We start from the raw sequence: 48,974 nt of genomic DNA, 5'->3' as shown, positions 1-48,974 counted from the left end.
GGGGGGGGGGGTAGAGACTATTTGACAACCCGAAGAGCAGCCTCTTTTGCAAACACACAGTGCTCCTCATGCAAGAACATTGCGCAAAGCGCGCGAGCAAGTTAAATGGATGGTCAAAGAGTCGAGTAGCTACCTCCCATTGCTGGGAGGCGGCCCTCTAAGAACGGAGCGTGCGACTTTCACCGCACTCCGCTCAAGCTCGCATAAGGCTGAATGATTCTCAACCCGGCAGATTTTGAGCTGTTGGCGCGTATATATCTGTTGTTTTGTTCCTTGAACCGCTGTTCAAAATAGTCTTTGAAGCGAGGATCAAATGGCGTGGCATCTGCCTTGATTTTCTTATGACGTCGGATCAAAGTTTCGCTGGCCTGCTTGAGATAAAGTGGCTTTTTATTACCAGATTTATCTTTCACAGTACAGTAAAAGCGCCATTGATCACCTCCCACCGTAGTGAAGTACTTTCGCATAATCCACCATCGTCCTTTATTGGGATGCTTCCTGTACATGCACAGTTTGAGAGCCATAAAAATTTCATGATCTATCGCGGAGAACACTTTAGAAGAGACCACACTTCTGTAATAATTAGTCCAGCCAATGATTTTCTGATTCAATAGATGGATTAATTGTTCTGTTGGAAGTACAGCACACTTCGTAATGCAGTTTTTGATATCTTTTATAAATGCTGAAATACTGGCCTTTGATGGCTTAATCTGCAATTTTCCATTCGGGTATTTTCGAATGTTGAATCCAAGAAAATCGAATCCTGTTTGAATCTGGGTTATTTTGGTTTTCTCGCGGGAGAGTTCAAGTCCTACTTTCTTCAGGGCTGTTTCAAGGGATGGGATTACTTCATCACGTAGCAGTTGCTCGCTGGATGCAGTGACAATGAAGTCATCGGCATAGGAGATCATATTGATCTTTTTCTTTTGCCGAGTTCTTTGTGTCTCACCTGTATTTATCAGCGTGCTTTCTAGACCTGATAAGGCCATGACCGCAAGAGTGGGTGAAATAATACCGCCTTGAGGTGTTCCTAATTCGGTTAGGTGGGTTGCTCCTTCGTCGACATAACCTGATTTTAGGAATTTCCTGAGGATTACCTTATCCATCGTGATATTCTCTAATAACCAGTTGTGGTCGATGCGATCAAAACAAGCTTTGATGTCACCCTCTAATACCCAAGTCGCCGCATGTTTGTGAGACAATGCGCAGAAACATTGTTCTATTGCATCGTGGGCTGATCTTTTTGGCCTGAAACCGTAGGCGTTTTTATCCGCTCTTTCTTCAGCAATAGGCACAAGAGCGGCATGCCATAACGCCTGCATCGCTCTACATTTCATGACTGGAATAGATAGTGGTCGTAGCTTCCCAGATTTCTTTGGAATGTAAATTCGCCTTAAAGGTAACGGCTTGTAGGCCTTTCTTGAGAGAGAATTTACTGCTTGCATTTTGCTTTGTGGAGTTCTCCAAGTGATGCCGTCTACACCAGCAGTTTTTGCGCCGACGTTGCTTGTTACACGTTTTACAGACAGACACTTTCCGTAAAACGATGAGGTGAGCAGTCTTTGCAGAGCTTTCACCTTGCCTGTTCTGCCTTCCCTCTCTGCCTTGGCGATACGCATTTGGAGCCGAAATACATGCGCATTTATCTTTGACCAAGGTAATTCTTGCCAAGATTGATGACGCTCTGTTGGAGATGCACCAGTGAGTTGTTTCACCGTCATTTGCGTTTCCCCATACTTACAGTTCTCCAAATTATCTCGCTATTTTGAACCAGTCCAAAGTGGGCTCACTTTCGTGCCAAGTGATCTACACTTGTATCCGATTCATTACAAATCGGCATTTGCTTACTTGGACATCCTGTTTCTGCAGTGCTTTAGTGCGCCTTACGGTTCACCTACCTTTATTCCTAAAGGAGCATTACAGAGTTTCCACGTTCCGCCAATAAAGCACATAGACTTAGCCGTCTGCTGTAGACCGAGAGGTGTTGTTGACGACGAGGAATTTGCCCCACGGATTCCTCCTCCCTCTGTTTCCCATGGTGATTCAGTCGTTTTCCATAGTTAGAGATGACGGTCTTTTAAATTGCAGCTTCAGATGTCTTCGACATATCTATTACCTAGCGCTTACCCGGATTACGACTTCCAGGAGGATTTGCCACTCGCGTTTTTAAATCCCGCGTTTGCACGCTTCGCCTCATTGTCCGACCCGCTCTTTATTCAGGATCGTAGGTTCACCCAGTCGTATGGATGGTGGTATCTTCTATCAAGTACCACAGCTCTATTTGGCGACCTCGTGTCGCACTGGGGTTTCTCCCCGGCGAATCATCAGTTACTTGCATCGATGGTGTATGTGGTGGGTGAGAACAACAGCATACTGGTTATACCAGGACTTGCTTTTATGGTTTTTGGACTCATGCTGGGATGAGCATGTGGCGGCTTACGCCGCCGGGCTTCTTCATCGACATGATGTCAATTCGGTCAAATCTGAGACACCAGGTGATGCTTATCCAACGTCATCTGTTCTTCAAGTTGCGATTTAAGATCGATAAAATCGTTTGTTCTTACTTTACATAATGCCGTCATGGCAATCAAATCGTCGTCAACCGCCCACCGCGACGCAACACCCCACCCCAGCACCGGCACGCGACCCCACCGGCCGGTCCAGGGGCCCGCGGCCCCACCTTTATATATTGCAAAATCAACCGACAACTTAGAATCAACACTAAACCAATTTTCATCCTTTTTAGTAGTCCAATTATAGAATTGTTTCGATGATTTCGGCTGGGAGGTAAACTTCGGCACAGGATAAAAAGGTTCATCAGAGCAGTACTCATAGACAACATGTATAGGAAAAAGATTTTCGGCACTACCTGCACCTTCTATCCATTGCTTATCAATGGCATCCCAATTTTTATCCCCTGGTGCGTTTATTGAGTCCACTTGTGTTTGCAGCTCTTTCATGATGGTATTATTGAAATCAAAATGCTTTTCAGTGATTGTTTTCCCATTAAGCTTATAAGTGACTCCGTCTGCGTTCACTTTGTTGTATTGAGCAATCAATTGTGCGAATACCTTTCTGCCTTCTTCATTCTGAGGGATGCACGCAATCATTGCTGCCCACATATGTTTATCCAGGGCCCACAGCGCATATTCAAAACCACTTATGTTCTCAAATTCTCGCCCAGAACAATCCGTAACGGCGCCCCTTTTAAAAATTAAACTCATGTCCTTCTTTAGCATTGCTTTAACCGCATCATGTTCCCCGCGTGTCACATGATGCAATAATTTACGAACATCAATCATAGGCTTAAACAAAGCCAAATGATATTTTGATGTCTGAGCTAAGTTTACTAAATCACGGTTTGATAAATTTTGAGCGGTTTCAGTTTTAAGTTCTGGTAGTAATTCATTAAACTTCTCGAATTTGGATTGCATACGTTCACCTTAATTCTATTCACTGGGGATAATTTAAGAAAGAATTATATGTGAATTAATTGAAAATATAAAGAGCTATGTGATTTTAAATTGTGCACAGAAAGAGAGTGCTCGGAAATATTATTACATTAATGCGAGGTCACACCCGATAGCTGAATTGATTTTAGCTCACTTTTTCGTGTCCTAAACCGATTCGAAATTGGCGCTGGATTTTCGAAATAGGACACTAATTAATTGACACATATCACATCAAATTCATCACCTCAATCAATAACATCAATGACGCTCCTAACCATCATTTTTTTGGAAAAGGTACATTGCTTTCTGAACGACATCCAATGATCGAATGAACCATTAAAAGCAACATAAAGTGACCAAACAAACATCTAGGATACCTCTACTTATATTTAATGCCTGCCTTAAAAGGACAATCATGATATCATTCTATGTGCTGATCGAAATAAATAGCATAAAGAATAGGACTATAAGAAATTATTTTATAACCAATTGGTTTTCTTGGAGACAAAAATATTGTGAAGAAATGTGCCATCACCCTAATGAGCTTGATATTCATTAACTTATATTATCCTACTGCTTTCTCCGAAAAGCCCAATCAACGCATGATGAACAATCAAGCAACACATTCTTTGAAATCAAAAAATACCATGCAATTATCTATTCAAGAGATAAAGGATAAAAAGGACAAGAAACTGGTGTTAATCAAATTAATTGACACCAAAAGCAATAAACCAATCACCTTAAACGATCTTATTGAAGCACATACACAAAAGATTCATTTGTTGATTATCGATGATAACCTCCGTGACTACAGTCATGTCCATCCAGTCGAAACAACGAAACCAGGTATCTATCAATTTGAATGGCACCCTACTCTTAAGAACGCCTCCTATCGAGCATGGGCTGATCTGATACCGACTAATACAAGAACCCAAGAATATGTAGTTGTTGATTTACCCTTCCCAAAGATCAAAAAGAGATTGGGAAATCCTATTCATCGACAACCATTATTTGAAAGTAGTGTTGATGGCTACCAATTCAAATTGTCTTTCGATAAAACACCATTGCACGTCGGTCAAGCAGTCATGGGCAAAATTGACATCACCGATGCAAAGGAAAACCCAGTTCATACCTTAGAACCCATTATGGGTGCTTATGCTCACATCGTTGGTTTTAATGAGGACTTTAAAACAGTAACTCATGTTCATCCAATGGGCAAGGAACCTACAAATAATACTGAACGAGGAGGACCTGAATTGCTATTTCATATAGAGCCCAACAAAGTAGGATTTATTAAAATGTTTGTTCAAGTACAAATCGATGGGAAAACACTGTTTGTTCCGTTTGGAGTCACAGTAAATTCATAAAGATCTTGCTGGATTATGAATTCACAGGGGCCTTAAAATAAGACTAAGGTCCCCAAAAGAAAAAGGATCATTTTTATCGGTTCTATAAGTATAAAAGACCATTCGTTGAGGAATTTTTCTGGTTCCTCGTTGAGTAAAAAATAATAAGCCTTGTTCATTGATTTCACGAATGGCAATAACACATCCATGAGGAATAGCATCTTTACCAGTCTTAGATAATATAGCGTTCTGTGGATTAGGTGCTCCTTTTTTCAAGTTCTTCCGAACTCCATGATATTAAAAGGATAATGGGACTTTTCTTAACTACCGCAAATATTTTCTGATTTCAATAACAACACCAATCAGCTGAGCCTCATTAGCCTGCTTGATACTTACCGTGGCCCATAATTCGCTATTCGGCAACAACTGAAATAGACAACCATCTGCTTCACCATATCGACGCAGTACAGTTTGTTTTTTCTCTGTTAGATAAACCAAGACATATTGACCTGGATTGGGTTGCAATTGAGTATCAATAATTACTATATCACCCGGATTGAGTTCAGGTTGCATGCTGCTATCTTCAACGGCAGCTGCAAATAATACAGCGCTTTTGAGGGATAAATTAAAATTATCAATGACAACTGTTTTCTCATACGCAAATGTGTCTTGCTGTCCTAAAATTTCTCTCGCATGTGGGGCATCTTTCATACTCAATATAGGAATGTGTCGAAATTTATTATCAGGATTCTGAATCAAATCGCCTTGAGGATTATCCGTTAAGCATAACAAATAAGAAGCAGATACATTTAACTGATCTGCAAGCAATTTAGCTTCCAACGGCCCAGGGCTTCGCGTTCCTTGCTCCCAATTACTAATTCTTGCAGGAGATAGTTCTGCTGTTCTTGCTGCTAATTCTTTAATCGTAATACCCAGTTCTTTACGAGCTTTGGTAATACGATTACCTATTTGTTCTCTAATATCCATTGTGATCCTTCAAAAAAATAAGACATACCCATTGACAAAAACACGTTTCGTTTTATATTATGAATTAATTAAAACGTTTTGTGTTTTATAAATTAGTGATACTTACCATATTTAATCATAATTTTATTTAAAAATCACATCCTGTTTTATTTTTTTCATTTTTATTCATTGATAATAGGTCATGCTATGGAATTTTTTATTATCACCCATCAGGAACTTTCTGCACTCAGTGGTTTACCTTATCTACAACAATTAACTTATCTTCAAGGCATTAAACCCTACGTTGATTACAAAACAGGGTTAGTCGGTATTCGTCGTGGTATTAGTTATCAATCATTGAGTGAAGCGCTTTACATAGAACCTCATTCTGGTATTAAAAGTGGCAGTCCAAGTAAGGATCAATTGCGACGTGCTTTGAAAGGGCTTGAGAAGGCGGGGTTAATTCAAATCCAGTCTTGGGAAAGGAAGCTTGTTTTACGTTGTTTATTACTGGGCAGGCATGATTCTGTTCATAATAAAGCCGCCATAAAAACACATGACTATAGCGCACCTCAAGAACCACAAAAAAGTCTATTAGACTCAACAAAATCCAATACGAATAAACTAGATCCCGACACAACCCCAAAGGGTGAACCCGCCACTCCTCAAGATAATAATAATTATTTTTTTATTTCTTTATCACAAGCCTTTGATGTCTTCTGGGATCTGTACCCTCTGAAAAAAGAAAAAGAAAACGCTTTTGAGGTATTTAAAAAACTAAAGCCTTCTCAGAGCTTAGTCCAGCAAATCATAGCCCGCTTAACCGAACAAATTCAACTTGAGACCAAAAAACGCGTCGAAGGAGTTTGGGTTCCGTCCTGGAAGTATCCAGCAAATTGGTTAACACAGCGATGCTGGGAAACAACATCAACAAATCTTGAAGCCAAGGAGTATGACCATGCAATCCATGAAACAAATCGTAAATACGCATCATCTACAAACAGCATCAGGACTACAGAGTTGCGTGAAAGCCCAAGTTTCAGTGACGCGGAGTTCCAAAACCTCTGGAAATTGCATTGAGCAAGTCAACAAACTGTTTCTGAAATTTTCAACCTTCTATGGACACATATGGCGTAGCCAATTCAAGAATGAAGCTTATTCAAATTTTGCACGTCAAGAATGGTCAAAAGCACTAGAAGGATTCGATGTGCAGTTAATTGAGCAAGCAATTGATGAGTGTCTTAAAAACCGCGAAATGCCGCCTGCGCTGGCGCAATTTATTGAGTGTTGTAAGCAACTATCATCCAGAAAAAAACAGTGTTTTCACAGAGAACCTTACAAACCTTGTGACCCTGTTGTTGCCAACGCACACCTGAAAAAAATAAAAGCAATCTTAAACATGAAATAAAAATAACCGGAGAAAAATAATGTTGGTACTGACAAGAAAAAAGGGTGAGCAAATAGTGATCGATAAAGGACAGATTGAAATACACGTCATTTATCAACGAAGAGGTGTAGTCGCTTTAGGCATTAAGGCCCCAGCTCATATTGATGTTGATCGAAAAGAAATTTTTTTAAGAAAACAAACCAATCCTCAAAACAACGATAAAGAGATATCAAAATGAAAATTAGCGTTCAAATATCTTTAATTGGCGCACTGGGTCTAACATCACTCTGCTCTCTTGCAGCCAATGTTACCCAGATAAACCGCTATGCAACCGTTGCTAACAAACCACTGGCAGCACAGATCAATCCACTCCTCGCCATTCAACAAGTCCATTTTCCTCAAGAAGTACAAACCATAGGTCAGGCAGTTGAATGGTGGTTAAAGTTTTCAGGATTTTCTCTGGTATCAAAAGAAAAACAACCTGAAAGCCTGCAAACTGTCATGCGCCAAGCCTTACCTCAGATTGACAGAAACCTCGGCCCTTTGACTGTTAAGGACGGTCTTGAAGTCCTTGTTGGCCAACAATCTTTTGTCTTGATCGAAGATCCCTTATTGCGGCAGGTAAATTTCAAATTAAAAGCTGGAGTGCGAAATGGGGGTAAATCATGATCAATCGCGCAACAACCTTAAAGTATTTATTGGCAGCAGGTTTAAGCTTGGCGGGTGTCATTGTTGGCATTAACTCTTTTCCAACAAATAAAATGAATGATTCAGATGTTATTTCACATCGTCTTGATACGTTGCAAGCACAGCTTGGTGCTTTGCACGAGGAAGTTAAAAAGCCCGTTGAGACAGTAGATTTAACCGCGATTAACCAGGATTTTCATAAACTGACCTCCTTGATTGAACAGCTCAAAAATCATAATGAAACAGATATTAATCGCCTGATCAATGATAATCGTACTGAATTAACACAAAAGTTGGATGTCTTGCGTGAAATGGTGAGGTCTTTGAATAAAAAGCAGCATCCCATTAAATACCTGCCCATTAACACCTTACCGTTTAAAGTCATTAGTATAGACAGCATTCAGCAAGTCAGTGTGGCTACAGTGGCTTATAACTTTAAGACAGTGCCTCTGGAAAAAAGCGACCAATTAGCTGGCTGGACAGTATTAAGTATTGACTTCGGTCTACAACGCATGGAATTGGAAAACGGTAATAAAGAGCATGTTGTGGTGAAGATGGATGTATTGCAGGGGGAATCTGATGCTTAAGTATTCTGCTTTCCTGATTCCAATATTAGCCTGTCATGCAGTACATGCTGATCTGACTATTCCAGGATTAAATCAACAGCCCTTAAATCACTTTGCCATTGAAGATAAAACATTGGCAAGAACAGGATTAACGACTAATGAAGACGATCTGACCTCAGAGCAAAACATCAATAAAATTACACTGACCGATACCCAATTGCATGAAGCTAAAGTGTGGGGATTAACAGCTGATGAAGAAAAACGTTATGTCCTGCTCATGCAAAATAAAAGTAAATTCTACTACAAAGGCTTAAGACAAACTCCTATTGATATTCTGGGTATTAATGCCAGAAATGAAACCGAACGCAACCATTTTGCAGAATTAGCAGCAAGACAGGAAGCCCAGAAAGTAGCTAAAAATATTGCCTGGAACAATGCTTTTTACAAGGCCTATAACGAGTTGTTTGTTAATGTCCCTGTGGTTGGTGATTTTGACCCATCTCCTTATTCACCCTATGCCCACAAACCGGTGCAATTAAGCCAGGGCGATACGCTGTATTTCTTTATCAAAGAACAAGATGCTGTAAAAACCATTTTGCTGATGCTCTTTGATGCCATAGAGCAAACACCAAATTCACGGTTGCATTTGATGTTACTAGACATGAATGATACGACCATCCAAATCTGGGGAAATCAACATCAAATACCACAACATCTTGTAAATGGTGGCCGTATTACCCTTAACCACGGCGAACTAAGCTACCAATCTCTCAAGATCAAAAAGTCACTACCGATGTTGCTACTCTCCCAAAACGGTCATTCCAGCATTGTGGATTTAGGGAAGTTTTAATATGAAAAATTCAGCCATACTCTTTGGATTGTTGATGATTACCTCCTGCTATGCCTGGCAAGCCATTAACATGGAGCAATTCATTAAAGAAAGCCAAGCTCAGATCACCGAAGAATCTTTAAAACTACAAGAAAAGTTGGATGCAAGACTGCCCGTATCAAGTAAAGCCACTGCTGGCAAAGTAGAAAAGCGAACACTCACGCTCGTTAATTTCTCAAACCCTGTGTTCATCATTGGGGATGATACGAACTCTTACCACTGGTTGCAAAAAAACGCGAAAAAGCTGGAAGAAGCACAAGCCTTGGGCTTTGTCGCCAACATTAATACCAGTGAACAACTTCAAGCGTTACAACGCCTCACCAAAGCGCCTTTATTACCGGCTAACGTTGATGACTTAATGGAACTCTTTCAAGAAACCCATTACCCACTCGCTTTCTTTGGGGAGGAATTATGGCAATAAGGACGGCAACGCCCAAACCATCCAAAAAAACAGTCATGAGCTTTATGCTGCTTGTTTTATTAGACTGGTTAATCCTGATGGGGTGGGTATCCAGTCTTTGGTGCTGTTTAGGGTTTGAAAAAGCGTTTAGTTCAGTTACCACACTTTCTCAAAAACAAACACAAGCAATTACGGCATTTAACGGAGTGATGGTTGCTAACACTATTAAATCCTGGTTAAAAACCATTCCTACTCAAGGTGTTGCCAACAAAGCGGCGCAAACAGGCTCCCTGATTAAAAAAGGACTGGTTGAGGTGATGCCTGATGAAAGCAACGATTTAAATGAAATAGCACAAGATTCTATCCTAATTGCCAATCAAGTTTGGTTACTGATGGGATTAACTACACAAGTGATGTTCATCAAATTGGTTATTTTGATTTCGGCTATCCCTTTGTTTTTATTAATGACCGTTGTTGGACTTGTCGATGGATTAAGTCAACGCGCTATCCGTACCGAATCATTAGGCCGTGAATCATCTTATGTCTTTCACCAACTCAATCGCCACGCCAAGCGAGGCCTTTTACTGTTATTAAGCTTATGGCTTGCGCTGCCCATAAGCATCACGCCTGCCTTTGTTTTTGTACCTGCAAGCCTATTATTAGGCATCATGGTTTCAATCACCGCAAGTCGATTTAAAAAATATTTGTAGGAGAAAAACATGAAACGATTATTGTTATTACTCATATTAAGTCTGCCAATGGCCTCTCATGCGAGTGACGATGCACTCAACCAAACGCTGGTCAGAATAATTAATCAGATTAATGCCATCATGCCTTTGCTTGATGAAGCAAAAACGGAAATTGAACCCAATACCCGCATCCAATTGCATATAGAACATTTTGAAGGCTCTGAAGGAAAAATACACGCAGGCCTTCGTACCGATTTACTGTCCATTCGTAATGCGCTGATTGATTACATCAATAAACCAGCCATTGAACCTAAAACCATCAAGCCGTTAGCGTTGGATTTTATAGGAAAGTGACTATGAGCAAAGTAGATATTGCCAAAACTTTTGCTTCCAGTTTTAAACAAGCAGCTGGCGATACAACTGCAAGTGCCTTTTCCGGCAGCATCCGATTTGTCGCCATCATGCTAGTCATTATTGGCCTTATTTGGTGCATTAATCAATTCATGGGCAATACAGAAAAAGAACAAGAAGGATTTCTTATCCTTCTAGGTTCCCGCTTAATCCGCATTGTTCTTGGGTTTTGTTTATTCATTCTAATTTTAATCGTTAAGGGGAATTAATCATGAAAAAGTCAATTGCAGGAGTCAAACAATGGGGGCAACGAATGGGTGCAGGACTCATTACTTTAAATTATGCGCCTGCATTGTTTGCCGACAACTGGTTTCCAAAAATCTCTAATGCCGATGACATCAGTGATGGTAATAAAAGCATGATGACAGTTACAGGTAACTATGTTCGTCAAGGCCTGGGATTATTGCTTTTTATTGCTGCTGTCATGAGTTTTATTAAATTCATCACCACCATTCAGCATGGCATTGAAGAATCCAAGAAAAATGATGGTTCTATGGTGGCCTTTGGTACGTTTGCGGTGATGGGGATTACTTATCTTGCCATCAGTATTGTAGCAGGTTATGTCGGCTACAGCATGATTACCAAATTCAAGATTTAGGGGGATTCATGAATCAACCCTCCTCACGTCATCTGTCGTTTGATTATGAAGCCTATAAAGGGTTAAGCCTCAGAGAGTTGTTCTGGATAGTAGTGATAACAACACCGCTGATTAGTATGGGATGCACCTTGGCAGGGCTTTTTATTGGCTACCCGCTGGCCTTCGGCTGTGTTGGTTTCATTGTGGGTTTTGTTGTATCCATTACTTTTTGTCCTAAACGGGCAGCTGCTATTAAAGCAGGTAAACCTCACGGCTGTTTAATGAAAAAAACCATGTTGTTGATGGCAAAGTGGGGGTTAAGACGCTCCCCCTACATTCACCATCAAGGTGCCTGGCAAAAATCCAAGATTGTGAGGTAATCCCATGTTTCATTACTGGAAAAAAGTAGACAGTTTAAATCATATCAATCGCTTATTATTGGCCTTTGTGTCCGTGCTCATTATGATTGTATTTGGCCTCATCATCACATTGGCCAAAATACCCAATCGTTTTGAGTTTTGGTTAACACCTTCTATGAGTAGTAACGGTGGATTAATCAAGGAAAATGCCATCCCCAAAGAGTACGTTCAGGGTTTTGTTGCCACACTGCTACCTACCTTAAACACCTGGTCACAAGGTGGTAAAAAAGAATTTGCTACTAATCTTTCAGGTTTCCATTACTACTTCACCCCGCGCTACCAGGCATTAATGGATAAGACTCTGATTGCTTATAAGGATGCTCAGCTTTTTAATCGAATACAAGTGGCAAGTCTTTATCGGTTTATGGAAAACGAAGATGTCAAAGTAATCGCTCATAACACATGGGAAGTTCATCTGGTTTTACGCATTACCCAGCGCCTAAAAGACGATAGCCCCATGGTCATTGCAGACAAGATTGTGGACTACCATGTACGTGTGGTCAAGGTCAATCTCTCGCGCTTACAAAATCCTTTCCAACTGGCATTGGATGGTTACACCCAACCAGAAACACTAATCACCGATTTATTGGCAACCAATACAAGAGGTACACAACATGACAACAACTAAATGGTTACTCACCATAATTGCCTTAATTAGCAGCCAATACGCGCTAGCTCTGGATGCAGAACATGTCTTGTGGGATAAAACACCCATCCCTGTCGAACTATCCTTGAATGAGGAAAGGCTCATCCATTTTCCTCAAGCCATTAGTATTGTAGATAATGAAGCAGCCTCTCAAACCGCGCTTTTGAAAATTCAGGATGCTTTGTATCTGAAAGGCAAGGACGTTTTTAAAAACAAAAGGCTCTTGGTGCAGCTCATGCCTCAAGGTGAGGTCATTATCTTAAACTTAAGCGTTAATGATAAAACTCATGATGTAAAACCAATAGAAGTACTTTTGGAATCCAAAGAAAATACCAACTCCCCTCAAGAAGTGGTTAACCCGCTGGATTTAAATGCAGTAACACTGACGCGCTTTGCCATCCAATCTTTGTATGCCCCACAAAGACTGTTGGTTATTCCTGATAGTGTGGGGCGTGTTCCTATGCAAACCCGAAAACAAGTAAGGCTTTTTTATGGTGCCAGCATCGAAGCAAGACCATTGATTTCATGGCATGGTGGTGCATTTTATGTAACTGCGGTGGAATTGAAAAACCTGCTGAACAAGGAAGTAATTGTTGATCCTCGCCAAATGATGGGTAACTGGCAAACCGCTACCTTTTACCCCACCAACACTTTATCACCTCGTAGCAATAAAGAGTCCACTACGGTATTTCTGGTATCAGACAGGCCCTTTGGTACAGCGCTTTCCGCAAGTCGGGAGTACGTACGATGAAAAAAAATGCTGGACTCAAAATATTAACCGTAACGGTGATCGCTGTTGTTGCACTCATTATGATAAATGGCAAACATCATGACCGTGAACCCGAAGTCACTCGCACCGATCCCAATAATCTGAATGAAGCCATTGCCAGCCAGTTTAATGACAACATCCGTGATGTTGCTGCAAGACTACAGGAAACCGAAAAGAAACTTGCCAATCTTGAATCGGAAAACAAGCAACTCAGAGGCAAAAAAGAAAATGTGCAGGCTTCTTATAATCCTGAGGTGATTAAAGAAATAGAACAACTAAAATCCGAATTGGCCAATGTCAAAACCAGTCAGGAATCCCAACAAAACTCTCAACCCTACACCGTCAATGGAGAATCGACTCTTGCCAAAGAACAAAGTGTTAAGGACATCGATGCTTTATTAATGAAACGTGAAAGTAATCCTAATGAACAAGCCTATTGGGAGGGATTAAAGAAAAAAAAGCAAGCATTAACCCCAAAAGTTAAAACAGCAGCTTTAAACAGTATAGATAAAAAAAGTATCCCCTATTACACCATTCCAGCAGGCTCTGATTTAGGCAGAACTACCTTGTTATCGGCACTGATTGGTGAGGTGCCAGTTGAAGGCAAACTCATGCAGCCTTTATTTCCCTTCTCAGCCATTATTAATCGTGGTGATTTAATGGCTGCTAATGGTATCCCTTTGCCTCCCAATATTTCAGGTATGAAAGTTAATGGTTATGCAATCGGTGTTGGTTCTTTTTTGGATAACATCAGCTGTGTTCGAGCCTATGTGACCTCTGCTTTGTTTGTTTTTGATGACGGCCATTTTGTGACTGTGGGTAAAGAGCAGATGACCGGAACAGCTGAAATGGTCAATAACGAAAGTTTAGGTTATCTCACCACCGCTTTTGGTAATCCCTGCATTAAAGGCCAGTATTTTACTAATGCTCCAAGAGTACTTACGGCACTCGTGGCTTCCGATGGGATTAAAGGGTTTGGTAATGCACTGTCTCAGTGGCAAATGACTTATACCGCCAATGCCAATGGTGCAACCGGTATCCCTACCGGTTCTATGGGCAATTATGCCTTGGGTGGTGCGCTTTCCCAGGGAACAGTCAAAGCTGCTGATTGGCTGGAAAAACGCATTCAAGGCAGTTTCGACATGGTTTTCGTTCCAGCATCTCAAGGATACAGACCAACACAGCTTTCATTTCACGTCACACAAACCATCAACCTTGATAAAGAAACCAATGGGAGAGTATTAGATTATGGCCATTTACAACAAACTGCACACGATTTTAGCCTTAGGTAGCGTCTTGGTGCTTAGTGCTTGCGCCTCAAAGACAGTTGGCTCCACGGCTATTCCCGAAGGAGGATTGACTGTTAGCCAACTTTATCAGCAAAGCTTAGGTGATGCCATGCCTGGCTGGTCTGTACCTAAAAGACAGGCGAAGACCGTGAATTATTCAGGGTATACACGAGATGCTTCCAACGAGATCCAACATTTGTTCAAGCCTTTGGATAACCCACAAGTTCCGATTTATGTGTTTCCTCATGTTGCTGTCATTGGTGATGAGCAATTGTTAAAACCAGGCTATACCACAGCCTTTTTTCTCTACAAACAAAATCAATTTGCACTAGCTTCCGAACACTATTAAGAGGTAAATAATGAAATTATTCAGCCAAATAAGTGACTGGCTGTTAGGACAACCCAATAAACCAGCATTAACGCAACAAAACATAAAAAAAAGATTTGAGAATCACAACCCTTCCTTTGCCAATCAATTGTCTATGGTGGATTTCAATGATGAGCTCAATTTTTTTTTACTCAATGATGGAGTCAGCATTGGTTCAGGTTTTGAATTAGCGTCCATTCCAGCGGAGGCCGCCTCTACTGAACATTTACACGCAGTGTTTAGCAAAATTCGAGATACTTTTGCCACGGTAGTCCCTTTGCACAAAGAAGATCCCTGGGTGATGCAAATGTATGTCAATGACGAATACACTTTGAAACCTGTTCTCACTCATATTCAACAAAGCATTGCACCAGACATTGCTGAAACATCCTTTACTCTTGACTATTTGGCAAGGTTGGATGATCTGTTTTGTAAGATGACAAGACCCGAAGGATTGTTTGTTGATCCCAAAACCGATGCACCTTATCGCGGCAGACGAAGACGAATCAGGGTTTTATTTTATCGCCTCTATCAAAAAACGCAAACCACCAGAGAGCTGGCACTTGCCGAGCATCAGGAAGTCATGGCTCAAATTGAAAGCAAATTACTATCACCTGGTCTTCAACTAAAACAACTAACCGGTAAAGATTATTATCAGTGGTTGGTGCGTTGGTTTGCAGCCAACCCCGAAGAACTATTAGCTCGCTTTCCTTATCCTAAAGACAAAAAACCCGCAGGTTATACCCTAAGCCAGAATGTTTTGTTTCATGAACCACAAAGTGACGAGCAAGGTTTTATATTTGATGAGATGGTCCATCGTATTCTTTATATTGATGGGCTGAAAGAAGCGCCTGAAATTGGTCTTTTATCTCGTGAAAAACCACAAGCCAATCCCAAACATCGGTATGCACTTTTAGATAAGTTGCCTGAAGGCGCTACCTACACCATTCAGGTTATCTTTGAAAATGATGAAGCCTTAGACGCGCATCTAATGCGTCTTGAAAAAGGTGTAGTAGGGACAAGCCTTAAACCTTCACAAGTCAGAGAAGACATAAAAACCGCACGAGATGAATTGTCTATAGGAAACCGTCTGTTTTGGGTTAATCAATCCATTTTTTATCGTGCCAACACAAAAGACCAAGCAGTACTCATTGAAAAAGAACTAAAAGAATTATTCATTGAAGCCAAAATGCCTTTGATTTCTTCTTGTTTCGACATTCATCCCATTAACAGTTATCTCAATGCCTTACCTTTTAATTTCAATCCACAATATGCTCGCCAATACTTGCGCTTTGACCGATTGATGTATGCATCCGAATTAGCCTCTTTACTGCCTATATATGGACGTAATCAAGGGGCAAGACACCTTCCCTGTTTCACCTTTTTTAACCGTTTGGGAGAACCAATACTCTTCGATGTGTTGCATCATGATTTTATCAGCCAAAACTCCCACATGGCCTTGTTTGCTAATTCCGGTGGCGGCAAATCAGTGGCTACAGGCTGGATGATTAATTCGCTGATGGCCACTAAAAATGCCCGCATCATTCTTTTTGAAATGGGTAATTCTTTTGATCGTATGCTCCTTCATGCCAAAGCGCATGGCAAAAAAACAAAGCAGTTATTACTTAGCAATAAGAAAAATGAAGCCGTTCCATTAAATCCATTTTGTGAAGCTTATAAAGCCATTCCTGAAATTACGGACAGTCTGAGTGCAGAACAAGCAACCTTAATTGCGCAAAAAATTAGAACAATCAAAGAAAATCTCGAACAGCCTGCCAGCTCAGAAGAGTTGGCCTGTAATGATGGCTCTCGCTCGTATCTAGCAGAGCTGGCCTTAGCGTTGCGTACCATGATTACTGAAGCCAATGCACTGGAAGAAGAGCAATTTACTCTGGCCGATGAAACACTGTTAATCGAAGTCTTAAGTGATGCCATCTTAACGTCTTTTAATCATGATATCCCGCAAATGCTAACTGAGCATATTATAAGTAGCTTTAAACGGCGACTGGATAAAGAAACAGTTCCTCGCAAAAAAGACCGCATTTTGGATATGCACGACCGATTAAACAGTTATGTCATTAACAGCGCCAAATCACGCTTTTTTAATGTGCCAACTGAACCTTTAGGAGATTTTGATATCTTCCATGTTGATATCTCCGCGATTAAAGATGATACCGGAAAGCTCGCTTTAGTGATGGTGTCTTTATTACCAAGAATATTGGCTATGGCAGAATCCACTCAAAACGACAACAGACCAACCTTTCTTTTTATTGATGAATCTCATTTGCAATTTCAAATTCCTTCAGTAGTGGCCGTGTGTTTACTGGTTGCCAAAGTAGCCAGAAAGTTAGGTCTTTGGCTGGTTGCTATTACCCAAAACGTCACCGATATGAATTCGGAAAAAGCCACCAAGATTTTATCGCTAGTTGAAACCTGGATTTTATTAGGCCTTGATGAAAAGGAAATTAGCGATGTCAAACGCTTTAAATCATTAACTCCACAACAAGAAGCCTTAATTAGAGATATTGATTCGCAAAAAGGCTTATATGCAGAAGCGGTTTTATTAGGCTCACGTTATCAAGGATTATTTCGTGTCATTCCACCTCGCTACTTGCTTGCTCTTTTAATGACTGAAAAATCAGAAAAAGCACAGCGCCATACTCTGGAGAAACAACATGATGTCCTTAAAGCCGCTGAATTACTTGCAGAACAACTCGAGAATAAAAAACAAAGCAAAAATCATGATGCTTATTTCTATGATGACTAGCTTACCCATCCATGCAAGAGAAAGCATAGAGCCACCCCATCCTATTAGCAGTTTTGGTATTGCCACCAAGGTATTGGGCAGAATCTTTACCAACAGTCACTACAAGGTAATTGGTTCCTGTACTTGGGCAGTAGGAAAATTTCCGCCTAAGCTGGTAGCTGTTCCTGCAATCGAACAGTTTTTACCTGACTTAATTGTCACAGTGGCCAATCGCCCCGAAACCAACCCATGGATTGAAGCGCGTGCCCTTTATGAAAACCCGGCAAGCCAAGCCTTGTATCAAAAAACCTATCGACTAGCGACTGGTTCAGCGCTAGGGTTTGGCGATGATGCAGGACAAACCTCAGCCATGCACATCAATGAAGAACGCACACGGGTTGTAGATGTAATTGGCAGCCCTGCAGGTCTTTATCGTTTCCCTTATTTGTCACATAAACCTGAAACACGTTTTGGTTCTCCTTACTACATCAGTGAGGCTGATGCCGTATCAGACCGCACTGAGCTTGCTGAAATTGCTTATATGGCAACTCATCCACATCTGTTATTCAACCACGACATAGGATCCGCAACACAGTCGTGGGGACATGAAATCCCAAGGCTTATGCGAGTCACGCAGCCCTCACGCTTTAGAGCATCCGTTGTTGTAGCCCTTCATGCAGCAGACATCGTGACCAATAAAAACAGTCTTCACGTGGCCCAGAGCACCAGTAATTCTTGTGGTGCTAATTGCATAGTAGCCAATGTCATATTCGATGGCCACAACAAAAACATCATCTGGCAGGAAGTATACCCCAAAAACCGCAACATCAACTTTAATGATACCAGCGATATGGATGTAGAAGATGACAAAGCAGGAAATGGAAATTATGTCTTTGTAGTTTGGCGAAAATATCGAGGCTGTATTGCCCATGAAGGGAAATTGGTTCATGCACTTTCATTCCCCAAAGTGGGACATCCTCAAAAACGATAGGAGTTAATCATGCACAAACTGTCTATGTCTTTACTGGCATTGATGCTACCAAAAATGCTCTTTGCCAGTTCTTTTATGCCTAATGAATCGGATTATTATTACAAGTTGGGTGGCTCATCCAATCTATATGTACCCCCTGTTAATAATGACCAAACCATCACTATTGGTGGTAATGTCGATGGGCGGCTTGGCTTTACCTGTAATGGGTTTAATCCTGTAGTATCCATTACCAATACCTTTCAGGATATGAAGTCTTCTGCCATGAATATTCCTGGCGGCATTATTGATAACCTCAAAGGATCTGTTGCAGGCTTTCCACTGTATAAGCTACAACAATCCATGCCTGCGCTTTATAACGTACTGCAAAATACGGCCAGTTACGCGCAGAATGAATTTAGTGTCAAAGTCAAAGACTGCCAGGATGTGAAGAAGACCTTGGAAGAAGGCCAATCGCCTATGGAAAGCATGCTTTCTGTGTCTGATAGTCAAGGCTGGCTTGAAGCAGCAAAACGAGCGAAAACTGAAAATGTAGATGTGACTTCAACAGCTAAAAGTATTGCTAAAAAACGTGACGAATATGGACTGCCCTGGATAGGTCGGGAAAGCGGAAATGCTGGTGGAACATACCAACGGCCTATCAAAGTCATTAACGATGTAGTCATTGCGGGTTACAACATTTTACTGAATCGCAAACCGCTTAATAATGAGAAAAAACCAGATACCAAAACACCCATGACACATACTTGGCCAACACCTGCTGATGCCAGTCAATGGGCAGTTAAAGTATTAGGTGATATTCATGTAAGCACCGCTACAGATGCAGATAAAACCAAACACGATGCCAAAGCTGGCATTGGATTATCCGCGTTATTGCAAAGTTGTGACAGCTCCAACACCTGTACTTCCAATGTGTCTAAAGCACTGTGGAATCTAGTAGACAAGCAATGGCCGTTGACTGAAGAAAAACTCAAAATGGTTAGTGCATCCAACTTGATGATTACAGATGAAATCATCATCACCATACAACATATGTCGCGTGAAGAACAAATATTGACTGTTTCCAAATTGGCCGAAGAAATTGCTGTACAAAACATGCTCGATAAGGCCTTGATGATGCGTCGTATTTTACAAGCTGGTTTACAAGTACAAGAAGTACAAAACTTAAAGCCCGCGCTTGATATGGTGAAATTTGCCTTAAAGAAACTCGATGATGACATTCATTCTTTAGCTTTTGAAAGCGAAGTCCGTAAAAAAATGATGACTGAAACCTTAGGTCTTTTGATGGATATGCGAGGTTCCGATATAGCCAAAGGCTTGCCTGGTGATGACCATGAACAATCGCAAGTTAAAAATGGCGCAGTCTATGTGAAACCTGATTCCAAAGGAGCATAACATGGTTGTATTTAGCCCTTTATCCTTGTACACCACCTATTTAGGCTGGCAACAATACGAGGTAATTTTTAATGCCCTGTGGCAAACAGGACTGCTGTTTCTCGGTTTTCTCATGGTGGCTTACCGCTTTTTAAAATCAGCTTTAGCCTTGCCTGGATCTACAACTTATGCTGCAGAACAGGCTTTGAACAACTTTCTTTATGAATTAGCGGTTACTTTTCTAATTTGCGGAATCTTTATCTACCCCTGCGTGCCATTGGAAGAAAAAGCCATGAGTTTTAAGCCCATGTGCGGTATAAAAAAAGGAACAGATGCAAAAACCTCTACGTTAAAAGATACAAGTACTACTTATGATGAAGCATTTGCAGACGTACTGACCCCTAATGTCAAAATGCCTATTGGTTTTGCACTCTTGCAAAATTACATGTCAGGGATTACCTACGGCTTGATGAAAGTGACCGGTTGCACCGACAGCTTACAAGCGATTGAAGGCGATTTAATTTCCACCTATTTACCTGCCGATGTTCGTGAACAAGCATTGAATTTTCACAGACAATGCTTCCTTGAGGCCAGAAGTCAATATCATAATGAACCGCACGACAAAACCAAGGTCAATGACATTTTAAAAAAATACGGTGGTGAAGAAGATTTAAAATGGGTGGGTTCCAAAGTCTATCAAACACTATACTATGATAAAATTTACGCAAGACAACCCGTAGCTGGCTTTACCTTTAACGAAGCCCCGAACAAAAATCTCGAAAAAGCAGCAGAACGTGGTGATATTGATGCCAAACATCTGCCAGAGCAAGGTTATCCCACCTGCAATCAATGGTGGAAAAAGCTCAAAACAGATTTGGTGCAAGTAGCCAATAACGCCAGTGTCTTTGACAGCCACCTGAATTACTACGCGGTTTTGGACAGGGTACGTACGTTCAAAAATAACCATCCTAAAGCTTGGGGTTCGCAGTTAAGTTCAGAAGACTACATTGCCAAGATGTTGCTTAATGACAGTCGCGACATGCAGGCTAACAGTATGAAAAACCTAATGGGAAATACCAATGGGGCTTTTGGTGGTGCCATTTCTCATGGGTTAGTAAATATTGGGCAATTAACAAAATCATGGACATCAACGCCATTAAAGCGTGAAGCTATTATGCAAACACTACCTGTCATGCAGGCCTTTTTGTATTTCTTCCTGATTATATTGACTCCTGTGATTTTGGCTCTAAGTGGTTATAACCCTAAGGCGTTAGGCAGTATTTGCGGTCTGTTTATAATGGCGATATTCCTGCAATACCTATGGCATCTGGTGGGTTTTGTCGAACGCAGTGTGCTTGATCCTTTAGGACAAAACGATGCCATTGCAGCCATGCGCAATATGGCGGTTTTATTCTACTTTATTGCACCCATGTTGCTCTTAAAATTGTCCAGTCATTTTGGTGGAGAAGCAGGGGCAGCCCTTGGTGCATTGGTTAATGACGCAGCGCAACACAGTAACAAAGTTGCCAACTCAGGTGTAGATACTATCAAGCAAGGTGCAAAACTAGCCAGCATGGGGAAAGTAAAGTGAAGCTAGTCTCCATGAATATGTCTGGCGTATTCAGAACCACTGATTGCACCGTCTTCATAAAGTTCAGTTGCCTTCCCCGCAACATAGTGTGGTTTATCTTTTTCATCGGAAGCAAAGGCAACGATCGCTTGCAAAACAAGAAGACTTATCTTGCCAAATATTTTCAATCCCTTCCAAATCACCGACTGTGTTGGGTTGTTCTTCCTAATCATAAGGAGTTTTTCCATGTTAAATAAACGATTCTATAAATCCATTATAGGCATAAGCAAATTCATTCTGCCAGTGGTATTGCTTTTGTTATTAGCACCTCAATTGATGCGATTCAGTACTGAATTTAGCAGCATGAATGACTTTTTCAAAACCCATCAAATAGGTTTTTTACTCTGTCATATGCTGTTTTATCTAGTTCTGTATTGGGCTTGGCCAAAACTAATTACAGGCATGATAAACCAACGCCAAGATGAACTTGATGAGGTTCAAATTAAATTGGCTTTGCAGGCAAAATATTACCTGCTTGCGGCGCTAATCTTTTTTGAATTACTGGTTTGGTGGAGATAAATCATGAGCCAATATCCCGTTGAAAACCTTTTGCGTGAACCCACTGAATTCTATACCTTTCTGACCTGCACTTCACTGGCATGGCTGACTGTCGCCAAACCACACCTGTTTTTACTCACTCAAGACATGGGAGTCTATGCAGCACTTAGCCTTATGACATTGGGTCTAGTTAGAGGATGCCAGGCCTTCCGCATCAAGCGTTATCACCGCAGACTTATTGCTATGCCTTATTATGCTTTGTCCACCACGGAAGTGCCTTTATCCAAGAAATGGTTGTTTCTTGGGAAAGGGTTTCGTTGGTTGCCTCATCATACGCAGCGATTACATCAAATTAAACAAATTAGAAATGAATTATTTATGCAACGAATTACGTGCTATCGCAAAGTACGTGATTATTGCAAAAACCACGAAAGTTCATTATTGACCCAACTGTTTAATACCCCATCAAGGTTCAATCCATTCAAACCTGATCCACCTGTAGGTGGCAGCTCATACCTACATGGGTTAGGTGAAAAAGATAGTTCTGTCTATATCCCGCAAGAAGTTCGAGTTGGTCATACTTTTGTAGTGGGCACAACTCGAGTTGGTAAAACACGCCTGGCAAGCATCCTAATCAATCAGGATATTAGAAATGGCGATGCAGTGATTGTCGTTGACCCCAAAGGAGATTTAGATTTAGTTCGTGATATGTACTCAGCCTGCAAGGCTAGTGGCAGATTACATGATTTTAGAGTGGTGCATTTAGGTTTTCCTGAATTGTCTGCTCACTACAATCCGCTCAAAAACTATGATCAAGTCAGTGAGGTTGCTACACGTGTTACCGATGCGATTCAAGCTGAGGGCGAAGGAAAACAGTTTGCAGCCTTTGCCTGGAAATACGTGAACATTGTAGCGATCTGCCTTGAAGAAATGAAACAACTTATTTCTTATACTTCTATAGGGTTTTACATCAATCGATTGGATCAACTACTAATGGCCTACTCTGATGCCATACTCCCCACACACGATCCAAATTATCATGAAAAAATAGAAGAAATCATCGCTAATAATGACTGCCGTGTGGACAAATACGGCAATACACCACCGCCCATGAGTCGTTCAAAAGCTGTGGTGAAGTATTTACAAGAGCATATCAGTAAAGCCATCACTTCAGGCAATGTTGAAAGCCTTCATGATCAAGTACTCATTGATCTGTTTGATGCTGCCATCATGGACAAAAATTATTACGATAAAATCACGGCCAGTGTCGGCCCTGTGTTATCAGAAATTAATAAAAGTAATGCATCAAAGATCTTTTCATTTCATAAAAGCAATTGTGAAATCGAGTTGATGAGTGCAATAAAAAACAAACAAGTCATCTATATCGGACTGGATAGCTTAACAAACCCCAATATTGCCCAAGCAGTTGGTAAAGCCTTTTTGTCAGATTTAGTATCCACTGCTGGAAAAATATATAAGGAAAGTAACGCAAATTACCGTCTCAATCTCCATTGCGATGAGCTTTCTGAAATTATCCAAGACTCGTTTGTCAAAATTTTAAATAAAGCAGGTGGAGCCGGTTTTCAAGTCACCGCTTATGCTCAGACCAAACAAGATATGGAGGTGGCACTAGGCTCAAAAGCCAAAGCAGAAGTGACTGAAGGAAATCTAAACACCCTCATCATGTTACGAGTCAAAAATGAAGAAACAGCCAATTTATTAGTCAAAGTTTTACCAAAAATTGGCGTAGTCGAACACACTCAAGTGTCCATGGTCAACGACACACCCCATGGCGAGGATGGAGTTTATTTTAACACCACCAATGAAGATCGTGTACAAACCACCGCAGTACCTATGATTGATGTCAATGACATTATCTCATTGCCCAAAGGGCAAGCCTTTGTTCTAGTGAATGGCGGAGAGCTATACAAAGTAAGAATACCCTTACCAGTGAATGATGGATTAGCCCCCAAGGATATCAAAAGCGCTATTCGTGCAATTAACCAATTGGATGATAACCTTGGAGATTAATATGAAAGCAGAAATTACTTTAAACCTTCGTACCCGTGAGGTGTATAAATTATTCGAGAGAAAAATTAGTGGGGATAGGCTATTTATTGATGTTATTTTGCATAAGATGAATATTGCCATCGGGCAAAGTCGTAAACCAAATCCCATGGCTCTTAAGATGCTGAGCGAGATGGAACAACAACTCAATTCTCTAACTAATGCATTTGCATCTGAAATTAGGCGATTTGAAGAATTGCTAGCTAAGAAAAAAGAGTTTAAGGGCAAACAAATCAATTTTGTTATGCAGTTTCATCCAAAGATTATTGTATGTAACCCTCTAAGTATTAAATTAGCTGAATTGATCGAGATTTATGACCAACTGATAGCAACTTTGAAATTACTCCGGCTTGCAGGTTGCTTTGAGACTGATCAGGCATATTTTATCCATATGAAACAAAAACAAAAGCTCACCAACCAATCGCTAAGCAGAATTATCTTGGGCTGAGTGAATTGAATTCTCTTAGAAATGGCATTGAGTTAAAGTGAAGCCACTATATCTGACAATGCCATAAAAATTATTCAAAATCCCTCAACTAAGTTGATGATTTGTTTTTCTCAAAATCTTTAAATATTGCTTCTGCTTTTTTTTGTTGTTCAAGAAGTTTGCAATAATGCTCTCGCATAGAAACATCTTTGCCATTTTTACACAACTGTTTAAATGTTTCTATATTCTTACTTTCTTGAGCTGGATTTGCAAAAATCATCGTAGGAAAACACAATAAGATAAAAATCAATTTTTTCACAATTACATCCTTAATAAATAAAACAACACTCCAAACAAGATTGTAAATAATCCTGCTCCGCTAGAATAATATAATGCATTTACTAGCACAACATTAACATTTGAGTGCATCGAAACTGTACTATTTCGGAATTAATTAAAAAGAAACTATTCTGATAGCAGTTCTAAAATTTTAGGAATCCAAGTTTCTTGATACCACAACCACTGATTATTGACGACTAATTCGCCATATTGCTTTGCCTGTATATTCCGTGTACTTGCATCTTTCCACAATCTTTTCCATAAATTTTGATGAGCTGTTTTGTCAAAATTCTTCCCCTGTTTTTTAATAATATCTATTACCTCATTTTGAGTTAGTTTTTTATATTGTTTGTATTTAAAGAGAATATTATCAATCGCCATTCCACTGGCTGATTTTTCATCAATAAATCTGTAAGCTCTATCAGCTTGATTTTCATGATTGGTATTTATCCGCATATAAAAGACTCGATAACTATATCTTGAATCGGTTAAAGAATCACAATCTGTTTCATAATCTGAAATAAAATCCAGTAGATTTTTAGGCAATTCTTTTTTTTCTATTAGTTCATCAACTTGACTTTCACCAAAAGAAAACAGTTGTAATGCAATCGGAGTAATTTTCTCAAGCCCATAGTCATTCCCAAATAGATTCTTCAATGTAGAATTATAATTTATGCAACACGCTTGGAATTTTGCGCTAAAAAACGAATCAATTTTACTTGTCATTTGATGCTCAATTTCATGCCTAATCCCAATCAAGAATAACAAATTATCTTTGATTGCTTTCTCTAAAGGACAACTCTCATGGGTTAAACACTTTTCCAATTCCCAATATTTATAGGCACCATGTTTAGTTTTGATAAATAATTTTCTGGATTTTGGACTGTTATAATATCTATATTCAATATTATTTTTTCTGAAATAAGCATGTAAAAGATATGTCCAAGCAATGTTCATCAGAACAATAAATGATTCTGATTTAAATGTTATAAGAGGATTATTGTAAAGCTGAATTGCGGCCAAAGCCGCCTCTTGTGATTTTTTTATTAACTCATTTTTAATTGAAAAAACTGACCGCTTCCTTTGTTTAGCCATAATTTATCCAACTAAATATTGTCTTTATAGTTTAGATTAATATCTGACAAATAAATTTGCGGCTGCGTCACTGAGGATTTATCCGCAGTGACGCAGCCAAAGGGCTGCGAAATTTTTCAATAAATTCAATCTACTACTTATCATTGAGCAAGCGCGTGCAACGCGATTGCTCAAAATAATCATTTAAAAGCCCTTGTCCAACACAAATCGTTTTGCTAATGTAACATTAAGCATAACTGACGAGACCGGTGCGATTCCGGCGAAACCTTAACAGGTCTTATGCAATAGCCACTCTCATTCTCTAATCTTGTGGCAGAACGATAAGTCGAGAACAAAACACCATCTGCACCTCGCAGAATCTATTGTAATAAAAAGCAATACAATTCTTTAAGAATTGAACCTTACAATACCATCTCTGTATTGCCCCGTGCGCAACAATAGTTCGTAGAGACTTTGTTGTATTTAAAACCATTAAACCTAAGGAGATCACCCTCATAAAAAAGTAGTACCTATGTAATCAGGTCAATAGAAGTTTGTAGTTTAAAACTGATTTGCCCCTGAACTGAGCCTTGAGGCACTACGCCTGGTACTGCAATCTTGCAGGCCGCTCTACCAACACTAAACAAAATACCAGGGCAAATAGTTTTAGAGGGTTACAGATGAGAAAAAGTCAGCTCAGACAACAAGTAGATCAGTATTGTAAACACAATCACACGGGGTCATTCCGCGCGAAAAAACACCGTCATTTTGTATTACACAAAATGATTCGTGATTTATATCATATTGGCCATGTTCCCTCCAAATGGCATGCAGTTACTCATGATCATATGGTGCGACTTGTTGCTCATTGGCAAAAAGAAGAGATCAAACCCAAAACCATCATGAAATACATGACCATCATTCGTAGATTTTTTCAAAGTATCGACCATACAATTGATAATATTAGCAACCAGAATTTGGGAATTAAATGCGCTCAACTTCGCTCCAAGACAATCCTATTTCCAAATAATCATTTGGAAATACTAAAAAATCCCATTGCAAAAATAGTGCTCGAATTTCAGATTTATTTTGGATTAACGCTTAGTGAAGCAATGCGTCTAAATCCTGCTATCCATATTCAGGAAAATTCACTTTGGATTACAAGAGATATTGCCACAAATAGCCACGACAGGAGGATTCCTGTTAGAAATGATAAGCAAGCTCAAGCCAATAAAACACTTCAAACACTATGCAAAGAAGAAAGTTTGATTTTAACTTTTGGATATCATTCTGTACGCGGTGCGTACAGCCATGCAATAAAAAAAATAGGCTTGTCATCATCAAGGAGCTACCGCTGTTTTTATGCCAAGAGTATGTATCCAGAACTGTGTCAAATCTTGTCCCCTTACCTAGCGAAACAAACAATCATGCGTGAAATGGGGCTGCAATCCAGACGCACGCTTTGGAGTTATCTGCATGAGTAATGCAAAATTGCGTTCGGCAAAATTTTCAATCAATGAATTGGTTAAAAAAGCATATAACCACTCCTATGCCAGTCAATCAGACATGCGTCACATGCTATTTCGATGTGTGAAAGATTTACATGAGCTTGGCTATAAAATTGGCCATATAAAAGGATTAAAAGCAAAACATATCTACGTGTTAGTAGAACACTGGAAATCTGAAGGGAAAAATACTGGAACAATTAAAAACTATATGGCCAAACTACGCAAAACAGCTTGTCTATTGGATAATCCCAAGCTCATTAAGCCAGAAAATAGTGCCTATAACATCGGTCAACGCTCTTATGTATCTTCAATCAACAAAGCAATTCATCATATCGATCTATCCAGGTGCACCGATCCTTACATTAGATTATCCCTTGAAGGTCAAATGCTTTTTGGCTTAAGGCGTGAAGAATCCATGAAATTCACCATTAGTGAAGCGCACCATGGAGATAGCTTGATCATTAAGCCAAGTTGGACCAAAGGAGGCATAGGCAGAACACTAAACATAACAAATGAAGCACAACGTCAATGGTTAACAAAGGTTTCTCAATTGGTAAGGAAAGGAGAATCGCTCATCCCATCCCATAGGACCTATAAGCAGCACTTAAGTCAGTATGAAGAACAAGCGAAAGCCATGGGGGTTAGTAAATTGCATGGCTTAAGACATGCCTATGCTCAGAGACGATATCGAGAGCTCACTAAATTATTTGATCCACAAAGCCAGGGAATGCCATGTCCATTTGAAGGTGGGAAAAAATTCAAGGATATGAATCCAATTGAAAAAGCCATGGATAGAAAAGCACGCCAGATGATTAGCCTTGAATTAGGACACTCTCGTTTGTCGATCACTAGAATTTATTGCGCCTGAAATCAATCAAACCGTGTTTTAAATTTAAAAATAAAACACGTTTCGATTGATTTTTTGGTATAATAGTTTAAAGTACTAGGTATAACACAACTGAAGAGCCAGTGAGAGCCTGGCGAAACCGCAATCGGTCTTGTGAAGAGCCACTATCATTCCCTAATCTTATGGCAGAACGTTAAGTCGGGAACCTCAGTTTCGATCACTGATCACCCACCAGGGTGAAACCACATTAAAACCTCTTGTTTTAAACCTGTCTATCCATTCGCAATTGTTCATTTGCGAACGGCTGTTCTTTAAAAATTAAGCGAATCAACCAGACTTGTCGTAATCGAGTATGGATGACTCATTTTTTAATCATCCGGGAGAAACTTCCCTGATGGGGTGGTTTTCCCAATTTTTGGAGAAAATCATGGAAAATGTGAGCTCTATTATCTCAAGAAAGGAATATGTATTTTTTGATTTAGCTTGTTGTATTAATGAATTTCATACCTTGCGCGATGAGTTATCAGCACAAGATATAGAGGAAATTAAACGGCTAAGCAAAAAATTGCATTCTCTTTTAGAGGATCAACATCCTCGACTCAATTTAGTTTAACCCTAAGTAGGAGTGCTTATTTCTACTTAGAGAGTAGCACTCCTTTTGCAAGGAGTCTTAAAATGGATACACCTCAGATTTATGTTGCATGTCTTGCAGCTTATAACAATGGCATACTACACGGAGAATGGATTGATGCAACTCAAGATGCAAACACCATTTATGATGAAATTCATGAAATGTTGGCTAAAAGCCCCATTGAGGATGCAGAGGAATTTGCGATCCATGATTTTGAAGGATTTGGTAGTGCACAAATTGGTGAGTATGACAGCATCAATGATGTTGCGGAGCTTGCCTCCTTCATTATGAAGCATGGGGAATTAGGTGCTGAACTTTTTAGCTACTACTCTATTGAAGACGCAGAAATGATGTTAGAGGAAAATTATCACGGAGCTTATGATAATGAAGTTGATTTCGCCCGTGCGCTTTTTGACGACTGCTACAGCAGTACAATACCGGAGGATTTGCTATTTTATTTTGATTATGAAGCTTTTGCGCGTGATCTATTTATAAACGATTATTTTTCGGTAGAAGCAGATGGTCAAACGCATGTTTTTTATAATTACTAAGCCCCTTTTTTTGGGGCTTTTATTGCTATCTTGAGTTTAATTTTTCCACCGTTGCTATAGCTTGCTCAAAACCAGGTTTTTCTAACTGATAAACCATTTGCTCCAGAAAAAATCGCCAATGCTCTTCCCACTTTTTATCTGAGCGAAGGTAATGTAATGCTGATATTGATTTCTCATATACGCTATCAGAAGATTCACAGCCAAACATCTCCTGCTCTTTTTCTAACACCTTTTCCAGTACAAGGTAATAATTTTCTGTAAGGCAATTTTGTTGCTGCAATTGATGAAGATCATACAAATGCCTGACCAAGTGCTTATCTGAGTCGCGCGCGGTTTGATTTGCATCTACGATTCGGCGTGACAATGCTACCCATTTTTCCGCTGCAGTTTCATCTAATGCAACGCAGGGCACTGGAAAATACCGGTGATCACACTCTGCATCGCCCAAAGTTACTTTAACCATTGAGGAAATGTTCCGAATTTCAGGATTTAACTCCAACGTACCAAGAAAACAATCAATGGCAATATGGGGCTTTAAATATACAATGCCTTGAGCACCATCAAATGAAGCACGAATACTCATATATCGTCCTTCATAAAAGACCTTAACATCCTGCGGTTCAACATTAAAGCCGGCATTGACTAATGATTCAACCAAAGCACGCCGGAATAATCGCAGCTCTCGTCGTCTTGCATCTTTACCTAAATTGAGACAAGCAGGCTTAGAAATTACTCGGAAATCGATATCCTCCGAGAGTCTGTTAATCACTCCATAACCTTTAGAAAGACTAGTACCTCCTTGAAATACCAACTCAAAATAATCATTAGATATTCTAAGTAATAAACGAATTGCTTTGGTGACGAAATAGTCTTTTCGAATAAAATCTGCAGGCAATCCTAAGATAATAGCAGTTTGACGAATTTGCTGTTCGTTTAATTCACCTGGCATTGATATCACCTTCAAAAATCAGTTTCCTACCCTCTGCATGAATAGAACCACGATATCGACTTTTTAATCGAACACTAAAAACAGCAGGCACCTGGGTAGTTTTCCCCGCATTATAATCGCGGATAGCACTTCCTAATTCCCATTTAATTCCTAATTTATCTAGCGCCTCTGTTACAACTATTTCAAAGGGCTCTGTTAGTACAGCTTGTATCTTTCTACCAGGGATACTCATAGGCTCAGCTTTGGCAAATAAACCGTGGGCAATTTTAATGATAATGCCCTCGTCTATAAAAGTACGCAATGCACGATTTAATCTTAATTGAACTTGATTAGAATGATCTTGTATTAAATCATCCCGCGAAAATACATGGCTGGTGATGCGATCAATCTTTTTTCTTAATTCATCACGAAAAGTATTGTTGTAATGGTTTTTACGGTTCATAACTGATTACCATAACGTCATAAATAGTCATTTTTATTATAGCACAATATTACGTCACAAATAGTCATTTTAATAAATAGTTGATAATTTACCTCACCAGAAGCTAAAATAGCCTCGCGTGAGATTTGCGTGTTTGAGTACGACGCAGTACGCCATAATACGCCATTTGTAGTGGTTGTTACGCAGCAATATTTATAATAAAATCAAGTAGTTAAAATAGAGATTGATGGCTCATAATCCGTTGGTCCTAGGTTCAAGTCCTAGTGGGCCCACCAATAAAATCAAGTAGTTACGCGTAGTTTCAAGAAATCAAAGACCTCTGAGGGGCACTGATGGGGCACTCACAGATAACAAGTGACAACACAAACGCTCTAATCCTTTAGCCTTAAGGCTATAATGTACTCTCGATTTAAATAAAAAAATCTTCTGGAATTAAAAGGGTCTTTCCCAATTACGGGGGCACTCATCAACAGCACAGTACTCTAACCCTTATTCTATAATTTTCAAAGTTTCTAAACCCATAAGCTCTTCTTTGTATGAGTTTCATTTTTCTATGAAAGCCTTCTGTGATTCCATTGGACTTACTAAAGCGCCACATGCAGGCGACTTCATCTTTCCAGGCATCCAGTGTTTTACCTAAGCTCTTTAAAGTCTTAAAGGCGCTGGTTTTCAATTCATCTAATATTTCCAGGAACTGAGGTATAAGCATTCGACAACGTTTTTTATCGAGCATTTTATTCATTAAAAGTTGATGGAGCTTGTTTTGAAAGAGATAGATAGCCTCTATAGCAGGGTTCTCTGTTAAGAAAGCATCTCTTTTTATTTTCTGTTGAGGAGTTAATTTATCTGGCTTCTTGCGCAATATAGCCAATATAGCCCGATTACTTTTTACTTTATTAGAGAGCTCTCTATAGGTCATCATACATTGATGCTGTATTAAACGAATGACATGGAATCGGTCTGCTACTATCTTTGCATTTGGAAAGTATTTTTTAACAAGAGAGCGATAGGTACTGCTTAAGTCCATGCACACGACTTTGACTCTTTCTTTTCCAGGGAGAGCCACTAAATAAGCAGATAAATCTGCTTCACTTCGTCCTTGAACAATATCAAATATTTTTCTTTTCTTTAAATCACAAAGTGTTGTAGCAAATCCTTGCTTACGACTAAAAAAATGTTCATCTATACCGAGCACTCTGGGACAAGGAGTATTGCTGAGCTCTCTACTTTGTTCCAGATATTGTTTCCTGTACCAACGCTCAATGGTAGCCTTTCCTTTTTTAAATTGGTCAGCTAAGTCTTTTTGGCAAATACCTCTTGTATGTTCATGAAAAACAGCAGCTTGTAACCGCCATGTGGCTCGTTGATGTTTATTAATACCCGGAAACTGTTGATTACCATAACGTTTACATGAATGACAATACAATTTATAAGCTTTAAAACTTAAAATACTTCTTCTATGCCCTATTAACTCATGATGAACCTTTCGCATATAAGAAGCTTTTTTACGAACGGCTTTGCTTTTACAGTGACCACAACGAGGAAGTCTGTTATATGAAAGTTCTAGCCATAATGGCTGATAACCTTTCACTTTTCTTATGGAAAATCCAGGTAAATTTAATATAAGATCATACTTCGGCACTTTAATCTCCCTTTTGATCGTCAAATCAAGGAGTTAGATTACTCTAACTTAGATTAAAGTGCCCCCTTAAATGAGAAAGAGCCAATTAAAATCCAAATGATTATTATCTTATTAAATCTTCATTTAATTTTTTTAGCATCATAGAGAGACTATTAGGTAAATTAAGTTTTTCTTCATCGTCATACTCCAATAAAGATGTATGGTATTTCATATCCATGCAAGGGCCATCCACAATTAAAAATTTACCTTTTTCGATAAAAAACATTGGGTTAATATCCCTACGTATAGTATCTGCAAACCAATTTAACGCCTTTGATGTCTCTCTAATTAAAAAGTGGCAAGAATGAATCCAATTATTATATTTTTCTAAAACAGTATTAAAATCTTCATACCATTCATCTCTTTTGTAGAACTTAATGGGTATAAATCTTTCCCCTTGCATTCTACTGTGCAATAGAAACACTTCAATTGACTCATGTATTAAGATAGAGAATGTAATAGCAGCCCTTTTAATTTCATCTAAATTTTCTGGCCATATTGCTGCTATTACTTTTTCACGAAACTCATAAATGTTACTTGGAAATTCACGGTCCCAGGAAGGATCTGGTGAAAGAGCATAGCTAGACCAATTCCTCCATTCCTCCAATTTACACAATATAACAGCAGCATCAATGACACTCCCCACAGCAAGTTGATTTGCAAGCTTGGTTTTATCATCTGATTCACTTAGTGTTTCATTTACCCATAACTCATGCTTCGATTTAAGCAAAAAAAGCTTTTCTACTGGCCAATCTTCAATATTACGATCAATTTCACTGTGACAATTGGGGCACAGTATAAGCAAATTATGATAGCTATCTCGATCAGTTTCTTCCAAAAGACTATTACCTCTTGGAGAATTAGATTTTTGTCCAACGATATGCGCTTGTTCTCCCAAGGTATAAGAGAGATTCACAGCGTTACTATCCTGAGTTAGATTAGATCTACATTTTGCGCATTTATTACCAGTCCTAGACCATAAGAGCTTTATATCCTTTTCTTTAATTTTCATTCTTCATCCTGTCAATAACAAACTTTTAAAAAACCTTACCTAACAAGAACTCTTTATTATTTAAAAACTGTATTAGCCCATCTAACAAAATCGGTCATATCCATTAAGTCTATTCGGCGCTTTGAAGCATTTGATTGGCTTAAATTAAATTTTTCACACGCCTCACGTAGCCAACCTATTGCTCCAGTCTTTGAACCACCCCCATCAAGTAAAATAATAATATGGGGCTCAACCATTTTTTCTGAACAATTCAAAAACAAATAAGGTAGTTTCTCATCAGCACTCCCAGAAACTTGTTGCCACTTACATTCAATTCTAGTATTTAGGTTATAAGCCTTAGATATTAAGACAAATTCGGTACTACTAGCATGTTTATAAATTCCTTCATATGGCACATTTTTTAATAATAACTCTCCACCATAATTCGAAGGGTTTAATTTCCAGTCCTTATAACGAATTACAGTGAAACCCTTTTTTGTTAAAGTGAACTCTACTAATCCTTCAAGAACCTTTCCGCTACTATTTGCATATGAACCGCCTTGTTTCATGACATTGCCCCTAATCAAATAAAGCAAGCACTTCACGCGCACTACCCCTAGTGTTGCCGTTACAGCTTATATTACGTTGCACTTCAAAACTGATGATGCTTGAACCTTGATATAAATTTTGAGTAAAAGCCGTATCATGATTAGATAAAATGACAGGAACTCCTTTAGAGGCTAGTTCTCTGGCTAGATCAACTAATCTTCTCTGGTCTTCTTGACCAAAAGCAGTCGAATGATATTTTGTAAAATTGGCCGATGCAGATAACGGTACATATGGGGGATCGCAATAAACAACATCTCCTTTAGTAGCTTCATTCATAATCAAGCTATAATCAGCACATTTAAACTCTGCCTTTTCTGCTTTTTCAATGAAAGCTAACATTTCATTTTCTGGAAAATAAGGCTTTCTATAGTCTCCAAAAGCTGTATTGAATTTCCCAGAACTGTTGTAACGCATTAGGCCATTAAATGCATGCCGATTAAGATAAAGAAATAATGCAGCCTTCAAGTAACTGTCTTGAGTTGAATTAAACTCTAAACGCCATGATAGGAAGGTAGATTTTTTATTAAATTCATCACAAAAAAATTGCTTACAAAAATGAATAAAATCATGCTTTTCAGACTTCAAATGTTCAAATAAATTAATGAGATCAGCATTAATATCAGCAAGAAGAAATTTGTTGTAGTCCATATTCAAAAATACGGCTCCAGAACCTACAAATGGCTCAATCAAACGAGAGCCTTTGGGTAGACTAGCCCTAATCTTATTTATTATCTGAAACTTACCGCCAGCCCATTTTAAAAATGGCTTAATGCGAGAATCCTGTTCGTTCCCTAAAACAATATTTTTTGTCATTTTTGGTCCTTTTTTATCTAATTTTAGTCTAATTTAGAAAATTAGGACTCAAAATTGTTCTATAATTAATCAGTGGCGCTCCGCCTTATGTTATTTCAACTTTGAGAGATTGCATGACAACTGGGCAATTAAGCTCAAGTAACTAGGCTTGTCCTAGCGAAATAACAAAAAGGAAGTTTTAATGCTATACAGCAAAAAAACCGTTTTTGTAAGGCAACATTGGAGAAAGCTATACAGCGATCCCATTTATGTTCACTCTTACTGGCGGTCACCTCCTAAGAGGTAAACTTACTTAAGGCATTTGCGCCACCCTATCAATTCATTAAACTCATGAGGTACAAATTTGAACTATAAGTTTGTTTTTTCTAACAAACATTAAATCAGTGCCCCATAATTGCCCCTAGATATATAAAATAAAATCAAATATTGAGTTTTATCATATATATATGAACTCAAATCGTAGGATTAATATTCCCATGTTGTTTTTTCTGAGCTATAGTCTGTTGTGAATTAACGTGTATTTTTATGTATTATGGCAACCATCGAAGAAAGAGTTAACGCTAAGGGAAAAACCAGGTATCGAGTCAAAATTAGATTAAAAGGGTACCCCACTCAGCAAGCTACCTTCCAAAGAAAAACTGACGCACAAAATTGGGCTAAACAAACTGAAGCAGCTATCCTTGATGGTCGTCACTTTAAAACAAGTGAAGCCAAACGAAGAACACTTGCAGAAATGATTGATCGATATATTAAAGAAATCATTCCACATAAACCTAAAAATAGCAAAAATACAACCCTCCATTTAAATTGGTGGAAAAATGAACTTGGCCAATACAGTTTAGCGGAAATATCACCCGCCATTATTGCAGAAAAAAGAGATAAATTAGCAGCAGGTATCACCTCCCGAAATAAACTCCGTTCTTCCTCCACTGTGGTTCGTTATATGGCTGCCCTATCGCATGCTTATTCCATTGCAGTAAAAGAATGGGGATGGATTGATGATTCACCTATGCGCCGAGTTATAAAGCCTAAAGAACCTCGAGGCCGAGTTCGATTCTTGTCTGATGATGAACGAACCTGCTTACTAAACGAGTGTAAAAAAAGTGACAGCCAATATTTATATACGGCTGTTGTACTAGCTCTTTCAACTGGAGCTAGAAAAATGGAATTATTAGGCTTGCTATGGAAAGATATTGATTTGAATCGGCAGGTCATAATTTTACACGAAACTAAAAATGGTGAGAGGCGTGTACTACATTTACAGGGCCTTGCTTTAGATTTAATCATCCAATTATCAAAGATTCGTCATCTAAAATGTGATTATGTTTTCCCTAATCACAAATTTACAAATCCTATCGATCTACGCACCCCTTTTGAAAATGCTGTAAAACGTGCAGGAATTAACGATTTTCGATGGCATGACCTGCGACATAGTAGTGCCTCCTATTTAGCAATGAACGGAGCAAGCTTAGCAGAAATTGCAGAAGTTCTTGGACATAAAACACTACAGATGGTTAAACGCTATGCTCATTTATCTGATGCTCATACAGGCAAGGTGGTAGCGAACATGAATAATAAAATATTTGGTGAAAATACATGACAGTTGAATTTCCATTAAAATTTTCATCCTCTGGCTATAACGAGTTACTAAAAAAAATTTTTACTCACATCCATCCTGTTGATTATCTTACATGGAGCAACAGGCGTTATATTACTCTCACCGAATTTGCCTACTTAGCGGCAGGATTTGAGCCATACCATAATGGTTCATTAAATAGTTTACTTATTGAATTAAAGGAAGCAATTCACAATATTGCTAGTAATGAAGTTAGAAAAAATTTTTATTATCTAGATGAAATCGTTCAAAGCCAATTTACTAATTTTAACCGTACTTATAATTCAAGCAATGGTGTCGATTTAATAGATAAGATAATAAGCAATGCCAAGAATCTTTTAAATTATGCAGAAATAATTAATCGAGAGTCCCTCCTCTTTAATGAAAATGATTACGAATTACACTCAAAAAAAAATCATGAGGGAGAATTGATGTGGAGAACTGGCTACTTAGTAGACTGGGCGATAAATATAGCCAGATTCGAAATTCCTGATGAAATCTTACCTTTCGATCGTGATTACAGCATAGACAATGAAATTTTAAAAAAGCAGCTTACTACAATGGATGAAAAACGTCTTGTTCATGAAGGCTGGTTTAATACCAAGGCTTGCAGAGCTCCGAAACTATTAGCTTTGATTGATGGATATATTCAGGAAGAAGAGCTTGTGGCAGCTAACCCCAATAGAAACTTTTCTACTGGAAATATAGCATCATATATACAACGTAAATATGAAGTCATTCGGCCCAGTCAAAATATTGAGCATGCAATAAAAAAACTATCTGAAGTTGCTAGCATTAAGCCAAGTGGATTTTCTTTTAAAAAAAAGGTTACCCAATAAATAGTATTTAAAATCAATTGGATAACTCATTTTTTAGCCTTGGGTACCCTTCATTTGGTTACCCAAGATTACCTAGAATAACCATATAATAATCACCCACAATCTCTCTCGAAAGGTCACAAACTCCTGTGTTCCTATTTAATTAACGAGAGGATATATGGACAATCTAACACAAATCCCTTCCCTTTTCACAGTTAAACAATTTTGTGAAAAACATCCTGCATTTACTCATGGTGGCATAAGACACTTGATCTTCCATGCTTCAACAAATGGTTTAGAAAAAATGAGGGTGTTAATTAGGAATGGTAGGAGAATTTTAATTAATGAAGCAGCCTTCTTTAACTGGATTTCTAATCAAGAGAAGAAGGGGTAGAGCATGGACGAAAAGAAAAGCCCAGAAAATCTGGGCTGCCAAAATGAAACAAAAAAAATTGGATTCAATTCCCTTTCGAATCAACGCAATCGAATGTTAACTGAATTTAAAACAGGAAAACAACTATCTACATTTTTTATTCGAGATATCTTAGGAATCCCACATCCTGCTGGCAGAATAAAAGAATTACGGATTAAACATGAAATTTTAACTCTGTGGACACGTGAATCAGATAGAAATGGCATCACACATCGGATTGCATTGTATGTGTATATGGGAAGTAAACCAAGAATGGGGGGCCATTGATATGTCACGCATAAGAACTATTAAGCCAGAATTTTGGGTTAGTGAGCAGATGATTTGCTGCTCACATCTTACCAGATTACTTTTCATAGGAATGTGGAGTTTCGCTGATGATAATGGCATTCACCCAAAGTCTTACGTGTCTATTAAAGCAGAAGTATTTCCTGCAGATAACCTAACTATTGATACAATTAAATCCTGTATTGATGAGTTAGTTAAAAACAAACTTATCCGTGAATATGTTGTGGAAGATAAATGGTATTGGTTTATTACAGGATGGAAAAAGCATCAGCGAATTGAAAAGCCTACCTATCGCCACCCATTACCTCAATCAGAACTGAAAAAAATCGAAGATACTTCGACGACTATTCCAAGAGTAATCGACAACCCTTCAGGGATTACTAATGGATCCCTCGATGAGTCCTCAACTACGGAATGTAATGGAAAGGAAGGGATAGGAAAGGAAACAAATATATGTGAAGTTAAAACTTCACCTCTGGATGTTGCCGATTCTAGCTTGTTAGCCAACACACAAGATATTTTTCACCATTGGCAAGACGTAATGAACTCCCCTAATGCCAAACTAGACGGCAAGCGCAAAAAGACCATTCAAAAAGCTTTAAAAAACTATAGCGTTGAAGAAGTAAAATTAGCAATTGTAGGCTGTGCCAACACACCATACAACATGGGTGAAAATGATAAAGGCCAAAAGTATGCCGATATTGGCCTCATTCTTCGTGATGCGGATCATATTGAGCGTTTTATTAATAATGCCAAGAAATATAGCACATGGCATGGAGTTCAAAGCACAGATGACTTAATGGCGGGGGTAATTTGACATGATAATGGCTAAAGAAATTTCACAACAACTTGCGCAACGGGCTGAAGAGATTGCTGGATATTTACTGCCGAATGGTAAAAAGTCTGGCGCTGAATGGCGTGTTGGCAGCCTTCATGGAGAATCAGGAAAATCACTTGGCGTCCGTCTTAAGGGTGAAAAAGCTGGTATTTGGTCAGACTTTGCAGAAGGTAGTAAAGGAGATTTACTTGATTTATGGGCATTAACGCGCGGGCTAACACTATCTAACGCGATTAAAGAAGCCTCTCGTTATCTGGGTATATCGCTTCCGCAAAAGTTTGATGGTCACAAGATTTCTAACTTTAGTAAACCTAAATTAAATAATATAAGTGAATTAACTTTATCATCACCTGTTATGAACTATTTGGTAAATGAAAGAAAACTTACAGCTGAAACCCTTAGAACTTATAAAATTGGCGAGCGATATGGCGAGGTTGTTTTTCCTTACTGGCGTAGTGCAGAACTTATATTAATAAAATACCTTAAATTACGCAGAGTGAACGATAAAAAACAAATTTCTGTTGAAGTAAATTGTGAGCCTTGTTTATTTGGCTGGAATCAGATACCAACTAATGCTCGTACAGTAATTATTTGTGAAGGAGAAATTGATGCGATGTCCCTATATCAATATGGCTTACCTGCCCTCTCTGTGCCATTTGGTGGTGGGAGTGGGGATAAACAACGTTGGATTGAATATGAGTTTGACCGACTAGCTATTTTTGATCAGATATATCTCTGTTTTGATAATGATGATGAGGGCTACAAAGCTACGGTAGAATTGATTAATAGATTGGGACGTCATCGTTGCCAAATTGTTACATTGCCGTATAACGATGCAAATGAATGCTTGCAATCTAATGTTTCCCGAGATGTTATTCATCAGTGTTTCGCTGAGGCGAAAACACTTGATCCAGAAGAGTTAAAATCTGCTAGTGAATTTGTTAATCAAGTAATTGGCGAGTTTTACCCATCTCCTGGAGTTCATATTGGATATGATGCTCCTTGGGAAAAAACAAACGGTAAAATTCTGTTCCGTCCTGATGAACTTTCCATTTGGACAGGAATTAATGGGCATGGGAAAAGCCAACTTTTAGGCCAAGTTATCCTTCATATGATGAAACAAGGAGCTCGTGTTTGCATTGCCAGTTTAGAAATGAAACCCAAACGTCTATTGATGCGCCTAACCCGACAAGCCAGTGCTCTAGCTGAACCATCCATTGAATATATTCATGCGATTCATGAATGGTTTGAAGACAAACTCTGGCTATTTGATCTAGTTGGTACAGCAAAATCGAAGCGGTTATTAGAGGTTTTTCAATATGCTCGCCAACGCTATGGCATAGATGTTTTTGTTATTGATTCACTGATGAAATTAGATATTGTTGAGGACGATTATAAATTACAGAAAGCTATTATTGAGCAGCTCTGTGATTTTAAAAATCAACATAATTGTCAAATTCATCTAGTTGTACACCCGAGGAAAACAGAGGACGAATCAAAAGTGCCGGGAAAATTAGATATAAAAGGAACAGGAGCAATCGCAGACTTGGCTGATAATTGTTTTAGTATTTGGAGAAATAAGGGTAAGGAAGAATTGATCAAGAAACAGTCAAGTGGTGCGAAATTAAATGAAATCCAACTAAACACTGTTAATTCCTCAGACTGTAGATTGTATTGCAATAAACAACGTAATGGCGATTGGGAAGGTGCTTTGGGATTTTGGTTTCATCCTGCTTCATTACAATACCTATGTAACCCAGATAAAAAGCCTGTTAGGATAGTTGAATATTCCAAATTGGCTAGATAATTCAACTTAAAAGGTATAGGGCAAAATTGTGCGAAAATTAAATATCGGCAATTACCTTCTGATTGCATTCCTATTTCCAACAGTTGTTTTTGCAAAAATTATCTCTGGTGAAGTAATTAAAATCTCAGATGGTGATACTCTCACCATCTTAACTAATGAAAATAAACAAATAAAAATAAGACTTTCTGAAATTGACGCTCCTGAAAAAAATCAAGCCTATGGAAAAGTCTCAAGGCAAGCACTTGCTGCTCTTTGCTTTCGGAAACACGCTATCATCTATTCAATAGGCAAGGATAAATATGGGCGTACTTTAGGAAGAGTTAACTGTAATGCTATTGATGCAAATGCCGAACAAATTAAAACGGGTATGGCTTGGGTGTATGACAAATATGTTACAGACAAAAGCCTTTACGACTTACAAAAAACTGCAAAAAACCAAAAATTGGGACTCTGGGCTGATGAAAATCCGACTCCCCCTTGGTTATTTAGACGTAACTAATTTCAAAGGGGTTCGATCTGACAAAAGTTGCTCACTCTATCCATATTTTTTCTAATATTGAATCGTTCCAATGCACTAACAGGGTTGACAGTACTTAATTGATTAAAGTTAATTTCGACCCATTTACTCAGCTCAATTTCTACTGAAATAATATACATATCTTCAATTACTCCAGTTGCAGCATTATTTTGCTGAACATAACCCGATAAAATAATTTTTTTTAAGGCTGGTAAGGCTGCAAATATTTCTCCTGTTATCCTAAATAAAATAGCATGAACCAAATGACAAAAATCTTTCCTTGATTGGGTTTCTGACCTTTCCTTAATTAGTAATTTATATCCTCTAGAAGGTATCTCCGCATATTTTTTAGGCATGTCTATCAGATCAGGTAAATCTACATCTAAATAAAGTGTTGATTGGTCTTTAAAATCATAAGATACCTGTGTATCTTTAGCCCACTTAAGATCACTTAGGGTATAAGCAAGAACCTTTTCCATTGCCTGTAAATCTCCACCCACCGCTTGCTCAATTATTGTATTAAAATAATTTTCAGCCTCATCTTCTTCTTTTTGTATTTTATCCCAGTGTGCTATAGCCTGCTCATAAAAAGATAGTTTTTGATTATTTTCCTGTTCAATAATCGATGCTTTTCCCAATAACTTATGCCAAAAACTAACTGTCTTAGTGACAGGTTTTTTGGGATAAGGAAGCGTAAGTCTTGGATAAATTAGTTTGGTCTGGTATGGAGATGGCGTTGTATAATGAAGGCTCATTAATTCATCAAGATTTTTATTAATTTGCTCAGCACCTTGTTTTAAAGCCTGATAAACAATTTCTGGCTGTTCGGCTTTTAATCTTTTTACCAAATTTAGTGGTAAAGTTAATCCTGCGTCAGTCTCAAATAATAATGTTCCAAGATCATCTACTCTAAGTACAACTTTAATAGATTCAGGTGTATCTGAGCCTAAAGATGAAGATTGTTTATTATTTGAATCAAGACGATTTCTAATTGATAAACCAGTCCCGGGTAAACCAATATTTGCAAAAAGCCCATTTTTCCCGACATTAATAGAAGCCCCTCTTGGACCAAAAGATAAACTGCCGCCTTTCTTACCAATATTTAACCTAACACCGGGTATTAAAGTAATTCGTCTTTGAAAACGAAGTGCCACTATTCTTCCTCCTGATGATTTTTCCTAATATTTTGTATTGCATCGCTAAAAGAAGCTGCCAATATCCCCGTAGGCATTGCAATTAATCCAATACCCGTAATAGCTGTAATTGCACCAAATAACTTACCTAGAGGAGTTATTGGATAAACATCACCGTACCCAACAGTTGTTAATGTTGCTATTGACCACCACATCGCTCTGGGTATGCTCCCAAAGTTTTCAGGTTGTACTCCTCCCTCAACAATATACAATATTGAAGAAGACAAAATTAAAGCAAAAACTCCAATAGCAAAACTAATAATTAATTCAAATCGTCTTGAATAAATAGCATGTCCAATGTTCTGCATAGCAACTGTATATCGTCCTAATTTTGCAATCCTTAAAACACGAAGCAACCTGGCTAATCTTAGAATAAATCCTTCAGTACCTAAGGTAGTGAGTAAAATTAATAAAACGGTTAAAAGATCTAAAATTGCTGCTGGAGTTAACATATAGACAAGACGATTTGAATATTTTGGATTTTCTATACTTACCCAGACTCGCGCTACATATTCAATGGCAAAAACAATTGTAAAAATCCACTCCGAAGATAAGAACAACCATTCATGGCCTTGATAAATTGAACGTTCGGTTTCAATAATTGCTAGTAATAGTGAGAGAATAATAATGATAGTGATTGCTTTATTAAGGACGGATAAACCCGGTGATATCCTTAAGGCTGGATCTAAGGACTCTGCAATTTCCCGTCTTAATAACATGCCTTCATCCTCATGATAAATAATCCTTTTTTATTAATTATAGACATTTAAATTAGGAAAATATTAGGTAGGAAACTAAATTCTAAATAACTGAACTACTGTGACTCTCTAATTAGAATTGCACAACTTGCTGCAATCTCAGCAATCTTTAAATTATCTAATCCTCCGTTACCCGCAGTTTCAGAAATACAATTACAAAGTGCACTTGACGTTAATCCAGGATCATTTATTTTGTCTATCATTGCTTCACAAAGACTTTCTTGTATAGGCGATGGAGTATTCCTCCAAATCCCAAGATTCTCACTAGCGGATAAACTATATACTGCCCAGCTCGATTGAAGTAACAGGATAGACATTAATGTCTTTATAATCTTTTTCATTTTGAGATGTCCTTATCTACTTAAGTTACAGCTCACACTTTGTAGATTAAGTATAGACAAAACACAAATTCGCTAAGACAGTTGTTGGGTAGGGATTTTTAGAGTGATTATTATTAGCTAAGCTTAGTTAGCAGAGCCACTATGCGCAGGATTTTGAAGCTCATTTAATGGGGGGATAAGCTCCCCTACACTCACATTTAATGCAAATGCGATCTGGATTAAATTTTGGATGGAAATATTTTGCTCGCCTCTCTCAACCCGCCCCATATAAGTACGTCCCATAGCAGCAGCATCGGCAATCCCCTCTTGTGAGAAGCCTTTGGCTTTTCTGAGCTCTCTGATTCTATCGCCAATTTTTATAAGGTTTTGATGTTTTTCTTTCATTTGAAAAGTTAAAACGATCGCACCCTATAAGTTCCACACCCAATAAGTCGCATTAATTTGTATTTCTCTATATAATCCAATTCGCCGCGACAGTTATGTGCTATATGGAATCAATAAGAACATAAAAGGAGAAGATAAATAAGTAACAACTAAGAGGAGTTATATCATGAGTTTTTCAAACGAGATGCTTTTATCAAAACCTGAAATATATATTTTGATCAGCATCATGACCAATCAACTGGAATCAGGCTATGGCGTGCAAAAAAGCACTCTTTCAGAAAATTTAAAATCAGTAAATGATAATGATTTCTTAAATTTTATAGATTTTAAACTCAACCTAAATATAGAGCGTTTAATAGAAAAAAGGCTAATTGAACGTTCAAATAATTTTCATGAACCCGCTTATTCACTTACATCAGCAGGAACAAAATGGTTGTCTGAAAATGAACATCGCCTCCAAGAATTACTTTCTACTAAATCAGATAAAAATTTAATTGAAGCTTAATACTATAGCTGCCTCCATTTGCGTCTTCGATTACTTTCTCTAATTGCTTGTCGACCAGCCTCAGTTTTAGGTCCGGTTGACAGGCCACCATGCAATTTACAACGCCCATTTACAGCACTATCACTAAAGTTGTCCCAAACAGGCGGAGCCTTACACAAAGTATTTTTTCTGGTTTTAGCATTACATGTTCCTCTTTCAGATCTTCGAAGCCTTGGAGAATTAGCCAATAATGAAATACGAATGTTAAAGTTCTTATCGAAATACAGCGTAGCCATATTAATGCCCCCTATTCCCTATAAATCCAGACCCCATGACGGGCGCGTGTATAGTGTCACCCTTCATTTATTTGATCATAAAAAACCTATGGATTACAGCAGTTTTCATGGGACACTGGTGGGGCACTCAGAGATAAAAAATGGCGATAACCTACAATAGACAAGAACAACTCTTTTAAAGTAACCTCTTGATTTATTTATTGTTATTTGTTGATATTGATGGTCATTTGTTAATCACATATAACTCATAATCCGTTGGTCCTAGGTTCAAGTCCTAGTGGGCCCACCAATGAAATCAAGTAGTTACGGTAGTTTTTAGAAAATTAGAAAAAGTCATGTAGACGCAATGTAGACAGATTATAAAGGAAGATATCATGTCAAGACATGACCAGTCACATAAGGATATGAAGTACTTTATTAATGATAAGGTATATAACTGCCCGTTCTGTAACCGTAGACATGTAAGTTACTATGTGACTAAATACGGTTCTTTCAATAGCTCAAATACTAAAACGACTTACTTTTATGTCGTTACATGCTCTGATGATGACTGCAAAAAGGATTCATTTCATCTGAGCAATTACAATATTGCACTAGTTCATCATTACCAAGGAAGATATACATTTAAAATATCCGCTGAATCCGGAAACCCCATGGCTGAAATTGAAAGTGAGGTTGGTAAACAAAAAAATTACGTTGAGATAAGTAACAAAGAGTATAAACCAATATCCGAACTAGATGATTTATTTTATTATAATGAACCCTCATCATTTTTTACCATAGATGAACGTGTACCAGTATCAATCAGGAAACCTTTAAGTGAATCCTATAACTCTCTAAAAAATAATCTAATTACTGGATCTTCGGCAGGCTTACGAAAAGCTATTTATAAACTATTACAACATGAAGGAATACCTGAAATTAATGATACGGGTGATTTTCACTCTCATGATTTTAGAGTAGATCTTTTAAAACAAAAGCATAAGGATATTGAGCCTAAACTTTTAGATGAGTTAAAAGCAATACATATATTGACCAGTCAAGAATTGCATGAAAACGACTGGGAAGATTTTGATGGCCCGACAATTCGTTTTCTTATTGAGGTAATTAAAGAAGTTCTCAATCATTTGTATATCATACCAGATGAAAAAGAAAAACGTCGGCTGGAGTTAGCTTCGTTAAAATCTAAGGCAAAGCCTAAAAAATCATCTAAGGAAAAAAATGAATGAGAAGACCACACCCAGGGTGTTCATATCATACTCACATGAATCTAGCTCTCATATTGAAGAAGTTCGCAATATAGCCGATATTTTAATTCAAGAATATGGAATAGATGTTATTGGAGACTTTTATGAAGAAGATAACCCAACAGGAGGGCTACTGACTATATTTATGCAAGGCTGTCGGCAAGCAGATCGTATTATTGCAATACTGTCGCCTACATATAAAACTAAGGCCAATGAAGGAAAAGGGGGAGTTGGTTATGAAAGTTCAATAATCACTGATGATTTATATAAAAACATATTATCTGATAAAGTAATTCCTGTTTTGATTAATGAAGGACATAGTTTTGAAGAAAGTTGCCCTGACTTCCTTATGACAACTAGAAAAGCCATCATAAAACAACCGAATATTACAACCACCGAACTTGTTGAAGAAATTGCACGAGTTATCCATCAACAACCTAAAAAACCAAAGCCACCTCTTGGTAGAAATAAGTTAAAAGATGAAAAATTAGAAATCCAAGTTGTTGATGATATTAACATAAATAAGCTTATTAAAGACGATAAGCGTATATTAAATACAGCTAAATATTTTGCTGATAGAGAGGACTATCAAAATTTTAATTTATTGTTTAAAGAAATAAAGGAATATGTTTTTAAAAGCATGAATGACGTTAAAGAAAAAACAATCGAAATTATTCCAAAAAGTACAGATAAAGATCTTCCGGATATAATGAAGCATTTTGTCGATACTGCTTCACCTCTATTTCTAGTTGCATTAGGTGGGGTAATTTCGAGAAGTAAAAATTTTCAAAACCAAGAAGGATTGCTTATAGACTTATTATCAATGGATGATTGGTGGATACAAAATAACTATGAAATTTTAAGAACAGTACCCGAATTATTAGCATTCGTTTACCACCACGTATATGGCGCCTTATTGATTTATAATGGACGATTGCATGAGGTCTCCTCAATATTTAAGCAAAAAATACCTATCAGGCAACCCTCTATTCATTACGAATATTTATACAATGTACCATCAGTTACTGGATTTATTAAATCTCTAGGAAGAGATTATACAAAATCGTTTAATTTTATGCTTTCATCCTACTCAAATTGGTCTTGGTTAAAGCTATTATTTAAAACTGAAGAAGATTGGATGCAAGCATTAGTAAATTTTCAAATGACTATGAATATACTTTTTTATTTCCAGTCATTATCGAATAAAACTTTAACCTCAAATAAAGATGAAATTTTCAACAATCCCGTCATCCCTCCCTCATTTATAATTGCAAATAGGAAATATAAAAACACAGCATTCCACTACTTAATAAAAAACTCTGTTTTTTTCAAAAATTTCTTAAAGAAAATAGAAATCACCTCAGATGAGGCCTGTTCAAGATGGAATGAATTTTTGAAAATGATGGGGTATTTTTACGACTTTAATCTTCGAGAATGTACAATGTATGATACGAAATTTATGGATAGCTTAATGAAATAAAACTTGGTTTAACAAGCTTAGCCCGGGTTCAGGCGCAGCCGTAATCTGGGATATTGGGCTTCGAACATCCCGGATTTCGTTTAACGTCATCCGGGCTTGCTGAGTACAAGCATTTACTTTTTTATACAAAGCAATTTTTCAGGATAGATTTTTGTAGAATATTCTTCAATTGCATCTATCGAATTAAAATTCTTATATCCACAGAAATATTTATTATCTTTAGTACTCGTGTTTGGGTATTCTCTTAATATCTGAATTAATATAAAAAATATTGAAAGGAGTGATTGCCTCGCAATATCTAAACGGGGGTAAGTTAAATCACCATCTTTAATCTGATTTGGATGATGCTCTCTATGGGATAAATATTTATTTCTATAGTCCACTACACACTTGTGATAGGCGCAGAAATCTTCAAAAGATATGGTCATTGATTCTAACAGTTTCTCTCGAAGCTTATTCTTGTCAATTTCCTCACCCAAGTATATTGTTTGCAAATTACTTTTAATACCCATGTAATCCAATAATTTATGATAATGGGTTGGTTCTTCATAAGTTCCAAATAACATACACCAATTGCGCAAAGATAAGTCATAATAACCATTTACAGTGTATGTATACCATCCAGAGTCTATCTGTTGAATGTACTGTTCATTCTCATTAAACCACCTTTTGTAATATAGATACTGAAGACCATCACCAGCGATACCATACATTTGCTTTAAAAGCCTACATTCTGGCTGAGGAAGCCATGCCTCACTAAAACTATCTGAGTTATTCATATATTACCCTTAACCATCAATATTTTTATTAACAGTTCATTTATTGCAACACTTAATAAATATTTAAGCGATTTCCATGTTTGCTTGCAAACAGGGAAATCAAACTATCATTCCTAAACAAAATAATAGTTTATTTGCATACATATAAAAAATACAGGGGACAAACGGGACAAGTGGGGAGCCCACATAAATAAAGGATTAAATGCGTCCCCACCCTTACATTTGAAGGTGGGGCGTAAGGGACAAACAATTGTTTCTGTTTATTAATAAAAACAGCGAGTAGCCTGTTTGCTTGCAAACGGGGAAATCAAACTATCATTTCCTAAACAAAATAATAGTTTATTTGCATACATATAAAAAATACAGGGGACAAGTGGGAAGCCCACATAAATAAAGGATTAAATGCATCCCCACCCTAACATTTGAAGGTGGGGCGTAAGGGACAAACAATTGTTTCTGTCTATTAATAAAAAAACTGTTCTTCTAGCGTAAAGCCAAGCGATCACAATAAATCTTTTATATTTGGAATAGGGTTATATTTAAATGAAGGGATAGAGATATCCTTTTTCTCACTGGAGTTTACAGCTGGGGGATCTGTAAATAATTTTGTGTAATTAGTCATAGCATATAATCTGTCGGCACTGGATAGTGCTGACAAATATGATGAGAACAAC

General features: G+C 38.1%; 57 protein-coding genes. 38 read left to right on the top strand and 19 right to left on the bottom strand.

The annotated features are described in order from the left end of the window. Positions 1 to 179 precede the first annotated feature (179 nt). Together ltrA and Lrub_RS03860 are read right to left on the bottom strand one after the other, a co-directional pair. Complete coding sequence (gene ltrA / locus Lrub_RS03870) at positions 180 to 1,721, bottom strand: group II intron reverse transcriptase/maturase (RefSeq protein ID WP_065235711.1); 1,542 nt, start codon at positions 1,719 to 1,721, stop codon at positions 180 to 182. Between the two features lie 756 nt (positions 1,722 to 2,477). Further along, positions 2,478 to 3,434 (bottom strand): hypothetical protein, encoded by a 957-nt coding sequence (locus tag Lrub_RS03860; RefSeq protein ID WP_058530890.1) that lies wholly within the window; start codon positions 3,432 to 3,434, stop codon positions 2,478 to 2,480. 533 nt (positions 3,435 to 3,967) lie between these two features. Between Lrub_RS03860 and Lrub_RS03855 the strand changes: the two genes are divergently transcribed. Beyond that, positions 3,968 to 4,819: a hypothetical protein gene (locus Lrub_RS03855; RefSeq protein WP_058530889.1), complete on the top strand. Its 852-nt coding sequence runs from the start codon at positions 3,968 to 3,970 to the stop codon at positions 4,817 to 4,819. A 21-nt stretch (positions 4,820 to 4,840) separates the two neighbouring features. Here Lrub_RS03855 and Lrub_RS15045 read toward each other — a convergent pair whose 3' ends face one another. Both Lrub_RS15045 and Lrub_RS03850 read right to left on the bottom strand, forming a co-directional pair. Next, positions 4,841 to 5,074 carry a hypothetical protein gene (locus Lrub_RS15045; RefSeq protein ID WP_237760747.1) on the bottom strand — a complete coding sequence of 78 codons (234 nt, stop codon included), beginning with the start codon at positions 5,072 to 5,074 and terminating at the stop codon, positions 4,841 to 4,843. 48 nt (positions 5,075 to 5,122) lie between these two features. Next, on the bottom strand, positions 5,123 to 5,785 hold the full coding sequence (locus Lrub_RS03850) for a LexA family transcriptional regulator (RefSeq protein WP_058530888.1): 663 nt from the start codon (positions 5,783 to 5,785) through the stop codon (positions 5,123 to 5,125). 186 nt (positions 5,786 to 5,971) lie between these two features. On the opposite strand from Lrub_RS03850, the gene Lrub_RS03845 reads away from it, so the two are divergent. The 20 genes from Lrub_RS03845 to Lrub_RS03750 all read left to right on the top strand — a co-directional run bounded on the left by Lrub_RS03845 (position 5,972) and on the right by Lrub_RS03750 (position 21,559). After that, the gene (locus Lrub_RS03845; protein ID WP_058530887.1) at positions 5,972 to 6,844 is read left to right on the top strand and encodes a hypothetical protein; all 873 of its coding nucleotides are present in this window, start codon (positions 5,972 to 5,974) and stop codon (positions 6,842 to 6,844) included. Between the two features lie 127 nt (positions 6,845 to 6,971). Further along, positions 6,972 to 7,172 (top strand): hypothetical protein, encoded by a 201-nt coding sequence (locus Lrub_RS15040; protein ID WP_237760746.1) that lies wholly within the window; start codon positions 6,972 to 6,974, stop codon positions 7,170 to 7,172. A 19-nt stretch (positions 7,173 to 7,191) separates the two neighbouring features. Beyond that, positions 7,192 to 7,389 carry a carbon storage regulator gene (locus tag Lrub_RS03835; protein WP_015961504.1) on the top strand — a complete coding sequence of 66 codons (198 nt, stop codon included), beginning with the start codon at positions 7,192 to 7,194 and terminating at the stop codon, positions 7,387 to 7,389. Next, on the top strand, positions 7,386 to 7,820 hold the full coding sequence (gene pilL2 / locus Lrub_RS03830) for a PFGI-1 class ICE element type IV pilus protein PilL2 (RefSeq protein WP_058530885.1): 435 nt from the start codon (positions 7,386 to 7,388) through the stop codon (positions 7,818 to 7,820). Before Lrub_RS03835 ends, pilL2 begins: the two co-directional genes overlap by 4 nt. Next, positions 7,817 to 8,425: a hypothetical protein gene (locus tag Lrub_RS03825; protein WP_058530884.1), complete on the top strand. Its 609-nt coding sequence runs from the start codon at positions 7,817 to 7,819 to the stop codon at positions 8,423 to 8,425. Before pilL2 ends, Lrub_RS03825 begins: the two co-directional genes overlap by 4 nt. Continuing rightward, the gene (locus Lrub_RS03820) at positions 8,418 to 9,254 is read left to right on the top strand and encodes a TIGR03759 family integrating conjugative element protein (protein WP_058530883.1); all 837 of its coding nucleotides are present in this window, start codon (positions 8,418 to 8,420) and stop codon (positions 9,252 to 9,254) included. The genes Lrub_RS03825 and Lrub_RS03820 overlap by 8 nt, the downstream gene beginning before the upstream one ends. Before the next feature lies 1 nt (position 9,255). After that, positions 9,256 to 9,714, top strand: a complete 459-nt coding sequence (locus tag Lrub_RS03815; protein ID WP_058530882.1) for an integrating conjugative element protein — start codon at positions 9,256 to 9,258, stop codon at positions 9,712 to 9,714. Beyond that, positions 9,705 to 10,403 (top strand): TIGR03747 family integrating conjugative element membrane protein, encoded by a 699-nt coding sequence (locus Lrub_RS03810; RefSeq protein WP_058530881.1) that lies wholly within the window; start codon positions 9,705 to 9,707, stop codon positions 10,401 to 10,403. The genes Lrub_RS03815 and Lrub_RS03810 overlap by 10 nt, the downstream gene beginning before the upstream one ends. A gap of 9 nt (positions 10,404 to 10,412) precedes the next feature. Beyond that, positions 10,413 to 10,736, top strand: coding sequence for a hypothetical protein (locus Lrub_RS03805; protein WP_058530880.1), 324 nt, complete (start codon positions 10,413 to 10,415; stop codon positions 10,734 to 10,736). Positions 10,737 to 10,738: 2 nt separating this feature from the next. Then, positions 10,739 to 11,002, top strand: a complete 264-nt coding sequence (locus Lrub_RS03800; RefSeq protein WP_014843982.1) for a hypothetical protein — start codon at positions 10,739 to 10,741, stop codon at positions 11,000 to 11,002. Positions 11,003 to 11,004: 2 nt separating this feature from the next. Beyond that, positions 11,005 to 11,391, top strand: a complete 387-nt coding sequence (locus Lrub_RS03795) for a hypothetical protein (protein ID WP_016356960.1) — start codon at positions 11,005 to 11,007, stop codon at positions 11,389 to 11,391. An 8-nt stretch (positions 11,392 to 11,399) separates the two neighbouring features. After that, on the top strand, positions 11,400 to 11,750 hold the full coding sequence (locus Lrub_RS03790; RefSeq protein WP_058530879.1) for a TIGR03750 family conjugal transfer protein: 351 nt from the start codon (positions 11,400 to 11,402) through the stop codon (positions 11,748 to 11,750). A gap of 4 nt (positions 11,751 to 11,754) precedes the next feature. Then, positions 11,755 to 12,417: a DUF2895 family protein gene (locus Lrub_RS03785; RefSeq protein WP_058530878.1), complete on the top strand. Its 663-nt coding sequence runs from the start codon at positions 11,755 to 11,757 to the stop codon at positions 12,415 to 12,417. Next, complete coding sequence (locus Lrub_RS03780) at positions 12,404 to 13,186, top strand: TIGR03749 family integrating conjugative element protein (RefSeq protein ID WP_058530877.1); 783 nt, start codon at positions 12,404 to 12,406, stop codon at positions 13,184 to 13,186. The genes Lrub_RS03785 and Lrub_RS03780 overlap by 14 nt, the downstream gene beginning before the upstream one ends. Then, positions 13,183 to 14,496, top strand: coding sequence for a TIGR03752 family integrating conjugative element protein (locus Lrub_RS03775; protein ID WP_058530876.1), 1,314 nt, complete (start codon positions 13,183 to 13,185; stop codon positions 14,494 to 14,496). Before Lrub_RS03780 ends, Lrub_RS03775 begins: the two co-directional genes overlap by 4 nt. Beyond that, positions 14,453 to 14,842 carry a TIGR03751 family conjugal transfer lipoprotein gene (locus Lrub_RS03770; RefSeq protein WP_058530875.1) on the top strand — a complete coding sequence of 130 codons (390 nt, stop codon included), beginning with the start codon at positions 14,453 to 14,455 and terminating at the stop codon, positions 14,840 to 14,842. The genes Lrub_RS03775 and Lrub_RS03770 overlap by 44 nt, the downstream gene beginning before the upstream one ends. Before the next feature lie 10 nt (positions 14,843 to 14,852). Beyond that, entirely contained in the window at positions 14,853 to 17,627 is a 2,775-nt protein-coding gene (locus tag Lrub_RS03765) for a conjugative transfer ATPase (RefSeq protein ID WP_058530874.1), read from the top strand. After that, positions 17,602 to 18,597 (top strand): TIGR03756 family integrating conjugative element protein, encoded by a 996-nt coding sequence (locus Lrub_RS03760; protein WP_082651435.1) that lies wholly within the window; start codon positions 17,602 to 17,604, stop codon positions 18,595 to 18,597. The genes Lrub_RS03765 and Lrub_RS03760 overlap by 26 nt, the downstream gene beginning before the upstream one ends. Before the next feature lie 9 nt (positions 18,598 to 18,606). Continuing rightward, positions 18,607 to 19,989, top strand: coding sequence for an integrating conjugative element protein (locus Lrub_RS03755; protein WP_058530873.1), 1,383 nt, complete (start codon positions 18,607 to 18,609; stop codon positions 19,987 to 19,989). A 1-nt stretch (position 19,990) separates the two neighbouring features. Further along, positions 19,991 to 21,559 (top strand): conjugal transfer protein TraG N-terminal domain-containing protein, encoded by a 1,569-nt coding sequence (locus tag Lrub_RS03750; RefSeq protein ID WP_058530872.1) that lies wholly within the window; start codon positions 19,991 to 19,993, stop codon positions 21,557 to 21,559. A 2-nt stretch (positions 21,560 to 21,561) separates the two neighbouring features. On the opposite strand, the gene Lrub_RS03745 is transcribed toward Lrub_RS03750, so the two are convergent. Next, the gene (locus Lrub_RS03745) at positions 21,562 to 21,786 is read right to left on the bottom strand and encodes a hypothetical protein (protein ID WP_237760745.1); all 225 of its coding nucleotides are present in this window, start codon (positions 21,784 to 21,786) and stop codon (positions 21,562 to 21,564) included. On the opposite strand from Lrub_RS03745, the gene Lrub_RS03740 reads away from it, so the two are divergent. The 3 genes from Lrub_RS03740 to Lrub_RS03730 are packed head-to-tail and all read left to right on the top strand — an operon-like array spanning position 21,785 to position 24,611. Beyond that, a complete protein-coding gene (locus Lrub_RS03740; RefSeq protein ID WP_058530871.1) occupies positions 21,785 to 22,117 on the top strand; it encodes a hypothetical protein in 333 nt (110 codons plus the stop codon). The genes Lrub_RS03745 and Lrub_RS03740 overlap by 2 nt on opposite strands. Positions 22,118 to 22,120: 3 nt before the next feature. After that, the gene (gene traD / locus Lrub_RS03735) at positions 22,121 to 24,127 is read left to right on the top strand and encodes a type IV conjugative transfer system coupling protein TraD (protein ID WP_058530870.1); all 2,007 of its coding nucleotides are present in this window, start codon (positions 22,121 to 22,123) and stop codon (positions 24,125 to 24,127) included. A 1-nt stretch (position 24,128) separates the two neighbouring features. Continuing rightward, entirely contained in the window at positions 24,129 to 24,611 is a 483-nt protein-coding gene (locus tag Lrub_RS03730) for an AcaB family transcriptional regulator (RefSeq protein ID WP_058531532.1), read from the top strand. A gap of 88 nt (positions 24,612 to 24,699) precedes the next feature. Here Lrub_RS03730 and Lrub_RS03725 read toward each other — a convergent pair whose 3' ends face one another. Both Lrub_RS03725 and Lrub_RS03720 read right to left on the bottom strand, forming a co-directional pair. Beyond that, positions 24,700 to 24,909, bottom strand: coding sequence for a hypothetical protein (locus tag Lrub_RS03725; protein ID WP_025519966.1), 210 nt, complete (start codon positions 24,907 to 24,909; stop codon positions 24,700 to 24,702). A gap of 146 nt (positions 24,910 to 25,055) precedes the next feature. Beyond that, positions 25,056 to 26,024: a DUF3644 domain-containing protein gene (locus Lrub_RS03720; RefSeq protein ID WP_058530869.1), complete on the bottom strand. Its 969-nt coding sequence runs from the start codon at positions 26,022 to 26,024 to the stop codon at positions 25,056 to 25,058. A gap of 659 nt (positions 26,025 to 26,683) precedes the next feature. On the opposite strand from Lrub_RS03720, the gene Lrub_RS03715 reads away from it, so the two are divergent. From Lrub_RS03715 to Lrub_RS03700, 4 genes are all read left to right on the top strand, one after another. Next, positions 26,684 to 27,487: a phage integrase N-terminal domain-containing protein gene (locus tag Lrub_RS03715; protein ID WP_058530868.1), complete on the top strand. Its 804-nt coding sequence runs from the start codon at positions 26,684 to 26,686 to the stop codon at positions 27,485 to 27,487. Next, positions 27,480 to 28,379 carry a phage integrase N-terminal domain-containing protein gene (locus tag Lrub_RS03710; protein ID WP_058530867.1) on the top strand — a complete coding sequence of 300 codons (900 nt, stop codon included), beginning with the start codon at positions 27,480 to 27,482 and terminating at the stop codon, positions 28,377 to 28,379. Before Lrub_RS03715 ends, Lrub_RS03710 begins: the two co-directional genes overlap by 8 nt. Positions 28,380 to 28,710: 331 nt before the next feature. Then, positions 28,711 to 28,971, top strand: coding sequence for a hypothetical protein (locus tag Lrub_RS03705; protein WP_058530866.1), 261 nt, complete (start codon positions 28,711 to 28,713; stop codon positions 28,969 to 28,971). Positions 28,972 to 29,033: 62 nt separating this feature from the next. Next, positions 29,034 to 29,540 carry an antirestriction protein ArdA gene (locus Lrub_RS03700; RefSeq protein ID WP_058530865.1) on the top strand — a complete coding sequence of 169 codons (507 nt, stop codon included), beginning with the start codon at positions 29,034 to 29,036 and terminating at the stop codon, positions 29,538 to 29,540. A 25-nt stretch (positions 29,541 to 29,565) separates the two neighbouring features. Here Lrub_RS03700 and Lrub_RS03695 read toward each other — a convergent pair whose 3' ends face one another. The 6 genes from Lrub_RS03695 to Lrub_RS03670 form a co-directional block, all read right to left on the bottom strand. After that, the gene (locus tag Lrub_RS03695) at positions 29,566 to 30,489 is read right to left on the bottom strand and encodes a nucleotidyl transferase AbiEii/AbiGii toxin family protein (protein WP_058530864.1); all 924 of its coding nucleotides are present in this window, start codon (positions 30,487 to 30,489) and stop codon (positions 29,566 to 29,568) included. Next, on the bottom strand, positions 30,479 to 30,931 hold the full coding sequence (locus Lrub_RS03690; RefSeq protein WP_058530863.1) for a hypothetical protein: 453 nt from the start codon (positions 30,929 to 30,931) through the stop codon (positions 30,479 to 30,481). The genes Lrub_RS03695 and Lrub_RS03690 overlap by 11 nt, the downstream gene beginning before the upstream one ends. Positions 30,932 to 31,397: 466 nt before the next feature. Then, entirely contained in the window at positions 31,398 to 32,573 is a 1,176-nt protein-coding gene (locus Lrub_RS03685) for an ISL3 family transposase (RefSeq protein ID WP_058530862.1), read from the bottom strand. 103 nt (positions 32,574 to 32,676) lie between these two features. Then, a complete protein-coding gene (locus Lrub_RS03680; protein ID WP_058530861.1) occupies positions 32,677 to 33,624 on the bottom strand; it encodes an HNH endonuclease in 948 nt (315 codons plus the stop codon). A gap of 56 nt (positions 33,625 to 33,680) precedes the next feature. Continuing rightward, the gene (locus Lrub_RS03675; RefSeq protein ID WP_058530860.1) at positions 33,681 to 34,172 is read right to left on the bottom strand and encodes a PD-(D/E)XK nuclease superfamily protein; all 492 of its coding nucleotides are present in this window, start codon (positions 34,170 to 34,172) and stop codon (positions 33,681 to 33,683) included. 10 nt (positions 34,173 to 34,182) lie between these two features. Next, on the bottom strand, positions 34,183 to 35,025 hold the full coding sequence (locus Lrub_RS03670; RefSeq protein WP_058530859.1) for a Dam family site-specific DNA-(adenine-N6)-methyltransferase: 843 nt from the start codon (positions 35,023 to 35,025) through the stop codon (positions 34,183 to 34,185). Between the two features lie 532 nt (positions 35,026 to 35,557). On the opposite strand from Lrub_RS03670, the gene Lrub_RS03665 reads away from it, so the two are divergent. From Lrub_RS03665 to Lrub_RS03635, 7 genes are all read left to right on the top strand, one after another. Next, a complete protein-coding gene (locus Lrub_RS03665; RefSeq protein ID WP_058530858.1) occupies positions 35,558 to 36,625 on the top strand; it encodes a tyrosine-type recombinase/integrase in 1,068 nt (355 codons plus the stop codon). Beyond that, on the top strand, positions 36,622 to 37,479 hold the full coding sequence (locus tag Lrub_RS03660; RefSeq protein ID WP_058530857.1) for a hypothetical protein: 858 nt from the start codon (positions 36,622 to 36,624) through the stop codon (positions 37,477 to 37,479). Before Lrub_RS03665 ends, Lrub_RS03660 begins: the two co-directional genes overlap by 4 nt. A 157-nt stretch (positions 37,480 to 37,636) precedes the next feature. Further along, entirely contained in the window at positions 37,637 to 37,852 is a 216-nt protein-coding gene (locus Lrub_RS03655) for a hypothetical protein (protein ID WP_058530856.1), read from the top strand. A 3-nt stretch (positions 37,853 to 37,855) separates the two neighbouring features. After that, positions 37,856 to 38,158, top strand: coding sequence for a helix-turn-helix domain-containing protein (locus Lrub_RS03650; protein ID WP_058530855.1), 303 nt, complete (start codon positions 37,856 to 37,858; stop codon positions 38,156 to 38,158). A gap of 136 nt (positions 38,159 to 38,294) precedes the next feature. Beyond that, a complete protein-coding gene (locus Lrub_RS03645; protein ID WP_133133999.1) occupies positions 38,295 to 38,993 on the top strand; it encodes a hypothetical protein in 699 nt (232 codons plus the stop codon). 7 nt (positions 38,994 to 39,000) lie between these two features. Further along, positions 39,001 to 40,821 (top strand): toprim domain-containing protein, encoded by a 1,821-nt coding sequence (locus Lrub_RS03640; RefSeq protein ID WP_237760744.1) that lies wholly within the window; start codon positions 39,001 to 39,003, stop codon positions 40,819 to 40,821. 28 nt (positions 40,822 to 40,849) lie between these two features. Next, positions 40,850 to 41,320 carry a thermonuclease family protein gene (locus tag Lrub_RS03635; RefSeq protein ID WP_133133998.1) on the top strand — a complete coding sequence of 157 codons (471 nt, stop codon included), beginning with the start codon at positions 40,850 to 40,852 and terminating at the stop codon, positions 41,318 to 41,320. A gap of 2 nt (positions 41,321 to 41,322) precedes the next feature. Here the strand turns inward: Lrub_RS03635 and Lrub_RS03630 are convergent, their stop codons facing one another. The 4 genes from Lrub_RS03630 to Lrub_RS03615 all read right to left on the bottom strand — a co-directional run bounded on the left by Lrub_RS03630 (position 41,323) and on the right by Lrub_RS03615 (position 44,014). Continuing rightward, a complete protein-coding gene (locus tag Lrub_RS03630) occupies positions 41,323 to 42,492 on the bottom strand; it encodes a DUF4236 domain-containing protein (protein WP_058530851.1) in 1,170 nt (389 codons plus the stop codon). After that, positions 42,492 to 43,250, bottom strand: a complete 759-nt coding sequence (locus Lrub_RS03625) for a potassium channel family protein (protein WP_058530850.1) — start codon at positions 43,248 to 43,250, stop codon at positions 42,492 to 42,494. The genes Lrub_RS03630 and Lrub_RS03625 overlap by 1 nt, the downstream gene beginning before the upstream one ends. 95 nt (positions 43,251 to 43,345) lie before the next feature. Continuing rightward, a complete protein-coding gene (locus Lrub_RS03620) occupies positions 43,346 to 43,630 on the bottom strand; it encodes a hypothetical protein (RefSeq protein WP_058530849.1) in 285 nt (94 codons plus the stop codon). A 123-nt stretch (positions 43,631 to 43,753) separates the two neighbouring features. Then, a complete protein-coding gene (locus Lrub_RS03615) occupies positions 43,754 to 44,014 on the bottom strand; it encodes a helix-turn-helix domain-containing protein (RefSeq protein ID WP_058530848.1) in 261 nt (86 codons plus the stop codon). Positions 44,015 to 44,180: 166 nt separating this feature from the next. Here Lrub_RS03615 and Lrub_RS03610 point away from each other — a divergent pair, with 166 nt between their 5' ends. After that, positions 44,181 to 44,519, top strand: coding sequence for a hypothetical protein (locus tag Lrub_RS03610; protein ID WP_058530847.1), 339 nt, complete (start codon positions 44,181 to 44,183; stop codon positions 44,517 to 44,519). A 2-nt stretch (positions 44,520 to 44,521) separates the two neighbouring features. On the opposite strand, the gene Lrub_RS15220 is transcribed toward Lrub_RS03610, so the two are convergent. Further along, positions 44,522 to 44,794 (bottom strand): HGGxSTG domain-containing protein, encoded by a 273-nt coding sequence (locus Lrub_RS15220; protein WP_412673931.1) that lies wholly within the window; start codon positions 44,792 to 44,794, stop codon positions 44,522 to 44,524. 653 nt (positions 44,795 to 45,447) lie between these two features. On the opposite strand from Lrub_RS15220, the gene Lrub_RS03600 reads away from it, so the two are divergent. Further along, a complete protein-coding gene (locus Lrub_RS03600) occupies positions 45,448 to 46,023 on the top strand; it encodes a hypothetical protein (protein ID WP_133133997.1) in 576 nt (191 codons plus the stop codon). After that, entirely contained in the window at positions 46,016 to 47,521 is a 1,506-nt protein-coding gene (locus Lrub_RS03595) for an SEFIR domain-containing protein (protein ID WP_058530844.1), read from the top strand. The genes Lrub_RS03600 and Lrub_RS03595 overlap by 8 nt, the downstream gene beginning before the upstream one ends. Before the next feature lie 113 nt (positions 47,522 to 47,634). Here Lrub_RS03595 and Lrub_RS03590 read toward each other — a convergent pair whose 3' ends face one another. Next, positions 47,635 to 48,300 (bottom strand): hypothetical protein, encoded by a 666-nt coding sequence (locus Lrub_RS03590; RefSeq protein WP_058530843.1) that lies wholly within the window; start codon positions 48,298 to 48,300, stop codon positions 47,635 to 47,637. Between the last annotated feature and the right edge of the window lie 674 nt (positions 48,301 to 48,974).

Source organism: Legionella rubrilucens (genome assembly GCF_001468125.1).
Classification (GTDB): domain Bacteria; phylum Pseudomonadota; class Gammaproteobacteria; order Legionellales; family Legionellaceae; genus Legionella_C; species Legionella_C rubrilucens.
Note: the sequence above shows the minus strand (reverse complement) of the source record. Positions and strands in the feature narration are given on the sequence as shown.

Coding starts and splice junctions, on each gene's coding strand:
- Lrub_RS03595 (WP_058530844.1), top strand. CDS start 46,016: ATGAATGAGAAGACCACACCCAGGGTGTTCATATCATACTCACATGAA.
- Lrub_RS03805 (WP_058530880.1), top strand. CDS start 10,413: ATGAAACGATTATTGTTATTACTCATATTAAGTCTGCCAATGGCCTCT.
- Lrub_RS03620 (WP_058530849.1), bottom strand. CDS start 43,630: ATGAAAAAGATTATAAAGACATTAATGTCTATCCTGTTACTTCAATCG.
- Lrub_RS03625 (WP_058530850.1), bottom strand. CDS start 43,250: ATGTTATTAAGACGGGAAATTGCAGAGTCCTTAGATCCAGCCTTAAGG.
- Lrub_RS03640 (WP_237760744.1), top strand. CDS start 39,001: ATGGCTAAAGAAATTTCACAACAACTTGCGCAACGGGCTGAAGAGATT.
- Lrub_RS03860 (WP_058530890.1), bottom strand. CDS start 3,434: ATGCAATCCAAATTCGAGAAGTTTAATGAATTACTACCAGAACTTAAA.
- Lrub_RS03655 (WP_058530856.1), top strand. CDS start 37,637: ATGGACAATCTAACACAAATCCCTTCCCTTTTCACAGTTAAACAATTT.
- Lrub_RS03755 (WP_058530873.1), top strand. CDS start 18,607: ATGCACAAACTGTCTATGTCTTTACTGGCATTGATGCTACCAAAAATG.
- Lrub_RS03785 (WP_058530878.1), top strand. CDS start 11,755: ATGTTTCATTACTGGAAAAAAGTAGACAGTTTAAATCATATCAATCGC.
- Lrub_RS03660 (WP_058530857.1), top strand. CDS start 36,622: ATGACAGTTGAATTTCCATTAAAATTTTCATCCTCTGGCTATAACGAG.
- Lrub_RS03615 (WP_058530848.1), bottom strand. CDS start 44,014: ATGAAAGAAAAACATCAAAACCTTATAAAAATTGGCGATAGAATCAGA.
- Lrub_RS03665 (WP_058530858.1), top strand. CDS start 35,558: ATGGCAACCATCGAAGAAAGAGTTAACGCTAAGGGAAAAACCAGGTAT.
- Lrub_RS03775 (WP_058530876.1), top strand. CDS start 13,183: ATGAAAAAAAATGCTGGACTCAAAATATTAACCGTAACGGTGATCGCT.
- Lrub_RS03835 (WP_015961504.1), top strand. CDS start 7,192: ATGTTGGTACTGACAAGAAAAAAGGGTGAGCAAATAGTGATCGATAAA.
- Lrub_RS03810 (WP_058530881.1), top strand. CDS start 9,705: ATGGCAATAAGGACGGCAACGCCCAAACCATCCAAAAAAACAGTCATG.
- Lrub_RS03670 (WP_058530859.1), bottom strand. CDS start 35,025: ATGACAAAAAATATTGTTTTAGGGAACGAACAGGATTCTCGCATTAAG.
- Lrub_RS03715 (WP_058530868.1), top strand. CDS start 26,684: ATGAGAAAAAGTCAGCTCAGACAACAAGTAGATCAGTATTGTAAACAC.
- Lrub_RS03845 (WP_058530887.1), top strand. CDS start 5,972: ATGGAATTTTTTATTATCACCCATCAGGAACTTTCTGCACTCAGTGGT.
- Lrub_RS03690 (WP_058530863.1), bottom strand. CDS start 30,931: ATGAACCGTAAAAACCATTACAACAATACTTTTCGTGATGAATTAAGA.
- Lrub_RS03680 (WP_058530861.1), bottom strand. CDS start 33,624: ATGAAAATTAAAGAAAAGGATATAAAGCTCTTATGGTCTAGGACTGGT.
- Lrub_RS03820 (WP_058530883.1), top strand. CDS start 8,418: ATGCTTAAGTATTCTGCTTTCCTGATTCCAATATTAGCCTGTCATGCA.
- Lrub_RS03695 (WP_058530864.1), bottom strand. CDS start 30,489: ATGCCAGGTGAATTAAACGAACAGCAAATTCGTCAAACTGCTATTATC.
- Lrub_RS03700 (WP_058530865.1), top strand. CDS start 29,034: ATGGATACACCTCAGATTTATGTTGCATGTCTTGCAGCTTATAACAAT.
- Lrub_RS03590 (WP_058530843.1), bottom strand. CDS start 48,300: ATGAATAACTCAGATAGTTTTAGTGAGGCATGGCTTCCTCAGCCAGAA.
- Lrub_RS03750 (WP_058530872.1), top strand. CDS start 19,991: ATGGTTGTATTTAGCCCTTTATCCTTGTACACCACCTATTTAGGCTGG.
- Lrub_RS03790 (WP_058530879.1), top strand. CDS start 11,400: ATGAATCAACCCTCCTCACGTCATCTGTCGTTTGATTATGAAGCCTAT.
- Lrub_RS03650 (WP_058530855.1), top strand. CDS start 37,856: ATGGACGAAAAGAAAAGCCCAGAAAATCTGGGCTGCCAAAATGAAACA.
- Lrub_RS03745 (WP_237760745.1), bottom strand. CDS start 21,786: ATGGAAAAACTCCTTATGATTAGGAAGAACAACCCAACACAGTCGGTG.
- Lrub_RS03825 (WP_058530884.1), top strand. CDS start 7,817: ATGATCAATCGCGCAACAACCTTAAAGTATTTATTGGCAGCAGGTTTA.
- Lrub_RS03850 (WP_058530888.1), bottom strand. CDS start 5,785: ATGGATATTAGAGAACAAATAGGTAATCGTATTACCAAAGCTCGTAAA.
- Lrub_RS03760 (WP_082651435.1), top strand. CDS start 17,602: ATGATGCTTATTTCTATGATGACTAGCTTACCCATCCATGCAAGAGAA.
- Lrub_RS03710 (WP_058530867.1), top strand. CDS start 27,480: ATGAGTAATGCAAAATTGCGTTCGGCAAAATTTTCAATCAATGAATTG.
- traD (WP_058530870.1), top strand. CDS start 22,121: ATGAGCCAATATCCCGTTGAAAACCTTTTGCGTGAACCCACTGAATTC.
- Lrub_RS03780 (WP_058530877.1), top strand. CDS start 12,404: ATGACAACAACTAAATGGTTACTCACCATAATTGCCTTAATTAGCAGC.
- Lrub_RS03600 (WP_133133997.1), top strand. CDS start 45,448: ATGGCTGAAATTGAAAGTGAGGTTGGTAAACAAAAAAATTACGTTGAG.
- Lrub_RS03705 (WP_058530866.1), top strand. CDS start 28,711: ATGGATGACTCATTTTTTAATCATCCGGGAGAAACTTCCCTGATGGGG.
- ltrA (WP_065235711.1), bottom strand. CDS start 1,721: ATGACGGTGAAACAACTCACTGGTGCATCTCCAACAGAGCGTCATCAA.
- Lrub_RS03740 (WP_058530871.1), top strand. CDS start 21,785: ATGTTAAATAAACGATTCTATAAATCCATTATAGGCATAAGCAAATTC.
- Lrub_RS03730 (WP_058531532.1), top strand. CDS start 24,129: ATGAAAGCAGAAATTACTTTAAACCTTCGTACCCGTGAGGTGTATAAA.
- Lrub_RS15220 (WP_412673931.1), bottom strand. CDS start 44,794: ATGGCTACGCTGTATTTCGATAAGAACTTTAACATTCGTATTTCATTA.
- Lrub_RS03800 (WP_014843982.1), top strand. CDS start 10,739: ATGAGCAAAGTAGATATTGCCAAAACTTTTGCTTCCAGTTTTAAACAA.
- Lrub_RS03815 (WP_058530882.1), top strand. CDS start 9,256: ATGAAAAATTCAGCCATACTCTTTGGATTGTTGATGATTACCTCCTGC.
- Lrub_RS03770 (WP_058530875.1), top strand. CDS start 14,453: ATGGCCATTTACAACAAACTGCACACGATTTTAGCCTTAGGTAGCGTC.
- Lrub_RS03795 (WP_016356960.1), top strand. CDS start 11,005: ATGAAAAAGTCAATTGCAGGAGTCAAACAATGGGGGCAACGAATGGGT.
- Lrub_RS03765 (WP_058530874.1), top strand. CDS start 14,853: ATGAAATTATTCAGCCAAATAAGTGACTGGCTGTTAGGACAACCCAAT.
- Lrub_RS03720 (WP_058530869.1), bottom strand. CDS start 26,024: ATGGCTAAACAAAGGAAGCGGTCAGTTTTTTCAATTAAAAATGAGTTA.
- pilL2 (WP_058530885.1), top strand. CDS start 7,386: ATGAAAATTAGCGTTCAAATATCTTTAATTGGCGCACTGGGTCTAACA.
- Lrub_RS03675 (WP_058530860.1), bottom strand. CDS start 34,172: ATGAAACAAGGCGGTTCATATGCAAATAGTAGCGGAAAGGTTCTTGAA.
- Lrub_RS03610 (WP_058530847.1), top strand. CDS start 44,181: ATGAGTTTTTCAAACGAGATGCTTTTATCAAAACCTGAAATATATATT.